Genomic DNA, 57671 nt, shown 5'->3' with positions numbered 1-57671 from the left:
GGGCAGTTGATATTATAATTCCTTTATTATTACTTATTTTTTACACTTTATTATTTAGAAAACAGACAAATCAAATAAAAAATTTGATAAATAGCTTTACTTTTTCCTATTGTAATTATTTTATACCAAAGCCTTTTTTTGAGAATTTAATACAAGTAAAGAAATTTTATTTCGATTATCATAGTATAAATAAAAAAGTTAATTTAGATATACATAATCATAAAGAACAAATACATAATGAAAAAGAAAGATTATATATTTTTTATTTTATCATCTGAGGATATCATTTTGATCAAATAAATAAAGGAAATATTATTTATGATGACTTATATTCTAATTTCATAACAACCTATCAAAAGGTATTTAATGAAGATATAATTTACCAAACATCAGAAAATAAAAATTTAGCAATTTAATTATTTATTTGCTAAATTTTTATTTTTGTGCTAGAATATTATTATGATTAAAGAGGAAATAAACAAAGGTCATGAGTTAATTCTAAAGTACACTGTGCTTTTATATATTGAATCAGGTGAGGCAGTAAGTAGTGCAAAACTTATTAAAAGATTTAATGAAATAACTTTTTCACCTGCTAAAATTCGGTATTTAATGAATGATTTAGAAAACAAGGAATTTTTGATAAAACCGCATTTATCTAGTGGTCGCATCCCGACATCAAAAGGACTGAGCTATTATGCAAACTTTTTATCAGAAACATATGAAGAAAAGTTGTTAAGAAAACTTGAAAAGATTTTAGACAAAAAAAGAAATGAAATAGACACAACTATTGAGCAAGCAGCAAAAATTATTTCAGAAATTACTAATTTAACATTAGTTACAACTGATTTATCACAAAAGCATCTGCTCAAAAGCATCGAAATGGTTCCATTAGATCAACATCGAGCCACGATTGTAATGGTAATTTCAAATGGAGAAGTTTTTTCAAAAATAATTACTTTTGATAAAGATGTTAGCATTAATGACTTACGAATTGCGATAAAGATATTTAAAGATCGCCTTATTGATATCCCATTAGATAAGTTAGCAGACCATGTTTTATCGCTTGCTGAACCGCTTGCATCACAAATTAAGAATTATCAAAAGGTAATCGATTCATTTATTACTCAGGTTTTTACAGAAAAAATTAATCACATTACTCAAAATAAAGTTTTTGGTAAATCGAATATTATCTTAAGAGATGATATAAATAGAGAGACATTAAATAAGATGTTAGAATTAATCGAAAACTATTCTGTTTGAGATCGCATCGAAGAAAGTGTTGAAAATGATCAAAAACTTAAAATATCAATTAACGATGAACGAACATATATGTCTAAGCGAATCGAAAACAATAGCAATGTCACTGAGGTTTCAGTAATTGGTGCTCAAGCATCTGATTACGATGCAATGCGAACAGCATTAAATGTTTTAGAAATTTTACTAAAGAAAAGAGGTTAATATGTTTAATAAAAAATATAAACATGGAGATAAAATAACAGGTGATTTTCGTCTTTATTTAGATGGTCACCATCAAAAAGAATATGATAAAAATACTACAATTACCTTAGGAAATAATGAATATTTACCAGATTTAGATAAATATATCATTGGTCGTAAATATAAGAAAGTTTTAGAGGTTGAATTTACTTATTCTAAAAAGTTCGATGTTCCAAAATTTGCCGGAAAAACAGTTAGGTTAGTAATAACACATGTAAATTCAAACCATATTGTTTCAGATGATAGCATAGTTGAAGAAGGTGGGGTCAAAGAAGAACTTGCAAAACTAAGAGCAGAAGTTTTCCTTTTAAGACAACAAATTGCTCAAAAAGATTTAGATATACTTAAATTACAAACAGAGTTTAAAGAAAAAGCATCGCAGTTATCAAAAAAGGCAGATCAGATGTTACAACAAGAAATTGAAAACCAAAAGCAAAAACTTGAAAACGAACGAAATGATATTAAAAATTATGCTTTGCAATCTTTCTTTGAAGATTTTGTTATTCCTTATAACAACCTTGTAATGGCAGTTAACTTTGGAAGTAATTCAACATCTGAAGAAACTCGTAATTACACAATAGGATTTAATATTGTTTTAAAACAATTTGAAGATGTTTTTTCAAGTAATGGTGTTGAAATAATTAATCCACAACTTGAAACTGAATTTGATCCAAGTTCGCAAGCAGTAGTTGATTTTATCGACTCTGATATTGATAATATAGTAAAAAAAGTTACAGCATATGGTTTAAAATTAAACTCACGTTTAATTAAACCTGCATCAGTTATACTGACAAAAAAAAATTAGCAATTAAATTCTTTGTTTGCTAAATTATGTTATAATTAATCTATATAACAAACAAAAACAAAAAAACTATTAAGGAGAAAATCATGGCAAAAGAAATTATTTTAGGAATAGATTTAGGAACTACAAATTCAGTAGTTACAATTATGGATGGAAAAAAATCAGTAGTTTTAGAAAACCCTAACGGTAAAAGAACTACTCCATCTGTAGTATCGTTTAAAAACGGAGAGCAAATTGTAGGGGATAATGCTAAACGTCAAGTTGAAACTAACCCAAATACAGTTATCTCTATTAAAAGACTTATGGGAACTGATAAAACAGTTCATGTAAATGGAAGAGACTATAAACCAGAAGAAATTTCAGCAATGATTCTTTCATATATGAAAGAATATGCTGAAGCAAAATTAGGAACAAAAGTTAAAAAAGCAGTTATTACTGTTCCTGCATACTTTGACAATGCACAACGTGAAGCAACTAAAATTGCTGGTAAAATAGCAGGATTAGATGTATTAAGAATAATTAATGAACCTACAGCGGCTGCATTAGCATTCGGTCTTGATAAAGATCATAAAGGAATGAAAGTATTAGTATATGATCTTGGTGGAGGAACATTTGATGTTTCAGTTCTCGAAGTAGAAGATGGAACATTTGACGTATTATCTACCTCAGGTGATAACCACCTAGGTGGAGATGATTGAGATCATGAAATTGTAAACTGATTAACTAAGAAAATTAAAGATGTTTATAAATTTGAAGTTGGAACTGATAAAACTCGTTTAAATCGTCTTAAGGAAGCTGCTGAAAAAGCAAAAATTGATCTTTCTGAGCAAGGACAAGTTACTATTGCAATTCCTTTCTTTGGAATGACAGAAAATGGACCTGTTAATGTTGAATTAAACCTAAAGCGTAGCGAATTCGAAGAAATGACATCACATTTATTAGATCGCACTAGAAAACCAATTGAAGATGCTTTAAAAGAAGCTGGAATTACTGCTAAGGATTTGCATGAAGTATTATTAGTTGGTGGATCAACTCGTATGCCTGCAGTGCAAGATATGGTAAAACGTACCTTAAATAAAGAACCTAACCGTTCAATTAACCCTGATGAAGTCGTTTCAATTGGTGCCGCTATTCAAGGGGCTGTATTGGCAGGTGATATTGATGATATCTTATTATTAGATGTTACACCATTAACCTTAGGAATTGAAACTATGGGAGGTATTGCAACTCCATTAATCAACAGAAATACCACAATTCCTGTAACTAAATCACAAGTATTCTCAACAGCAGCTGATAATCAAACCGAAGTAACAATCCGTGTTGTGCAAGGTGAAAGACAAATGGCATCAGATAATAAGACTTTAGGTCAATTCAATCTTGGTGGAATCGAACCTGCACCTCGTGGAGTACCACAAATTGAAGTAAGTTTTACAATTGATGTTAATGGTATTACAACTGTTACTGCTAAAGATTTAAAAACAAATAAAGATGCAAAAATTACAATCACAAATTCAACAAAACTTTCTGAAGAAGAAATTCAAAGAATGGTTAAAGAAGCAGAAGCAAACAAAGAAGCAGATGCAAAGCGCAAAGAAGAAGTTGAAACCATTGTTCGTGCTGAATCATTAATCGACCAAATTAAAAAGGCAACTGCCGAACAAGGTGATAAAATGGATGAAAAAGCAAAAGCAGAGAGTGAAAAACTTATTAACGAATTACAAGAATTAATTGATAAAAAAGATATTCCTGCATTAAAAACAAAATTAGAATCAGTAGAAAATGTAATGCGTGATTTTGCAAACTATGCAGCACAACAAAATGCTACAAAATCTGAAACAAAAAATTCCGACGAAGACACAGCAACAGTTGTAGAAGACTAAAAATAACCCTATTATGGGTTTTTTTTACTTTTAAGTCTAGATAATAGGCTTAAAAGTAATTTTATATTACTATATAGTAATTTTTATATAGAAAAACAAATTTTATAATATAATATAACTTATGTAGAAAGGTAAGTATGAGTAAAATTACCAATTATAATGGTTTTGAACATTCTTTTAATGAGCAAAAAGCTTATGAATATATAGATGTTCTAAAAACTTTTTTAAATGATATGTTACAAAAAGCAAATGCAAAAGGATTTGTTGTCGGAATTAGCGGAGGAATTGACTCATCGTTAACTTATGCTTTAGCAAAATCCGTGACAGATAATACGATTGGGGTTGTAATACCGGTGCAATCAATGCTACAAGCCGATTTAGCAGATATACAAGCACTTGAACAAAGGTTTAACACAAAGTTTAAAACTATTAAATTAGGTGCTGCATTTAAGGCAATAAGCAAGGAATTAAACCTAGCAAACCCTCTTTCAATCGCTAATATTAAGCCACGTTTAAGAATGACAACTTTATATGCAATAGCACAAGAAAATAATTATTTAGTTTTAGGAACTGATAATGCTGATGAAGTATATATAGGTTACTTTACTAAATACGGTGATGGTGGAGCAGATTTATTACCTATTTGTCAACTAACAAAGGGTGAAGTTGCTTATCTAGCTCAACTTTTAGGTGTACCGGATAGTATTATAAATAAAAAACCATCAGCTGGTTTATGAGATGGACAAACAGATGAAGGTGAACTCGGTTTTTCATATCGTCAATTAGATTTTTATATAAATCACCTTGATAAACCACAAATTATTAAACAACACTTAACAAAAGATATAATCAATAAAATAGAATATAGACATAAAAATACAGAACATAAAAGACAACCTGTTTTTAAACCAAAACCAGTAGAATAGGAGACATTATGGCAGGACATTCACACTCAGCTAATATTGCACACCGTAAGGGTGCCCAAGATGCAGCAAGAGGAAAAATTTTTCAAAAACTTTCAAAAGAAATTTTTGTTGCTGCTCAATTAGGACCAGATCCAGATAAAAATCCTACTTTAAAACTTGCTATTTCAAAAGCAAAAGCAAAAAATATGCCAAAAGACAATATCGAAAGAGCAATCGCTAAGGCAGCAGGGAACAAAGATGGTTCATCATATACAGAATTAATTTTTAATGCTACTATTAGTGGTGGTGCTACCTTTATTGTTGTAACTTTATCTGATAATATAAATCGTGTTAAATCGAATATCCAAGCATATTTTAATAAGCAAAATGCAACCTTAGGAAAAACCGGACAGATACCTTTTTCATTTGATAAAAAAGGTATTATCGAATTTAGCAAACAGAATATTTCAGAAGATGATTTAATGCTTATAGCATTAGAAAATGGTGCAGATGATGTACAAAGCAATGATGAAACATTTGTCATCTTAGCACAACCCGAAAACTTTAGTGAGCTTAAATCTGCACTTGAAACAGAGTTTAAAATCGATAACTTTATCCAATGTGAAGTTACATATATTCCAAATATATATGTAAGTTATGATGCAGAAAAACAAGCAAAATTAACAGATTTTGTTGAAAAATTAAAAGATGACGATGATGTACAAGATGTATTTCATAATGTAGAAATTAACTAATGCAGTGATTAAATAATCTTTATTTAGGTATTAACAACGGGATAAATAACCCTTATTTATCAAAATTTTTATTAAGTTTAATCTTTTTAATTGTTCTTTTAATGGTTCCTATTATCTTATCATTTGTGCTACCGATATTTAAAAAACAAATTCAAAAAACTAAAGTATACTTATATGCTTTTTCAACTGGTTTTTTTATAATACTTGCTTCCTTTGGTTTCTTGCGTGAATCATTAGAAGTTGCTTCGCATCATTCTGAAATATTTGGCGAAGGTACATCAGTATATTATTTATCTAATATTGGTATGGTAGGTGGAGGAATTTTAGTCGGATTAACATTTGCTTTTGTTTTAAAATTTGTTATTTCTTCAAAATTAAACAAACAACTGATGAAGTCAAAAAAACTTAGTGTTTTTGTCCACGAACATAAACATAGCAACAGCGAACATGACCACACCCACAGTCATGAAGAATTTTTAAGCAACCGAGAAGATAAGTTACAACTTGTAGAAAATACTCTACTAGCAAAAACTGAAGGAAAGTTAAAACTTATCGCTCTGCTATTATTACTTACACATCGCATCCCGGAAGGATTATTAATTGGTTATAACCTTTCACAAGTAGCAGCCGATGCATCAAAAGCAAGCGATATTACTGTAGCATACTTTATTTCCTTAATCTTACATCTTATACCCGAAGAAACCATCTTCTACCTTAGATTACGTGATGCAGGATTTTCTCCTTGAAAAGCATTATTCACATCCTTTGCTGGTTTAGGTTTATTTTTACCTTTTATCCTAATTGGTATTTATGGTGGTGATTTTGTTAGTGATCCACTTAAAAGTATAATTTATTCGGGTATAGGTGGTATCTTTATTTTTACATCATTAGTTGAATTCTTCCCTGAATTCTATCATGAAATATTTAATAAGAAAAAATGATTTATTACTTTATTAATGTTATTTTTAGGAGTTGTTTTTTCAGTTATTATTCTTTCAATCCATTCACATGGTCATTAAAAATACGGAAATTTTCCGTTTTTTTTAATTACTATAAATATTTTTTATCAAATATCCCAATATATGGTAAGTTTCTGAGTTTTTCTTTATAATCCAAACCAAAACCAACCAAGAATTCATCCGGAACTTTTATTGCTGAAAAATCTGCTTGCAAATCATTCTTTCGATGAAACGGTTTATCTAACAAAGTTAAAATTCTTAGTGATTTTGGTTTACGTGATAATAAAAGGTTTTGAATTTTTTCTAATGTAATTCCACTGTCAATGATATCTTCAACAATTAAAACATCTTTATCAAAAATATCTTCTGCTAAGTCCATAATTATTTTTACACTACCTTTGGATTGGCTGCCACCTGCATAACTGCTTGCTGTAATAAAATCAAGCGAATGATCAACTTCAACATCTTTAATCAATTGTGCTAAAAACGGTATAGAACCTTTTAGTAGACCTACAATAACTAAGTTATTGCTTGCTTGGTAAGTTTGATTAATTCAATCTGCACACTTTTTAATTTCTGCTTCCAAAAATTCTTGTGTGTATAATATTTCTTTAATGTGTGGGTGTTTGTTCATTTGTTCTCCTTGTGTTGTATTAAAAAAGCCGTAGCAAAATACGGCTTAATTCTATAAATGTTCTACATTTATAATTTTTACAGAATATTTATTTGGAGCTTCAATTTCAATAATATCTCCTGGTTTTCTACCAATCATAGCAACTGCTAAAGGACTTGACATTGATACCTTATTTTCAAACGGATTGGTATCGTGTGATCCAGTAATAGTAACTGACTTTTCTACTTTCTTTTCCAGCACTAAAAACGTTACCAACGAGTTTATTCCAACGGTGGTATCAGATTTATCATGTTTTGATTCGATAATTTGTGCATTATCAAGAATATTCTCAAGTTCGCTTATACGTCCTTCGACAATTCCCTGACGTTCCCTTGCTGCATCGTATTCGGCATTTTCAGATAAGTCACCTTGAGCACGTGCTTCTTTAAGGGCTTCCTGCACCGCCTTACGTTCAATGTTGACTAAATTTTCATATTCAGTTTTATACTCATCATATTTTTCTTGTGAAAGGTAAATAATGTTTTTATTGTCCATTTGATACTCCTAAATTATCTGTTATTATATCGCTTTTTACAATAAACAAGAATCGATTTGTAATATATGATACTTCATGCTTAATATTTTTATTTTTAAGTTTTTTATCTAACTCTAAAATTTCTGAATTTTTATATTTCTTTAGGTTTATTGCAAGCATACCATTTGCGTTGAGATTCGGATAATAATTTTCATACAAAGTATTAAGGTTCTTATCACTGTTAAAAACTGCTACAAAATCAATATTTTCATTATTATAAGGTAATACTGGTTGCATAAATTGATCCGGAAGTTTTCTACGAACTTCATTATATTTTATAAAATCAAATTCATCTAAGTCGTAATAACCTGCTAATTTGACTTTTTCAACCAAGCAAGCAAAAGGGAATAAATCATTTTTCGATATTACTAACAATGAAGTATATTTATTTATATAAAATGTATTAATTAACCCTTCGATATCTAAATCATCTGCTTTAGATTTAAATTCATCTTTGAGAATATACGGTAGCGTACCTATATCATTCCGTAAGGTTTGTATCTGAATTTGTGTTTGTTTTTGTGATTTTTGTACATATTTTTTTCTAATATATCTTGCATAAATTTGTAATCCGATATATATACCGATACCAACCACAAAAACTACAACAGCAGATACTCATAAGCCAGTTATTGTTGCTTGTGATAATTCCATTTAATTTCCTTTCTATGCTTATAATAATCTAAATACTCTTGCAAAATTAAAACTGCTGCTATTTTATCTTTATATAATTTTCTTTTTGCTCTTGTATATCCTGCTGAAATTAAAGTTTCATGAGCTTTTTTAGTTGTGTATTGCTCGTTTACAAATAAATAAGGAATATTAAAATTTTCATCTAATAATTTTGCAAATTGTTCTACCATTAAGGTTCTTTCGCTTTTTTGGCCACTAATTTTAAGTGGGTAACCTAAAATCACACCATCAATTTGGTATTGATTTATATACATTTTTATTTTATTTATAACTGCTTGAAAATCATTTTCATCCATTTTAAAATTTTCTAAACCACTTGCAATAATCTCACTTTCATCAGTTATTGCAAAACCACAGGATTTTGTTCCTAAATCTAAACTGAGTTTTCTCATTTAATACTATATAGCAGTTGTAAAATGTTTTTGTTATCAGAAATTTTTCCCATAGCTAAGATGTTATTTCCTCCACCTCTACCATTTAATTGCTGCATAATTTGCTGTGCAATAAGGTTTGAATTATATTTTTTTGATGCAACAACTAACATTGGATCTATATCAGAAGAAGTTAAAACAACTAAAGCATCTGGATATTTTTCTCGCAATGTTGAAGCAACTATTTTTATTTGTGATTTATCAACTGATGTATTCAAATAAACTTTATGATTGTTAATTTCAACAAACTCCGCTGCATCATAGTCAAAAACAAATGATTCAGTCTGTTTTTTACTTTCTTTTATATAATCATTACGAACTTGCTGTATCTGATTATTTAAATATTCAATTGCTTGTTGTAAATTATTTGGTATCTCAATATCTTTTTTATAATTTGGATTGATTTTTTCAACTTTTTCAATACTTTTATTTAATTCTATAATTAGCATATCCTTTTGTTCATTTAAATATTCATTTACTGTTTCAAATGATGAAATAGCGCGAATCCGGTATACACCAGCCGCTTTCTTTTCAACATTAGTAATTTTAAAATCTTCTAAATTAGCAGTATGTGATAAATGAGTTCCACCACATAAATCGGCTGTAATGCCTTCAAATTTGACTATACGGACTGCTTTTGGGTCCATATATTCAGCTTCTTCTAAGGTCATTATTGCACCAATTTCTTTGGCTTGTTCAGTTGACATAATTAAATAATCACGTTTTGCATCTTGTTTAATATATAAATGAATTAAGTCTTCGATTTCTTTAATTTGAGCTTCTGTAGGTTTTTTATCTGCTGGTAAATCAAATGTTAAGCGCTCTTCATTGTTATCGCTACCAAGTTGTTTAATTTGTGGCCCTAAAACTTTTCTTAGAGCACAAAATAACAAGTGAGTTCCGGAGTGGTTTCTCTCTAAACCACGACGAATTTTTTCATCAACATAGCATTCTATTTCATCGAAACGATTAATTTTACCTTCAACCTTATGAATATGGTTTCCGAACTTATCTTTAAAGACATCTATGATAATTATTTTATTATCATTTTGCAGCATATATCCTCGATCGTGTTTTTGCCCACCACCTGTAGCATAAAATGGAGTTTGCTTTAAAATAACATAACTTATTTTATCAGATGCATCAATTTCTTTTTCTGTATCTAGCAGATGTAAAATAGTGGTTTTAGATTTTGTATCAGTATATCCTATAAATTCATCTTCTTTATTTTTAATTAAGGTTAATGAGTTAATAACTTTATCCATTCCTGAAAGTTTTTTACCACGACTTATTTGACTATGTTTTTCTTTTGCTTGATGATACGAATCCATTTCAATACTTATTCCATCTTGTGCAAGTATTTCAGTTGTTAATTCGATTGGAAATCCATATGTTTCAAATAATTTAAATGCTATTTCACCTGAAAAAATTTTTTGATTTGGCTTTATCTCAGATTTTAATAATAATCTTCCGTTCTCAACTGTTTTTAAGAAATTTTCTTCTTCTTCATAGATAATTTGTACTACTTTTTTGGCATCATATTCATATGGTAAAGTGCTTTTTATAACATCAACTAATTTATATAAAAAAGGTTTATAAATACCTAATTGCATTGCTATATATGCGCTACGACGCACTAAACGACGTAAAATATAACCACGACCTACATTTGATATCTTAGCACCATCGGCAACAGCATTAACAACTGCACGCATATGATCAGCAATTATTTTAAAATAACTATTTATTTTATTTTGCTCAGGTTCTTTGATAAAATAGTTATTTATATCATATCTAAAGTTAGTATATTTTTCTATTTCATAAATTATTGGCAAAAACAAGTCAGTATCATAGTTTGTAGGGGCATCTTGTAAAATTGAAACAATTCTTTCAAAACCTGCACCTGTATCGATATTTTTTTGCTTAAGTTCTGTATAGTTTCCTTCACCATCTGAATTATAAGTAGAAAACACAATATTTCATATTTCTATATAGCGGTCATTTTCAATATCTTGTTTTAAAAGTTCGATGCCACGACTATCATATTTTTGTCCACGATCATAAAATATTTCAGTATTAGGTCCGCAAGGTCCAGATCCTACTTCTCAGAAATTTGTATCTTTTGTCCCTGCTATCAAGTGTTTTTCCGAAATCCCATGACTTAATCACAGATTCTTGGTTTCTAAATCTTCATAATAATATGTAAAATATAACTTTTCTTTTGGTAGTTTTAAATCATTTAATAAAAACTCTATTGCAAATTCAATAGCTTCTTTTTTAAAATAATCCCCTATCGAAAAATTTCCAAGCATTTCAAAAAAAGTATGGTGTCGAGCTGTTACCCCGACATTTTCTATGTCATTAGTTCGAATCGATTTTTGTGAGTTAGTTAAACGTCGAGATTGTGGAATTTTTTTACCTGAAAAATAATCTTTTAAGGTTGCTACACCCGAATTAATTCAAAGTAATGATGGATCATTTTGTGGAATCAAACTTTTTGATTCAACAATATAGTGGTTTTTAGATGCAAAAAAATCTAACCATCTTTGTCTTATTTCTTTTGATTTCATTATGCTCCTTATAAATAATCTAACCTTTTATCTTTATAAAATATTTCATCAATTGTTGCTCCTCCAATGCACTTGTCTCCATCATAAATTACAACATGTTGCCCTGGAGTAACTGCAGAAGATGTTTGAGAATAATGTACTTTTATATGTGTATCACTTAATATTTCAAGTTTTATTGGTATATCTTCTTGACGATATCGAAATTTAGCAGTCAAATTATTTTTATCAAACTCTGTATGATTAAAGGTGTAGTTCGAAGCAATCAAAGCATCCGAAAGCAGTCACTGCATTTGAGTGCTTGGTGCTACATAAATAATGTTTTTTGTTACATCTCTTCCGCAAACATAATAAGGCTGCTCCATCCCACCTAAATTAAGTCCTTTGCGTTGTCCGATTGTATAATAAAAACTTCCTATATGTCTTCCTATTATTTTATTAGTTGTAATATCAACAATATCCCCATCACAAGCAGGAATATAATTTTGTAAAAACTCACCAAAATTACGTTCACCGATAAAGCATATTCCTGTCGAATCTTTTTTATCTGCGGTTGCTAAATCAAGTTTATGAGCAAGCTCCCGAATCTGTGGTTTGGTTAGTTCTGCGAGTGGCATTATAACATTGGTAAGTTGCTCGCTAGTTAATTGTGCTAAAAAATATGTTTGATCTTTATTGGTATCTTTTGCACGATATAAATGTCCGTTTTCAACCTTTGCATAATGTCCCATTGCAATATAATCTGCCTTCAGCTCATTAAAAGCATATTTGGCAAACTTGTCAAATTTAATATATTTATTACATAAAATATCAGGATTCGGTGTACGCCCTTTTTGATATTCTGATATAAAGTTTTCAAAAACATTTTGTCAATACTCTTGCACAAAATCAACTCTATATAGTGGTATTTGTAATTTTAACGCAACTTTTTGAGCATCTAAATAATCTTTTTCTTGTGGACAAATATCACTATTCACATCTTTGTTTCCTAGATAATCGTTATTTACTACACTATCTCAATTGCGCATAAATAAACCTACCACTTCATAACCTTGTTGTTTTAATAAATATGCACAAACTGACGAATCAACACCACCACTCATTCCTAAAACAACTCTTGCCATAAACTCCTTTCATCAAATTATAAAACATTTATAAATATGTAAAAATACTAGACAATTTAGCCTAGTATGCTAATATGCTTTAGCGAAAATTACATAGCGATTGGTGATATTATTACAATCTTCAAAAATGCAGTGATTTCTATTCCCTGGTTTTTTAAACAACTTAATCGGTATACATCTAGTGGTAGCACCTGTTTCTTGTTTAATCAGTCTTTCTGCTTCATCTAAGCAACAAAAAGGAGCATAAACAAATTTTCCTGCTTCAATTTGTTGTTTTAATTCTTGATACGAATCTACATAAACCACATTTTCTTTCAATCGTTTTAATGCAGTTTGATATAAGTTATTATGGATATCGGTTAAAGTTTGTTTTACTGTTGCTTTTATATCAGTTATTTTAACTTGAAATTTTTGCAAAGTATCACGACGAACAAAAGTTACCTCATCGATTTCTAAATCACGTGGTCCTATTTCAATTCTTAATGGAACACCTTGGATTTCGCTATTAGATGCTTTAAATCCAGGATTTCGATCAGAATTATCTAAATTTACACGGAATTTTTTAGATAACTCATTAAATATGAATTTACCTATAACAGATACTTTTTCAGATTTTTTATTAAATAACTCCAAGATATCAACTTGAATTGGTGCAACAAATGGAGGAATAATAATTCCACGATTATCTCCATGTGTCATAATAAGGGCACCTAACAAACGAGTAGAAACACCTCAGGATGTTTGATAAACATAATCAAGTGTATTTTCTTTATTTTTGAATGTTATTTCATATGGTTTTGAAAAATTTTGTGCTAGATAATGGCTTGTTCCCGCTTGCAAAGCCTTTCCATCTTTCATCATCGCTTCTAGCGTATATGTCGAGCAAGCTCCTGCAAATTTTTCACTTGGTGTTTTCTTACCTACTATTGTAGGGATTGCAAGAAAATTTTTCAAAAATTTTGCATATGTATTTATCATTTCACGAGTAAATTTTCGGGCTTCTAAGGGATCAGAGTGGCAGGTATGTCCTTCTTGTCATAAAAACTCACGTGAACGTAAAAATGGGTTAGTGGTTTTTTCCCAACGCACAACATTGGCTCATTGATTATAAATTATTGGTAAATCATTATAGGAATTTATGCTCTTTTTGAATAAATCTGCAAATAAAACTTCAGATGTTGGACGAATAACAAGTGGTTCATCTAATTCACGATCCCCAACACATGTCACAGTTGCTAATTCAGGATTAAATCCTTCAACATGGTCCTTTTCTCTATCAAACAATGATTTAGGTATTAATAATGGCAAATAAACATTTTTAATTCCTTTAAATCTAAAAATTTTATTTAACTCTTTTTGAATAATTTCCCAAATACCATATGAATTTGGTTTGAAAATAATAGAACCTTTTGAAGGTCCGTATGCGATTAAATTCCCGTTTTTAACTACATCTGTATATCACTTAGCGAAATTTTCTTCTAATGGTGTAATTTTTTCTAATTCACGATTCATATTTTGCTATTATACCACTTTCTCTATGTTTAAATTGTGTGTTTAGTCATAAAAAAACACCCCTAAAGGTGATATGGCTGCCCCAGTTAGATTCGAACTAACGCATGTCGGAACCAAAACCCGATGCCTTACCGCTTGGCTATGGGGCAACATGGTGGGGGGAGAGGGATTCGAACCCCCGAATCGTAAGAAAGTGGGTTACAGCCACCCGCATTTGGCCGCTTTGCTATCCCCCCGAGTTGCTAAGATATTATAACAGTTAATAATTTTTTTCATAATTTATTTTCACTTTTTTATTATCAGATGTAAATTATTAACTATAAAACCATTATTTTGATAATTTTTTAAATTTCTCTTTATCAAAATATAATGTAAAACATTATTTTAGTTTTTTTATATTAAAAAGAAAAATTTAAGATAAAATTAATAAGAGCCGACATCGAGCAATATGCTTAATTGTCACAGCCTTCTTTTGAAGGTTTTTTTAAATTTAGCAAACTAAGGGGTAAAAATGTTAGAGATTCAAAATTTAAGTATGGTTTTTAGTGATAAAAAACTTTTTGAAAATGTTAATTTAAAATTTACTGAAGGAAATACATATGGGGTAATTGGAGCAAATGGTGCTGGTAAATCAACATTTTTAAAAATTATGTCAGGTGAACTAGAAGCTTCTGCAGGACAAATTATAAAAGAAAAAAATAAACGCATTTCTGTTTTATCTCAAGACCACAATGCATATAATAATTATAATGTAACCGATGTTGTAATAATGGGAAATACTGATTTATATGCAGTTTTAGAAGAAAAAAATGCCATTTATGCAAATCCCGATGCAACAATGGATGACTACACAAGAGCCGGTGAACTAGAAGATAAATATGGTGAATTAGGGGGTTGAACAGCCGAAAATGATGCACAAGAATTGTTATCAAATCTTTCAATTCCAAAAGAAAAATGACATGTACCGATGTCACAATTAACAGCTAATCAAAAAATTAAAGTGTTATTGGCAAAAGCATTGTTTGGAAATCCGGATATTTTGATAATGGATGAACCAACTAACCACCTTGATTTACGTTCGATTAAGTGATTAGAAAACTTTTTGACTGATTATCAAAATGTTGTTATCGTTGTTAGTCATGATAGTGATTTTCTTGATGCAATTTGCACTCATATTGTTGATATAGATTATAATGAAGCGAAGATTTATACAGGTAATTATTCATTTTGAAAGCAATCATCTGAATTAGCCCGTGAAATAATGAAACAAAGTAATATTAAAAAAGAAGTACAAATCGAAAAACTTAAAGAATTTATTGCTCGTTTTAGTGCAAATGCTTCAAAATCAAGACAAGCAACAAGTAGAAAAAAAGCACTGGAAAAAATTTCTTTAGATGAAATCAAACCTTCTAATCGCAAATACCCTTATGTTCGTTGAGAAATGAATCGTGATCACGGGAAGCAAATCTTATATGTTGAAAATCTGACTTATAAAAATGAAAATGGTGATGTTTTGTTTGAAAATGTATCATTCACTTTACGTCCTGGTGAAAAAATGGTTATTGTCGGTGATGATGATATTGCTAAAACCAGACTTTTAGAATGTATTATTGGTGAAAGAAAACCATCGAGCGGAACTATAGAATGAGGTCAAACTATAACACCAAGTTATTTCCCTAACGATAACAGTAAATATTTTGATACCAACGAAACCGTTTTAGAATGAATTTCAAAATGACCTTTATTAAATAAAGAAAAAGAGAATAAAGAAAATGACGATGCTCGTATGCGTGGTTTTTTAGGGCGCATGTTATTTAGTAATGATTCAGTATTTAAAAAAGTTTCCGTTACAAGTGGTGGAGAAAAAGCACGTTTAATGTTTTCAAGAATGATGCTTTTAGAATCAAACTTTATTGTTTTAGATCAACCACTTGATCACCTCGATGCAGAAAGCATTGATTCAGTAATAGAAGGAGTTAAAAGTTATAAAGGTGGTGCAATATTCACTACATATAATCGCGCTTTTGTAAATCAATGTGCCGATGTGATTTTAGAGCTTCAATCACCAACAAAAAGTTTTTTATTCCGTGGTAGCCTTGAAGAATACGAAGAAATTATGATGGGTAATTAAAATTTATGAAGATAATAGAAAAAGTGTTAGATAACTTGAAAAACGGTGAAAATCTTTCGCAAAACGTAAATTTTGTGAAAGAATATTTACTTTCTGCAAAAGAAAAAAGTAAAAATGACATTACAAAAGCATTTCGTTATGCAAACGATGATGAATGATATACAACAAAAGAAGATATTAAATTTTTTATTGATAATGCTAAAATTCCCCAAAATAAGGTAATTTGATGTCCGTTTGATTTACCTGATTCAAATTTTGTAACTGTATTTAAAAATAATGGCTATAAAGTTCTTTCATCACACATATATAATAGACAAGATTTTTATAAATATCAACCAGATGAAAATTGAGATATTATCATTAGCAATCCACCATTTAGAAATAAACATAATTTATTAAAAAGACTTCTTGAATTTAACAAACCATGAGCACTGATCTTTGGAATTCAAGCATTAAATAGTGAAAAATTTTGTGATTTTTTACAAAAATTCAAGAGGGTGCAATATGTACATTTAAAACGTAGAATGTGTTTTACAAAGAATTATTTGAACTATGATCATATGAATTTGCAAAGGCCATCATTTGCAAGTATGTGAATTGCTAACGACTTATTCGATAAAGATATCCAGGTATGGAAAGGTGTAGATTACAAAAAAGATGGAAAAGAATATACATAAAAATATAATACAAATTTGTATTTCTGATAAATATTTTGATTCTTTATTTATTCAACTAAAAAATATAGATAGCAAAAAGACACAAAAAGATTTAAAAAGAACCATTTTAGATGAACTTATATATAATAAATTCATTAATAATATTTCTCCAAATAATATCAACTGAATTTTTGAGAAGAAACAATATCAAGGTTTGTTTATTACGAATACCAACACACTTGTTTATTTTAGTCAAAAACTAAACAAAAAATTTAAATTAAAAAGCAGAAACGCTTTTATTAAGCAAAACTCTCTACCTATTATTAAATTATACGAAAACAATCCACAATTCAAGAATATTTACCTTTGTTTAAATCCTTTAGATTGATATTTCTTAAAGTTAAAAAATCAAAAACTTTACATTTCAAATTCTGTAATTCTCGATCTTGAACAACTAATATATATAGATTTTAAAATTAGTTATTCATTTTTAGATTTTATAGATCAGAATATAAAAAATAAAACAGAAAACTTATCTAGAAATCTCTCATTAATTCAGTCTATAAAACAGAAACAATTATCTAGTTTAAAAAATAAACTTAATAAGCCGTTAATTATTGAGTATCAAATGATAAAAAATCACATTTTTATTGATGTTTATGGTAAATTTGATGGTGTCAACAGACAAGACACATTATTGTCATGTAAAATTATTTCAAAATTATCACACCAATTTGAACAAAAAACCTTAAATCTTTGATTGCTAAATGGTGATTCTGTTTCTATGAACATAAAAAAGTATGTGACTTCATTAGGTTTTTCCTTCCAGTATAACACAACCGTAAATGAGCAAACTAACAAATATAATTACGATATAGATAAAACAAAACAATTTTTATTAAGAAATCAAAAATTCCTTAGAGCCAATATATATAAAAAATACAATAATTATATTAATATAGGTGAATGTTTTGCTTGTGATTATAATATTAATGAAAATCTTATAACAGCACATATTTATCGTCATACAGATATTCAAGCAGAGCATCAAAAAAATAATATAAGTATCGATGATGCATTTAATTTAACCACATCAGGTGATAACAGATTTCTTTTGTGTCCAAACCATGATAAAGAATATGAAAAAGGTGTTATTTTTTTCGATCCATTTAGTTTTGCTTTCAAGGTAAATAAACACTTTTTTCTAAAGCATGAAACAAAAAAAATAAATTATGTAGATTCAAAACTAATTAATAAATTTAATAATTTACCAAAAAATGCTTTATCATCTATCTTCAATACAAATTTTATAAATAACATTAACAAACATATAACCAGATTAAAAATTATCAATGAATAGATTTTTTGTTAATTGTAAAGAAGATAATTATTTCATTTTGGATGCAGATGTTTTAAAACATCTTAGTGTGATAAGAATACAAGATAGACACTTCATCTGTGTTTATCAAGAAAAATTTTATGAGTGTGTTTTAGAACATAACAAAGCGAAAATAATAAGGGAACTAAATCTTTTTAATGAACATAAATATAAAGTTGTTTTAGCTTTATCGGTTATTAAATATGAAAGATTTGAATGAGCTTTACAAAAAGCTACTGAATTAGGTGTGGATATTATAATACCGATGCAAACAGAATTTACTAATAGGGAGTTAATTAACCATTCTAAATTTCAAAAGAGAATTCCTAGATTTAAAAGCATCATCAAAAATGCTGCAGAACAATCTTTTAGAAATAAAATTCCCGAATTATTACAGTTACAAACTTTTGACCAAGTGATTACATACCAAGTTGATAATAAAATTTTAGCGCATGAAAAGGTTGATTTTCAAATTAAAATAAACCAACCTATATCAGAAAATACTTTATTTTTTGTTGGTCCTGAAGGTGGTTTTAGTGACAAAGAAGTAACAAAAGCCATGGATAATAACATCAAAATAGTTTCACTTGGAAAAAGAATTTTAAGAGCAGAAACTGCTGCAATTTTCATGTTATCACAGCTTGAAATTGACTAATTCATATATATACAAGTCGAATTTAGCATAAAAATTTAAACTTCTTAAATTCGTGTTATATTAATTTTCTGGTATAATAAATTAGCATTTTTAAAAAATATGTCAATTTTAATTAACGTAGGAGGATGTATGAGACAAACAACTATTGTAAATACACAACAAGCAAATAAAAAATGATATGTAATCGATGCTGAAGGACAAGTTTTAGGTCGTCTTGCTGCATTTGTTGCTTCTGTTTTAAGAGGAAAAAATAAACCTACATTTACACCAAATGCTGATATGGGTGATAATGTTGTTATTGTAAATGCCGCTAAAGTTATTTTGACTGCTAAAAAAGATGAACAAAAAATTTACTACTCACACTCAGGTTATCCTGGTGGTTTAAAAAGTATTACAGCAGCAAAGTTAAGAGTAAAAAGACCTACTGCATTAGTAGAAAAAGCAGTTAGTGGAATGATTCCTCATACAAAACTTGGTAATAAACAGCGTCGTAATTTATTTGTTTATGCAGGTCCAGAACATAATCAAAAAGCACAAAATCCAGAAAGATTAGAGGTTAAATAATGAACCAAAAATTAGAATACCGTGGTTTAGGAAGAAGAAAATCATCTGTTGCTCGTGTTAAATTAACACCAGGAAAAGGAAAATTTTTAATCAATAAACGTGATGCTCGTGAATATTTAACATCTGATATATACTTAAAAGATGCTAATCAACCTTTTGTATTAACTGAAACATTCGGAACATTTGATGTTAATGTTAATGTATGTGGTGGTGGATTAAGTGGTCAAGCCGGAGCAATAAGATTGGGTATTGCTCGTGCTTTATTAGAAGCAAGTGCTGATTACCGTGCTATCTTAAAAAAAGCAGGAATGCTTACTAGAGATGCTCGTGCTAAAGAGCGTAAAAAACCTGGATTACGTGCTGCACGTCGTGCAAGACAATTCTCTAAACGTTAATTTTCAAATAATGCTAGATTATTATATAAATATGATATAATAGTCTTGCTTATGCGAGCGTAGCTCAGCTGGTTAGAGCACACGACTGATAATCGTGAGGTCGATGGTTCAAGTCCATTCGTTCGCACCATATCAAATTTGACTAAACAAAAGAAGGTTTTACCTTCTTTTGTTTTTGTCTTTATTGTTTTCTTAAATATTTTCTCGATCTTTGTAAAATAAAAATGCTTGATATAAGTCTTTATAAATTACATTACCATTGCTTAACTCTTTAAAATGATAACCAAAAATTAAAAAATAGAATATCGGTAGTGCAGATTTTGAGTTTATTATAAAGGCCTTTACAGATAACATATTCATCAAAAACTTCTTATTATTATCAAAAAGATGATACAATGGTTTGTTTTCATCTGATTTAGACTCTGTTTCACCACTTAAATATAATTCGCTTTCATCATATTCAAAGTATATTAGTCATTCATTGAAGTTATTTTTCATCTTTTTGTTTTTAATGTACATCTGTATTATAAAATAAAATAAAAGAATAATTATCAAAAGATATACAGCATCAAAAATATGAAAATAACTTAAGGTGTTAATCAAGTCGTTATCAAAGTTGATTATTTTATAAACAGATAAATTTATTAATAATTCATTTAAAAATAAGGAAAAAGTTATAAATAATAAGAAGATACCATATGAATATAGCTTATTTTTACTTTCTTTTATATATAACAATGCACCTTTTTTAAATAATATATTTGTTTTCTTTGCTTCAGAAATATGTATTAGTTTTTCTGTTTTATATAAAAGAAAATTAGTAAATGAATTATCTTGAACAAACAACTTAATCAATAAAGCAAATGAAAATAAAGATATTATGAAAAATAAATTTATAGTCGTTAGTATAATAATGGATACAATCATTATTTAAACTTCCTGATTAAAAAAATTCACATAATCCATATATAAACCATAAAAATAATCACTATGTTCTTCTTTAAAAGATTTGTGCATATCAAAGATAAAAAATGCAAAAATATCATATGCATCGGCTTTGAATAACTTTTTAAATTCCTTAGTTGTCATTATCCTATCCTTAAAATCAAAAATATTTGTTGGTAAATGTATATAATTATTTATCGGCAACCCACTATTAAAATAAATATTTACATCTAGCATATTTTTAGTATCTAAAATGTTTGTATTTTTTACTTTATAATCAAAATATTTAAGTACTTTTTTACCAAGAAAATAACCCTTAAAACAATATCTAAATGTGAATATATCCATAACCAAAAAGGCTATATATATAAATACAAAAAGTAATATCATTTCTGGGAATGTTTTAGAATTCAAATAATGATCTAATAAAATAAATAACAAAGTAAGTGGTGGTAAACTAACAAATCTAAAGATTATGATTATAAACCAATATAATATTTTTCGATTGTAGGTCAATAGATACTTACGAAACTTATATCAACCTTTAATAAAATTTATGTGGTATTCTTTAGTTTTTTGAGTTATATCCCTTATATATGTATCTTTTGTTATAAAAAAGAAGTTTTGATATCTTTTTGTATAAATAACAACAAAAAATATATGTACTAGAATCACAAAACAAATATTTATAATAAGAAAAATAAAAATATATTCTATTGTCATATTATCCTAAATTATCAGTTTTTGTTTTATTAGGTAATTTTCTTATATATCAATAATTATATTTTTTGTTATATACTTTTTGCAACCCTCATAAATGAAGTAATCAATCTGGCTTATCTAACATTTGATTTAAAGTTAATACTTCATTGGTTTTAAGATTTTTGAAAACTAAATTTCTTCCACCTATACCACCTTGGTTATAAGGTTTATTTAGTGGTGTTTCCTTTACAACTACTCATTCTACGGGTTTAATATTATCTATATTTTTAATTTCTAAACCAGATAAGACTCCATCTAGTATGTCAAGTTCAAATCAAGGAATATGAACAAACATTTTTTGCACAAATACACATTTACTTACTTTGCTAAATTTAAAAAAATTTCTTTTATAATTTTTAGCAAGAGTATAAATATTTCATGTTCATCCTGAAATTACATTCTTAGCATATGAATAACCTTCTAAAACTCCATCCAGCAATGATGATTCAGGTAAATTAAAAAATCCCTTTAATTCTTTTCTGTTTTTTATATAAGCATCTCTTTGTGTTTCAAAACTATTTATTATAGCACTTAGTATAAAAGAAGTTGTAGCAGACAAACCACTCGCAATGAATCCTAAACCCAAACTAAATATCCCTAAAAAGAAACTAAAAGCAGAAGCGACAGCAGTACCTACTTGTAAACCGTACATAATTTTTAGTCTTTTGTTATATCAAAGTATATTATCATTTATATCTTTATATGTTTTTACAATTTTATCTTTCTCTTTTTCAAGTTCAAAAAACTGCTTTGTAAGTGTTTTTGAGTTTACTTCATTATTATCAATATTAATAACATAACCTTTATTTGTATCTAAAATAACTCTTTTTATTTTTGTTTCATCTCGTAAAGATTCTTTTGTTTGTTCTTTATTATTAGTGATATTAGATTTAAAATTATTCAATGATGTCTTTAATTCTTTTTTAAATTTTTTATATCCATCATTTGAAATAAAATTGTTGATTTTTTCTTGTTGTTCTGGTGTAACTACATTTTTTTCTTTATATATTTTTACAAAATTACTTGCTAGTTCCTTAAAATCAGTTATGGAAATCTCATTGACTGCTTTTACTGTGCCTTTTTTCTTTGACATTAAATTTTCGACTATATTATCAAGTAACACATCTTTATTTTTAAACAAAGATTTAGACAAATATGAAACTTTTTCTAATTCATTATATTTTTCAGTATAAGTAAGGTTTTTAGTTAGCTTACTTTCTATTTGAACATTATTTTGATTTATTCCAGATAAACCACATAGTCCTGCAATGGGTTCACCTAATTGAAAAATTACTTTTTTCATATAATTCCTTTTATGTTTTAATTTTATCAAAAATTTTGTATTTTATACAACCTATTTATAGACAAATATTAACTTAAATTATATGTTAAGCGATAAAAGTGTATAAGTGTTTCTTCATTTTTTTAATTAAAATGCATAATAATGAAAATATTTTCGTGTTTTTTAGGTAATTTGTCTTGAATTGCCAACTTTCGACTTGTTTTTTTTTTTTTTTTGTAAAATAAATCTATGAAACTAATAAGACTTATAAAATATTCAATTTCATCGTTTATACCTGTTATAGCCATTACAACAAGTTGTTCTAAGGTAGAAAGCAAAAAAGAAGAACCTAAAAACCTGGATATTTCATATGATTATGATATTTTTACTGTTCCATATCAATATACAAACTTTATCAATAAGTTAGAAGCACTAGATGCAAATGATTATGATTTTGTGATAATAAAAACAAGTAAAATTGGTATCACAAAGAAGTTTACAAGACAAGAATTTATCAAGCTACAAGCAAAAATTAAGTCAAACACTTTAAAATTTAATCTAGATACTAAATCAGAAACATTGCTTACATTAGATGCAAACAATGATAAAGAACTTAAATCAATTGAAAAAGAATTACAAAAGTTTTTTAATAACTATTATGTGGATATTAATTGATTTGAGGACACATTAAAAAATATGATTCATGATGCAGGTGGCGGAATTAGTGGTAGAATTTCATATCAAAAAGCAGCTCAAAACAATAAACTCAATGAATATAACGAAGTTGTAAGCGAAATAAAAAACTTCTTCATTAAAAATGCCAATATCAAACTTGCCGATGATTTGCAAATAACAGAAATTAATCAAAATATCAAACCAGGTTATTCGCTAAAAATTAAACTTAAAACAAGCGAGAAAAACTACGAATCAAATGTTATTAAAATTGACTTTTCAAAACCTAAAAAAGATTGAAACGATGCAAGAATTATAGATGAAAATTTAAGAAACACAATAACTAAGAAAATGAAAATTGCTATAAATGACTATTTTGAAAGAAATGAAAATGCAAAAAACTTTATAAAATTCATTAAACTATTAATTTTAATCGATGACAGAGGGATCATAGCATCAAAAATTAGTAACTCTCTTTCGAAATTTGTTTGAGAAATGGTTTCTAAACTTCCTTTTATTAAATATGTTCCTTTCTTTTTGAAACATAAGTTAGAATTGATAACAAATAGTTTTGTAAATAGATTCATAAATAGATTCATAAATATTGCAATTGCATCACTGAAAAATAAAATCGCAGCAGGGTAAATACTCTGCTTTTTTTAAAAGGACAAAAAAATGGTGGAAGCAACGGGAATCGAACCCGTGTCCACACATAAATATAATTCATACTTCTACAGTTTAGTTTATTTTATTAATCAAATTATTTAAAACAAACAAAATAAATAACTTGATTTTAGCTTATTTAAGATTATTTATGCTAACTAATAACCCGATCCTTGTAAACCTTGTTTAATAGTCCAGGAAAAACTAAAAACAACTTGCTCTCTAATTCTTATGCGAAAGCAAAATTTGATTGTGTTGCAAAGAACACTGGTGAAACTTCTGGAGTTTCTGTTTTATTATCTTTTCCGTTTAAAAAAGCCTAGTAGAAATTATAGTCTTCCACACTACTGCGATACAAATTTACCTATATATGTCGAAACCATTATGCCCCCAAATAAGTTTTTAAAGTTTTTTGTAACCTTTTTTCAACTTCTTTTTTGGCTATTCTTTCACGTTTGTCATACTTTTTCAACCCTTTAGCAACTGCAATTTCAACTTTTATCTTTGATACTTTGTTAAAATAAATTTTTAAGGGAATAAGTGTAACCTGTTGAGTATCCAAAATATGTTTTAACTTACGAATTTCACTTTTATGCATTAATAACTTACGGATTCGGGTAGGTTCACATTTTACTTGCATATATTCTTTAAAAAATGCTTCATTTAAATATATTTCATTTTTATAAATTGAACCATAAGCAACATCAATACTTACAGAATTAGCGCGGGCTGACTTAACCTCTCATCCTTGTAGTTGAATACCTGCTTCATATTTATCTAAAATTTCATAATCTCGATGCGCTTGCTTATTATTTGCAATAATTTTCATAAGTTAATATATTATACAATTTTATTCGAATCATATAAAATGAGAATCTGTTTTTTATAAACCTTTATACATAATAATTTCTTAATTATTAAAATTTACATAGTCAAAATATAGCCCGTGGTAATATGCCTCATGTTCTTTTCTAAATGATTCGTGCATTTTATAAATAAAGAATGCATATACATCTTGTGCATCTGTTTTAAAAGTTTTCTTAAAATAAGAAACTCTTAATAAGCGAACTTTATCGTCAAAAAATCATCTTGGGATATATATATAATTATTTGGTTTCAATCCGTTATTAAAATATACTGATGCATCTAATAGTGGTTGGTCTTCTATAACTATTGCTTGTTTAACACACTGTTCAAAATGTCTAAGTGACTTTTTACTAAATAAAAAACCTTTAATATAAACATAGAATACAAACATAAATGCACTATAAGGAATAACTAACATACTTAAAAATTGAAATATTCAAATACCGGAAGATCCACCTTCTTTTTGATAAAGCACCATATTAGTAATATAATAAATGAAAATCACAATTAAGAGAAAACTTGTAATTGAAACAATATATAAAAGTTCTTTATAGATTTTATATATATATTTTTGTATTTTATTTCAACCATTAATAAAAGTAATGTGATATTCATTTGATTTTATTTTTATATCACGTTTATAAACATCTTCTATAATAAAACAAGGATATTGATATCTTATAATATACAATAAAATAAAAGTTGGCATCAAAATTAAGAGAATAAAACCCGCCATACCACCATTAATTCCTAAATAAAACTCTAATGGCATTTTTACCCTAAATTATCTATTTTTGTATGATTAGGTAATTTTCTTATGTAAAATTGTTTGGTTTTTGGGTTATAAACTTTCCTAAGATTTCATAATCATAGTTGTATGTCAGATTTTTTCAGCATTTCATCTATATTCAGAACTTGCCCAGTGCTTAGGTTTTTAAAAACTAAATTTTTTCCTCCTACTCCACCGTTACTATAAAGATCAGTTTGTAGTGTCTCTTTTATAACAACTCATTCAACTTTCTTAATCTCATCAATTTCTTTTGAGATAGCAATTAATTTTGATTCAATACTAGATAAAAAATTATTTATTTTAACTGCTACATCGTTTGTTTGTTTTATTTCGTTAGCATTAGTATATATATCGAGTCCGTCTAAGGCTAGTGATGGTATATGAATAAAAAGTGATTTGAGAAGTTTTGCGCTCCCTTCGATAGCGAATTTAAAAAAATGACCTTCCTTATAATTCTTTGCTGCTGAAAATATGTTAAGTGCGTATCCATCAATTACATTACGTGCATATCCATAACCATCATATACACTTTCACCAAGATTTTGTTTTGATGGTTTAAATATCTTTTGTAATTGCTTCATATTATTTAAATATACATCTCTTTGTGTTCTTATATTTGAGATTGCAATACTTAGACCAATTGATGCAGTCGTTGAAACTACTGTCCCGATGAAGCCTCAGCCCAAGCTAAAAAAACCTATTATTGTACTTATTACAGAAGCAACTGACATACTTACTTGTGCTGCTAATAATTTTTTTAGTGTACTATTTAAATAAACAAGATTATCATTTATATCTTTATAAATCGAATTTAATTGTTTTACTTGCTTTTCTAATTCAAAAAAGTGAATAGTTAATTTTTTTGAATTTTCTTGTTGGTTGTTAATATTTATTTGATAACCTTTTTCTCCATCTAAAACAATTTGCTGAATTTCTTGACTTGATCTATTTCTTCTTTTATAGTCTTCATATTTACTTCTTAAATCCGATTTGAAATTATTCAAGTCTTTTTTAAGTTTCTTTTTAAATTCTACGAATCCTTTATTGTTAATATAATCACTTAATCTACTTGCTTGTTGATTTGTAATTAACTTCTTTTGTTTATATATATTTATAAAGTTTTCAGATATTTGCTTAAAGTTTGAAAAAGTAATTTCTGTTGTTGCTTTTGTTACAGTTTTACTTTTTGAAACAATGCTTTCTGTAAGATTATCTAAAATTTTATTATTATCTTTGAATAAATCTTTTGTAAGCAAATCATCATTTATAAAATCTAATACAACTCTTTTTTCTTCATTTTGAACTTCTAATTTAACAATATGTGCTGGAACACCAGCAATACCACCCAAACCAGAAATTGGATCACCTAAATCAAATAGTAATTTTTTCATATTTTCCTTTATTATTTTATGTTTTCATTTTATCAAAATTCATAAAGTAGGACAAAAAGATTATCATAAATACCTGTTAATCCTTTCGTCCTACTTTGTATTAATTATATAACCCTTTTTTATTTATTCATTCATTTTTTAAATATAAAAATTGTTTATATAAATCTATATATATAAGGTTCCCGTTATGAACTTCTTTAAAATGATAACCTCAAGCAAAAAAATAATTCATAGCAATTATTTCTTGTTTTTTACTTGAATAGCCTATTAAATATTCATAATTTAGCAAAACCTTCTTCTCACTTTCATAATCAATATGATAAATAGGTTTATTTTTAAAATAGTTGGTTTCAGTAATTCCATTTAAAAAGTACTCATCTTGATGAAATTCAAATTTTTCTATTAAATTTTCTATTATTACTTTAGATTTTCTGAGTGCCTTGGTATATAATTTCAAAAACTTAAAAGTAACAATAAAATATATTACATATATAATATCTATCATCCTTATATAATTCAAATTTATAATTTCAGAATCTTTCATTTCAAATATATTATATTTTATTGCAATTTGTAGAGATATTTCTAATATTAATATCGCAAAAATTAATGATGTTAGAATACCAATACCAATTTTTTGATGTGTTTTACTTTTTTTAAGAAATATTTTTGCACCTTCTTTAAATAAAATATTAGTGTTTTTTGCAGATTCTAATCTAGATAGTATAGTAATTTTATTAGTTACAAAATTAGTCATATTAAGCCTTATAAAACTTACAATACATAGTCAAGTACTTGGTACAGCAGAAAAAATAAAACTAAAAATAATTACCATAATAAATACAAAAGAATCTCAATCCATAAATATATTTCCTTATTACTTTATTTTATCAAATATTGCTATTTATTGGAAAATATTAAAAACTTTCCTTATTACCTTGTGCAATAAACAAGGGAAGAAAAATTAGCATAAATAGTTGTTAATCTTTTTACCATCATTATCCCTTCATAAGTATATAAAAATACTAGTCATAGCTAGTATTTTTATATAGTATTCTTATCTTTTTAACGAACCACGAGCAATGGCTTCTTCTAAAACTTGTCGCATCAATTTACGAGTATGACGATCTCTTTGGGTAGGAGAATCATAGTAAATATAGGCTAATAATTGATCACTTCAATAATTTTTTATGCTTGTGCTATATGACCTATTTCCTAACACGAATTCTTTATTAAATCCTCCACGTCTTGCCATTCCCATTGCAACCTTTTGATCAGTTGTAAGTTTATTAAAAATGAGTTTATATCTAGAATCATTAATTGCTTTTTCAAAACCTGACCATAAACCACCCATAAAGTAACCTTCAACATCTAAACCTGAAAGATTTCAGAAAATTTCACCTGTTACACCTGCTCCCGTATGGATAAATCATAAGATAAATGCTGAAAGTCTAAATAATAACCTGAATTCATCATTTTTATAAAAGTCTTTACCTATTTTATATTGTTTTTTGCTTAGTTTTACAATCATTTGACGATATATAGGTGCAAAAATTGAACCTAGTAAATCCGAAACTTTATCTCCGTTCCTGAATATCTCTGTTATTCCACCATATACTACTCCATATGGTGCTGGCACATCTTTTTTAGCATTTGGTGAGCTTGGTTTATTCGATGAACCCGATGCATTCGAATTACTTACAGGTTTCTTTTTAAGTATCAGTGTATCAATAAAATGATAAATCCCACCTCTTTTGCTCATATCACTGGTTTCAAATAAAGAATTTAAAAAGCGAACATAATTTTCATCACCAATTGCATCTGCAATAAATGCAATTAGATTAGCTTGACTGCCCATTTTACCTATATCAATGTTTTTATGATCATTAGTTAATATCATGTATAAAGCACCATCTAAAAAAGCACGTTTTATATAAGCAAAATTATCTTTATTTTTACTTAATTGTATTTTTTTAATGTTTTCATATATGTTATTAACTATTATAGGTAATTCAGGACGTTTTACTAATGCTTTCATAAGGTTACTTATAACATTTTGGTATAAAGTTAGATGCTTGTTTTCAGTAAGATTAAATCCTACATTACGAAGTTTGGCAATCATCACTTGTGCAAGTCCTTTAGCAATTCTTGGATCAGGGTTAGACAATGTTTCTTTAACTCATGTAGTAAATTTAGATTTAAAATCTTTTGAATTAGGTGATTTAAATAAGATATTTATCGCTCCAAATCAATCATCAGCAATTTGATAATCATTTCCACGATCAACAAAATCACCTATGACCATATTAATAATATCACGGATATTTTTGTTTTGTAAAGCTAAAATAATTGTGTCATTAATTACACTTGGATCATTGAAAACTCCGTCTTCAACTAAAACCTTAGAAATGTTAAGATCCTGAATTACTTTAGTTATTTTGATCTTATCATCTAACAGGTTTGTTACTAAATTTACCAATAACTCCTTAGCACCAGCTTTATGCTGTGTAATAACTTGATCGTTAATAACTTTTTTAATAAATGGAAAATCAGTAGCTTTTATAGTTTGTAGTGCATTAGAAATAAATTTTGATTTAAATCCATTAAAATCATTAACTTGTTTAATGGTTTGTACCATTGAATCAGCAAGGTTATCAAATACACCAATTCGATTAAACATATTACCAAAATCATTTGCGAATGCTTCGATAAAGTTATTAATATTAGTTGATTTCTTAACATTTAAAAATGATACTGCTTTTTCTATAATGGATTTAATTGCTGTTTTAGTTGCAGCTGATGATAGACCATCTAAAGCAAGTTTTTTAATTGAATTTTTAAACTCACTTTCATTTGCTGCTACTGAAATATATTTTTTAAACACATCAAAAAAAGTGTTTGAATAAGCAAATGTATTTACATTATTTATGTAGTATTTAGCAATATTTGTAATTAATGTTTTTAATGTATCTACTTTTAAAGCAGAATTAATTAAATTAGTAAATTCGCTTTGTGATAAAAATCCATTTGTAATAAATGCTTGTGTTTTTGCATCAAAAGCATTTCAAATAAATCCACCAAAATCAACTTTCTGTATTGTTAATTTAACTATATTTTCAACTAAAATAATAAAATCATTTTTGTTTTGTTGAATACCATTTTCTCGAACTACATCGTTAAGTAAATCAATGATTTTTGCTTCATAATCATGAGATGAAACAAATAACTTGAAACTTTCTATTAATTTATTTAATACACTATTAAAATCAAAATTAAGTCCATTTCTTGCTACTTCATCAACTGATGAATCAATTAATAAATCTGTAACAGGAACATAATGATTAACTTCTTTAATTGCACCTAATAAAGCTTTTACTAAGTCTTCTTTATGTGATACATTAGTTAATAATGCAGCAAAGTCTGAGTGTTCAAGTTTATGAATAGCAAATTTAGCAATAAAGTTCTTGATATCATCATTTTTATAAAATAGAGATATTAATTTCTTACCAATAGTTTTTAATGAATTTTTAAAATCATCATTATTGAATATATTTTTAATTAATTCAGAAAGATTATGTGAGTTTTTAATAACATCATATCTACTTATAACATTATCTAATAAAGTTGCTATTCTTGATTTAATTTCATTATTTTTTAACAAACTTTTAATTACTTTTTTAAGTAACTCTACATCAATGCCATTGCTTGTATATGAATTTGGGTTCTTGAAAATATAAGCAAACATTTGATCGACAAATGCATCATTTTCACTTATTGAGTTATATAAAGCAACACCAATTTGTACTACTGTATTTTTATGATTTTTAATATTTTCGAATGTTTGTAATGCCGCAATTAAAACATTATCATTAAATACAAACAATTTTGGTATTTCAACTTTTAATTTTGCTGCATATGCTGCAAATGAATCCGTTGATGCAAATGTATCAGTTAATAAGTTAATTAAGGGTTGATATACATTAATTTTTTGTAAAAATGGAATTATTGAAGAAATTAAATCATGAATTAATGAAATCTTATTAATACCAGCAAGATTTAAGCCTAATTGAGTTATTCATTTATCTAAAACACTTGCTAATATATTTGAAACCGTTGTGTTGGTTAATATATTTTGAATTCCATTTGCAAAACTTGTTTTAACAAAATTTGCTATATTGGTATTTTGTAGTAAATTCTTAATTAAAGCAAAAGGGTTGTTTAAATATGTGATTCAATCGGTATTTTTAATCAATTCAGGTACAAATGTTTGCATTGCTTGAGTTGATAATGTATCGTTTAATACTACTTTTACAAGTTGTTTAATATCATCTTTTGAAATAATCGATAGTATTTGTTGGTTATTAATTGAATCGATTGCAGAATTGATAAATTTATCAAAATATCCATTATTTTTTAAATGAATTAACAGTTGTGTAACAACCTTAATAAAGGATTCTTTATGTGTGACAATAACGTTTGTAGCAAGTAGTGAATCTACATATTGCTTAGGATTTTTAAATACTTTTTCAGTAATAATTTGTGATATTTGATTAGGTATTTGAGCAATTTTTACTAATACATCATCAGTACTTGAAGCAGCTTGTTGCAAGGTTTCAAATACTTTTTCGATAATAGGATCAATTAATCCAATGTGATGCACAACATCTTTGATATTACTTACAAAAGCACGAATAAATACTTCATTTTCTGTTACATTTACACCATTTTGAACAAGTAAATTCTTAATGAGTTCATAAAGAGAATTATTGATATCAGAATTTTGTAATAAATCATCAATAAATGCTTTTAAATCAACTTTTATAGAATTTATATCTATAACTGTTAATAATTTTTTAAATAAATCATTATATGAAGTAACATTTTCAAATTCGTTAATATGTTCAATTAATTTACTAAATGTTGCATTAATTAAATTGTGAAAATGAATGTTCTTCAACATTGCTTTAGCAACATCTGAAAGTTGACTTAATCCGATAAAGTTTTGAATCTGTGTTTTTGTAGCAGTTGGTAAATTATTTATCAATTCATCAACAAAACTTCCATCACCTAATTTTGTAATTATATTAGTTATAATAGTGATAATATCGGTTTTATTTTCAGTAAATAATCCAGATTTAATTACTGCTTTTAATAACTTAATAATATTTTCTTCTTGCTTATTATCCTTGTTTAAACGAGCTTTAAATCCATTTAAAATCGCATTAGCAATACTTGTAAAATTAAAGTTTAATCCGTTGTTTTGCAACGATGCATAAATTACTTCAAAAGTTAATTCACTTATATCAAGTTGACTATCAACTATATCGTATATCTTGATGATGTTTTCAGCGAGTTTATTTTTATCATTTACCCCTTTTAAATATGGTTGCAACACTTCCTTATTTAAAAGTGATATTACAAGTGATTTTAGTTTTTCTTTAACAGATGCTTTTGAAACAAATTCTTTGATTAAAGCTACTACTTTTTCTTTAATAGAATCTTTTAATCCAGTAATATTAAAAATTGCTTTAACTAACTGGTTATATGAATCAGGTGCTTTTAATGATGAAATATGATCAATAGCACTATCACCAAGTGATTTAATGATTTCTTTAGTTTTTGAATCTTTAAGTATAGTTTTAATCAAATCTCTTAAAGCACCCTTTGTAAATCCTAGGGTAGTTTCTACTGAATCAACCGAGATTTTTTCTGCTAATGCTTGTGTATTAGCATCTGTTCAATATTTATCTAATAATTTGTTAAAAATTTGTTTTAGTCAATTGTGCTGATTTTGCACAAATTCTGAATTTAACAATACTTTTACAAATGCATAATTATTTAAATCAATTGCTGATAATAATTTATTTGTAAATAAACTAATTAATTCATTTGTATTAGTTGTTTTATTAATTTCAGCTACTGGTATAGCAAGTATTTTATCAATAATCGAAACATTACTATCAAGGTTATTAATAGCCTTAAGTAATGGGTTTAATTGATTTAATTGTTCATCACTTAATTTTTGCGATGCATCTATAATCTGATTTGAAACTAATGCATTATTTATGATATCCTTAAAGATTAAAATGTTGTTAACAAGACTATTAAAGATATAGTTAGCAACCGTTGCTGTATATGCTGGATATTTTTTAACTGCATCTGAGTTATAAAGTTTTTTAACTAAATTATGTAAGTTTTCAATAACTTTGGTTTGCAACTGTGATGCTAATGAAGTTTTTAAAGTTGCTACTCTTTGATCAAAAACTGATTCAGAATCATCAAAGAATGTTTTTAAGTTATTTGCAACTAAGTCAATAATTCCTAATTCTTTTGCTCATGAATATGCTTCTTTGAGAAAAATATTTAAAAACTGATGAGTTTGTGGATCATTATAAATTTCAACAAAGTTAAATTTTATAACATTCGATAGAATGGTATTAATATTTGATACCAAGCTATCATCATTTAAAATTTCATCGATTCAAGTTGTTAAACTAGTTTTTAGTTGTTCTCCGTTAATAGATTTAACAACATGATTCAATAAATCTTTGATACTGTTTATTGATTTAAGATTTTGGATGTTATCTAAAATGTTATCAACAATTCCTTTAAATAAATTTTTAGTAGATTCTTTATTTAAAAATGAATAAATAATTTGATCACTTATTTGTTCTGATGTATATTTATTAACTTCTGCTAAGGTTGCTTGTGGAAGTAAGTTCAAAATTTTTGAACCTAAATGTTCATCTGTTTTAAAATAGTCATATACATTAATAAAGATTTGCTTTAAATCGTTTTTATGGTTTGAAATGAAATTATCTGGCAACCCTTTAATTAAGGTAATAACTTTTTGTGAAATAACATCTGAACTAAACTCGGATGCTATTTCATTTGCAAATAAATTAAGTATCTTTATAGGATTAGTATTTCTTGATTTTTGATATAAATCCAATGCTTTAAATAAATGTTCTACAACTTTTAAATTATCAAATTGTGATAATAAATAGTCTAATAAATCAGAAATAAGTTGGTTTTTATTAGTAGTATGTGCAAAAATTCATAAATTACCTATTTTTTCACTAATAATGTTTGCTAATAACTTCTTCAATGTAGCGTCGGTTTTATATTCATTAATAATGTTGGTAATCGATTCTTTGTTTGAACTTATAAAGTTAGTGTCTTTTAAAAATAGATTAATTATGTCTATTCAACTATTTGCATTAACAAACTCTTGAGAGTGATCTATGATAAATGCTGTAAAATTGGTAAATATAGAGTTAAACGCAGTGTTTTTGATTATCTTATCAAACAAAGTCTTTGATTCTGTCTTATTAAGTCCTAAAACACTCTCTGGGAGCATTTTGTCAAGTGCTGCTGAAGCATATTGATCTTTAAATTTAGCAAAAACTTTATTAATCAACTCTTTTAATAATTCTTTATTTGTAGTAAATAAAGGGGTATTTAATAAAAGTTTATATAAATCAAGATCGCTAAAGTCAAATAATGATATTAATTGCGGTAGTTTTGATAATAATGAATTTACATCATCAGAAGTTGTAACAAGTTCAATAACTTGTTCAATTAAAGGATTTAATTTATTTAATGACTTAAGTACACTTAAAGCACTTGGATAAACAGAATTAAGAACATGTAAAAACTTTTGATCAAGAGCGAAACCATTTGCATTTGTAACTTCATAAATTATCTTAGCGGTTGTTTTAGTTAGATCATTATTATTAATTACATCTAAAAGAATCTCTTTAATTTCTTTATTTATAACTTCTTTAACTTTCGGTTCTTTTAAAAGAATTGAAACAAGTTCTTTTGGTGATGATAGTTTATCAAGTAAATCAGGATTCTTTAAAACACTTTCTAAAAGCGCAACTACTAACTTCATTGTTTGTGGACGATTTATAACATTTAAAGTTAATTGCAGAATTTCATTTTTATCAACATATTTTGCTATTTGTGGTTTATCAAGCAAGTTGCTTAATAATGATGTTATACCATTTGAAAGCACACCTGATTCTTGTAATGAATTTAAAACGACAGCAGCGGTATTTAACACACCATTTGAATTATCTTTAATTCATTTTTGATTCAATAAATCCTTAATTTGAGTAATTGTGTTAGTAGTGTATTTGTTTTTAATGATTGCAAAAATTGCATCCGGGATTTGAGCAAGAATTTTTATTGGTTCATTCGATGTTTTAACTGCCTTAAGTTTATCAATAAATGCATCAATAATCGGATTGATAAGTTGTTGTTTTTGGATATATGGGATGATATTTTGTGAAAAATCACTTATAAACTTGATATTATCTGAATTCTTAATATCTATCCCAAATGTAGTAAGCGATGTAGACATTACATCATTGATGATTTGTGGTAGTTCATTATTAGTTAAAATATTATTAAAAATTGCAATTAATTGTGGTTTAAGATTATCAATTGGTAAATGTTGTATTGCATTAGCAATTAAATCATTTAGGCTTTGCGCTTTATTATATTCAGCAGTATTATTTAAAATCGCATCTAAGGTTGCTTTTAAAATATCAAGTATTTGTGGTTGACTAAATACTAAATTAATTAACTTATCAAGTGATTTAGTTGGGATATATTTTGCAACCGAACTATTAGCAAAAAGGTTGCATACAGATTTTGAAATCCCTTTTAATGTATTTAAATCTAAGGCATTACTGATAATTTGTTTTATAAATGCTTTATGATGCTGCAATAAATCAGAATTTAAAATTATTTTAATAAAATCAAGTAATTTTGGTTCATTTTGCGATCCAATAAATTCTGTTGTAATTAAAGATCTTAATGCTACTGAAAATAAATCACCGATACGGTTGTATCCGTAATATGGAAAACTATTCAATGTATATGAGGTAAATTTATCAATTAGTTGTTGGTTATCATTAAGTTGTTTTAATAATTTAATTAAATCATTTATAACAACATTTACTTCATCAGATGTGATATTTGCTGTTAAATTATTTTCTTTTAAAAAGTTATAAAGAAATTCTGAAGCAACTGCCTGTAGTTTAGGACTAGTTAAAAACTCGAATAATAAGGCATTAAGGTGACTAGAAATGCGAGTATTGATTTGTGGATCTTTTAGTATATTTGAAAACACATCAGATAAATTTGAAACATCTGTAAAGTTATCTGGATGTAAAGCATATGAATCCGCAAATGCTGAAACTAGTTCTTTAAGATGCTCAGAATTTAAAACAGAATCAAGTATTGATGAAATATCAGATTCTTTAACATTATATTTTTTAATTGGTGCTAAAATCGCATTCATTACAGCAGATTTTACATTTGGTCCGAATACCTTAATTGCATTATTTAAAATGGTTTTTAAAGCATCAGCAAACTCTGTTTTATACTCTTTAACCATATCACTTGAAGCAACAGCAGAAATTACTATAGCAAGGTTATCTATATTTAAAATAGAGTATTTAAATGCTGCAGAAACATTATCTAAGGTAAGTTGATTTTGTTCTTGATATTCTTGTAGTTGAGTTTGCAAGTTATATAAAATTCTTTGTAAAGTATTTGAACGAAGTAATGATTCAACTAATGAGTCCTTAGTAAATTTACCACTAGCAACTTTTTTATTAAACAACTTTGCTAACTTACGCTCTGGATCTAAAACATTATAAATAGAGTTATTAGTTAAAAAATCAAACGCTTCGCGAGTTAGATAAGAAAAAGTTTCAGTTAATTCTGCAATGCGATTTCCAAAATTATATATATCTCTTTTGTCATCAATTTCTTGTTCATAATTATTTTCTACATCTAAATATGAAGCAGTGTTTGGTCCAAAAAGTTGTGAATTAGGAATAATAGGTTGGATTTGGTATGTTGCACTATTGGCATCAAAATCCAAATATTCTTGTGAAAAATCATACCCTTTATAATCATTAATATTTAGTGATGGATTAGTGATTTTTAAATATATATCCATTGCCATTTTTTTGTATCCAAAAGTATTTGGATGGATATCGAAAAAGATAGTAGATAATTCGGAAGCATGTTTATTTCAATAATCATTATTAACAGGTTGGATAAAGTTAATTTTATTAATAATCGCAGTCTCTCGAATTCCTTTGTTTAAAACATTTACCAAGATATCAAGTGGTGAAAAATCTAAACTTCCACCTAATAACTTAGCTACATATTCTTTTATCACATTGGCAATTGATAACATCGGAGTAGGATAACCGATAAAGTTTATATTAGCATTTGGAGCGAATTGTTTTAAATTTGCTACGAATGTTGTAAGTCTTTTTTGTGTTTCTCTTAACGCATTATTAAATAACTTGTTTATTAAAACAACTGCATCAGAAATAATTGCTTGACCTTTTAAATAATTTTTTATTAAGTTAGTTACATCATCAGTTGCTAAGTTTTGGAATAATAGAAACAAGATATCATTAGCAGATAACGAAAAAGTAACCAAGTTTGCTTGTTGTAACTTGTCTTTTATTTGTTGAGCTTTTGCTTGTCAGTCATTTCCAAAAATACTTAATGTATCTTCATCCTTAACAAGTGAATCATCATAAGGGATTCCAAGTAACTTGATTCAATCAAGTAATCGAGAACCAGATACGGCAAAATTATTAAATGCTATAACACGGTGGTTTTGATTTAACAAACGAGCTAAGTATGCAGGATATGAAACACCCGAAATACTTCCATCACTTTCTAATTGACCAGGATATGATTGTGGCAAGGTTCCATCAAATCCTTCAGTAATCGAATCACCAATCGCTACATAACGAATATCTTCATTAGCAGGAATAAAATGTTCTGATTTTTTACGTTTTGCCTCATCAATATGGTCAAATTTTTGATCACCTAAAATATTTAAATTTGACAATGTGCTCTTAGGTGGTTGTACAGGTTGTTGTGGGAGTTGAGTATTAGGTATAAGAACTGGTTTTTGATAAAATTCCTTGCCTCCACGAGGTAATTCTTCAGAAGAACCTGGTGCCTTACATGCAACTGCAATAGTAGTAGCTGCTAATAAAAGGGTGGAACTTGTTATAAGAAACTTTCTTTTTTTCATACTTCCTTTCACTTCATTATATATTTTATATATAATGACTTTTTTATATAATACCACATTTATCCAAAAAAAAGAATGATTATTGGTCGCTAAATACAAGCAAAAAGCACACATATAAAGATTGAAAAGAAAATTCAATCCTTGTGTGTATGCTCTTAATATAACTAATTTGATAAATTTTGGTGCCCAAGACAGGGCTTGAACCTGCACGGATTGCTCCACTAGATCCTTAGTCTAGCGTGTCTGCCAATTTCACCACTCGGGCTTTTTGTTTTTATATTTTAGCATATTTTTACAAAAAAGTTAAAAAAATTAAAACGCAAAGCATTTTAATTAAATTAATTCGTTCTTTACAAATACATCATGAATGGCATCAAATGCTTCTTGTTCATCTTCACCCATAACTTTAACAGTTACTTCTGCTCCACATTTAACACCTAAAGACATAATATTCATAATTGATTTTAAATTCGCTTCACGTCCACCTGATTGTAATTTAATATCAGATTTATATTTTGAAGCTACAGTTACAAGAATTGAAGTAGGACGTGCATGAAGTCCAATCGGATCAACTATTTTAGCTGTAAATTCTTTCATAATAGCCTTTCATTATTTTATTAAATATTGCTACAAATGATAGCATGAATAAAATTTTATACTTTTTTTACTGTTTTTCACTAAAATAAAGTAATATTTTGTTAAATATTTATCATATTTGTGGAATAAATCGCATATTTTATGTGATTTGAACTTTTTCACCTTGTATATAGACATAAAAGTAATATAGTTATGAAAATAAAGTGATTTATTTGTTTACAATAGAAACAAAAAAACCTTGCAAAAACAAGGTTTTTAATATTTTCCTGCTTGTCAATCTGCAACTTCTTGAGCAGTTCCGAGCACAAAATGATCATCGTTTATTTTAATTCATTCAGGTTGGTTATTTTCATCATATTTATGCATATTGATATCATAAACATATCCAACCAAACTTCCTTTGCTTCCTTCAATTGAAGGAACTGCATCAAGTAAGCTTTTGGTATATGGATGCAATGAATGATTCATAATTTCTTCGGTTTTTCCTACTTCTAACAATCTTCCTTTATTCATAACAGCAATTCGATCAGAGATATATTCTACCATACGTAAATCATGTGCTATGAATAAAATTGTAAGTTGATACTTTTCTTTTAATTCATTGAAAATATTAACCACCTGCGCTTGTATAGACACATCAAGTGCTGAGATAGGTTCATCTGCAACCAATAGCTGCGGACGCAGTACAACAGCACGAGAGATACCAATTCTTTGTTGTTGTCCACCTGAAAATTCTAATGGATATCTACGCAATACTGATTCATCTAAACCAACAGATCTTAATATATCACGAACTAATAAACGCTTACATTCTTTTTCAGTATGTTTACTTAATTTATCACGTTCTGCTCTAAGTTCATCAAATAGTTTAGTTATATGTGGTTGATTTAATTTAATCACTTGGTTATATAAATCTACAAAGAATGCTTGATATGAAATATCTTCATTGGTTGCTATTTTAATATCTAATTCTTTTTCATAATTTCCAAAAAATTGTGGGTGGTTTTGTTGTGAAAACTCTTTATATAATTTTACTTTTGCTTCTTGATCATAGTTATACAAGAAAATTTCTTTTGCATTTTTGGTATTAGTTAAACCTTCTGAAACAATTGCTTCAACATTAGCATGTGGATTTAACGAGTTGGCCGGATCTTGAAAAATCATTTGAACTTTGTTGGTTAAAAAGTTTTCAATTGCTTTATATTCAGCAAGTTTTTTACCTACTTTGAACCCACGAGTAAGTTTTCTCGGTAAGGTTTTATCAAGTAGTTTAATTTCACCAAAGCTATAAGGAACCAATCCCACTAAAGCACGACCGATGGTGCTTTTACCACTCCCTGATTCGCCAACAAGTCCTAAAACTTCACCTTTATAAATGTTTAAATTTAAATCACTGACTGCTCTAAATGCTTTAATTCCACTTCCATAAGTGATATCAACATTGCGCATAGTTACTAATTCACTTTCACCATGCTTTGGGCGTAGCATTTCTGCTACACCTTTAGTTTGAGTTCGTCAAACTTCTTTTTCACCAAATAAGAATCTTTTAACTTTATATAATGTTCTTTCGTTACTCATTTTCAGCTAAAAATTCCTTTCATAATCTTTGGATAAGTTCAGGTGGTTGGTATTTTGGAGCTTGTGGATCTAATAAAGCAGACTTAACACGGTGAGTCTCTGAAACATAATAAAAATCTGGTTCAATTTCAAAGTCACGCCCTAATGCATAATCATTTCTTACCGCAAAAGCATCACCTTTGATGTTATTTAAACTTGATGGTACACTTCCACGGATGGTTGATAAACGACTTCCTTTGTTAACATCGGGCATACTAAGGATTAACCCCCATGTATATGGATGCTGTGGATAGTGTAAAATTTCATGTGCTGTTCCTTCTTCTATGATTTGTCCTGCATACATAATAGAAATGTAATCTGAAATCGATGCAACAACACCTAAATCATGGGTAATAAATACGATAGATAACTTTAATTTAGTTTGTAAATCTTTAATAATGTCTAAAACTAATGCTTGCACAGTTGGATCAAGGGCAGTGGTTGGTTCATCCATAACTAGAATTTTTGGTTCTAATGCAACTATTGCAGCAATAACTACCCGTTGAACCATACCACCAGACATTTCATGTGGATATAACTTCATAACTGCTTCAGGATCATTTATTTTAGTTAGTTTTAAAAACTCTACAGCACGATCATAAGCTTCTTTACGGGTTTTAACAACCTTATTTAACAGCATCCCTTCCATAATTTGTGTTCCTACTTTCATTGTAGGATTAAGTGTTGACATTGGGTTTTGGAATACAGCAGAAACTACACGACCACGATAATGTGAGCGCTCTCAATCGCGAAATGAGAATTTTTCAACATTATTGTTGTATAAAAGAATTTCTCCACCATCGATAACAGCATTATCACCAGTAAGTCCATATAGAAGTGATGTTATTACTGATTTTCCTGATCCTGATTCACCGATAATTGCATGAACTTTACCTTCATAAACTTGCAAGCTTGTTCCACGAAGCACAATATTTTTTTCTCCTGGACGAGCTGGGTTAGTAAAAGAAAGTTTAATATCTTTTATTTCTGCAGCAATTTTTAATTTACTTCCATCTTCAAAAGTTCGGTATTGTACATTTTTATAAAAATTATCTCAATTGAAATAAGAACGTTTGAAACGGGAAAATAAAGAAAATTTCTTTTGTTTTTTTGAAACTTGTTGTTCATAGGTTTTTGTATCAATGTTAGTTTGTTGATTTAAAGATTCTTGATTTTGGTTTTTTAAACTTAAATCATTAGTAGTTTTGTTAGTTTTTGTATCAAAACGTCTAAATCATCTACTATTTTGTTCTTTTCTCACAATAACCTCTATCTTTGACGTCTCAAGGCATCTTGGACGCTCGCTCCTATTAATTGCACACTAGTTGTAATTAAAATCAACATTGTCGATGGAACAAAAACATATCTTAAATAGGTAGGAAAGACCTTTTGACCTTCTGAAATAAGGTTACCTAAGGTTGGAACGTCATCAATTGCTAAACCAATGAAAGCTAATGATGTTTCTGAAAGCACTACCCCAGGAATTGTAAATACTAACTGAGTAATCAGTATTGGCAAGATAACAGGAACATAATTTTTAAGAATTTTTCATGCTGGTGTACCTAAAACTCTCGAAGCTGCAACTCACTCAAAGTGTTTTGCGCGCTTAACTTGAGCACGGATTTGATTAGCCATTCCTGTTCATGATGTAAATGATAAAGAAAAAACAATTACTCAGAAACTTGGACTAACAACAATAGTCATCAAAATCAAAATAATGATTGTTGGAACTACTGAAATAACCTTAATTATAAATGTCATCACACGATCAAAACGCTCATATTGACCCATTAAAATCCCAATGGTAAGTCCGATGATAACTTCGATAAATGTAACAACTAATGCTAATGCAATCGAGTATCGCAATCCGTGTCATAAACGTGCCCAAATGTCGCGACCAATTGAATCGGTTCCAAAAATATGATAAATTCCTGTTTGCTCGTCTGTTTGGTTAAATGTTAAGAACCTTGCATCAACGCTTGATAAGTTTGGATCTTGTGTAGTAAATGGGATAATAAATGATAAAAGAATAATCACGACTAATAAAACAAAACCAAATACACCTGCAAAACTCTTTGAATAACGATATACAAATTCTTTAAATACCTTCGTTTCTGCACCCATATGTGCATCAGCATGGAAATCAAAAGTTTTACCTACTATTTTTCATGCTTGATATTGAAACGGTTGCAATATCATACTTGGAGCAGCATCCTTAGTTAGTTCATTTGTTGGACCAAGTTGTTGACGTTGCTTTAATTTAGTTAAATACTTTTTAAAAGAAGACACTAATTTAGATTCTTTTTTATCATTGAATGCCAATTATGCCCCCTTTCTACGCACTCTTGGATCTATAACTTCATATAAGATATCACGAGTTGCATAAGATAAAATAGTAAGTAAAGTAAACATTATAATTAAGAATAAAATCACATTATAGTCTTTTGTTTGAATTGCTTGTAGTAATGTTGCACCAGAACCAGAAATAAAGAAGATTTGCTCAATGAAGATACTTCCGATAAATGAACCGAAAATAACAGCAGGGAAGAATGTTGCGATTGGGAAGAGTGAAGGTTTAAGTGCATGTTTTCATACAAAACGGTTTTTTGATAATCCTTTTAAATATGCAAATTTAGCATGCACTGAGTTTAACTCACGATTTAATTCGGTACGAATATATTTGATATATACAATGATACTTCCAAGAGAAAGCGCTAATCCAGGTAGGATATATGTTAGGAAATTATGTTGAGCGAAGATATATGGTAAGTTAATTAAACGACCGATAAATACTAATATTAAAGCAAAAATAATCGAAGGAACCGATGAAAAAATACTTACTAACACAGTTGATACATTATCAACTATTCCGCCTGGGTTTTTACCAACTCATATTCCTACAGAAATTCCTATTACAACAGTTAATAATACTGAAAAAATTCCTACTAAAAATGATTTATAGAAGCGCTCTCAAATAAATGAATTTATTTCTTGTGCAGGAAATAATGATAATGATATACCAAAATCTCCGCGAAAGAGTCTTACTATATAGTGTCAGTATCTTATAATTAACGGCTGATCTAAACCGTATTTTGCTTCTATTGCTTTTTTTGCTGCATCATCTAAACCAGCTGTTAAAGTATTTGAACCAGGAACGGCATTAATTAAAAAGAATGTAATAGTAATAACAATTAATCCAATAATAAAGAATTCGGCAATAATCTTAAAAAATCTTCAAGAAGAAATTAATAAAGGTGAATTAATGTTAAATAATTTCTCAACAAATGTTGCATCTTTAGTTCTTTTGTTTGAAAAAACTATAAAGTTATCATCAACATAAGTAGTTTTGTTATTTTCTTTTGTTTTAGATCATTTCATCTATTTTGCCCTCCCTCTTGGTAATCCTGGTTTTGGTGGTCTAGTAAAATCATATGCATATTGCAGTGCAAATGTATAAAGACTATCTACACCACCTACTCTGGTTATTTCTCAGTTGGTATCAACTTCCATTAATGGTACAACAATCGATGCATCACGAATGACTTTTTCAAGTTCTCCGATGAAGATGTACACATATTCTTGGGTTCATTTTAATTTTGCCTCAGCATTTGTAAAGTTTCCGGTAAAGAATGCATTTATTCTATCAGTATAACTTTGCGAATCTTCTTGTGGACGAATGAAAGATAAATCAATAAATTTACGTCAAAAATCTATTTTTGTATCAATCTTTCCTAATGATCACTGAATATGTAAGCGATCTGCAGTAGGGCGTGTAGCATCTGCTAATTTATCAATTCCCTCAAACATTAATAACAGTTCATTAAGAATTTTTTTCTTACGTCCTGCTTTAATATTCGGATTTTGAATTAGCATATATTCAATTAAATTTTTAATTAAACGGTCACTAAATGTTTTTGATGTGTCTTTGTTTAATTTTTCAATTAATGGTTTAACTGCTTCTTCAAAAGCTGTTATATGATTCTTATCTCCTTTTTTAGCTTTTTCATATGCATCTTTTGCGCTTTGTGATGCATTAACTAAAGCTAAAAACGGAGTTTGTAATTTTGTTTCGATGTAGTTATCTACATCTAAATTGGTTGCTTGCACATATAATTGGCGAATGTAATCTGCATATGTGTAAGAACCTACTGGGTTTGTTTTAAAGGCAATACTTTTTTGGTTAAAACTATCTATTTCATCGGGTTTGAAGAATACTGCAACATAGTCTTGAGCACTATTTCCACCTAATCTATCATAGTTTTGATAGATAATGTCGTATTTTCCTTCTTCAATAAATGAAGCAAATGAGTTTTCAGGTAAACTCTTAATATCAATGTTTACAAAACCATCGAAAGTTCTACCTAATATTTCTTTTAAGTATGCACCTGCTTTCTTTTGTTCATCACTAGAGTTGTTTAAGAATTTTAATGTTACAGATTTTAATGCCTTGTGTCTTGCTTTAAAACGTTCAATATAAAATTGTGCTGTTTTTGGTGCATATGTTTGATCATAACGATGTGTTTTCTCAAAAGTATATCCTTTTGAAAGATGAGTTACAAAATCATAATTTTGTAATGGGAATTTTACTCCATCTTTTGCATCACTACTCATATCTGAAAAGTAGGTTTCGATATTTTTCCCATCATATGTTCGATATTGTCCATATGCTGTTCAGGTGTTTACTGGAAATGAAAAGTCTCATCCAACTACTTTAAGCAGGTTTTCACGGTTTACTGCATAGAAAATTGCGTTTCTAAGGTCTTCATCTTGTATATAACTTTGTGCGTTTGTTTCATTATCAAGGTTAAATCCAAAAGCAATTGTTCCATAACCTGTGTTTTTATTTAGATATTTTTTGTATTCAGGGTTAGCAAAATATTGTGTTATTTTTTCAGCCGGAATATAAGTTTGTGAAATATAACCATCTTCAAAGAATGTTGCATTAGTGTTTCTGTCAGTTGAAAAATAAATTTTTATTCGGTTTGAAATGGTGTTTTCTGCATCGAAATAATCTGGATTTTTTTCTAACAATAATGATCCCTGTGGACCTAAAATAACATTTTCAGGTTTCATCAAAAATGGCCCATTTGTTAAAAAGTGTTGTTTTTGTGATCCGAAGACATCGATTCCACCTGCAACTGTTTCAATATACTTACGATTTACAGGGAAAAGGTGGAAGAAAATAGTAAATAGCATATATGATAAACCTGGTGTCTTGTTCTCATCAAAAATCATTGTAAAAGTATTTAAATTATTTGCTAATGTCTCAATTGTAGGTTTAATTTTTCTTGCATCTTCATCAAATTTAAAATTTTGGTAAGGATTTGCATAAACATTTTTTACTAATGTGCGAACAAAAGTCTTAGTTTTATCTTTTGGATCTCTGAATGTAAAACTTTGTGATTCTTTTTCAATCTTGAAATTAGGATTTAAATCCATGCTCTCATTAACTTGTTCGAGACTGTAATCTAAATATAGCTGACCAGTATAAAAACCAAAATCTAATGCAGCTTTTTTGATTGCTTCAACTTCTTTTGTATCAGCAGGTACATTATTTTTTGAAACTTGTGATTGTCACTCTTTTTCACTTGGATCTTGAATGTAACTACCATCTGCTAATTTAATGTATTTTCTACGACCTCATGGATTTTTATATGGTACACCAAATTTATCAACATAGTCTTTTTGAGCAGCAACAAATTTTTCGGCTCCACGAATAGAGTATTTTAATACAGAATCTAGTTTTTGTGATCCGGTATTAATATCCAAAATATATTCTAAATAATCACGTAAATCCTGTGCTGTTGAAACATCTCCGTTACTTCAGCGATTTAATCCGTTGTTTAGAAATCCAGTTACTGCCATATAGTTGTTGCTGTTTTTTGGGTTAGGGAATGCATAAATACTTGCATTTCGTTGTGGATCACCGATTGTCGCACGCCCTAAACCACCAGTAATACCAAAGTCATGTAATCCGTATCAACTACCACGAACTCTACCAAAACCATCACTTTCTTCTAATTTATTTTTAAATTTGAAGAAATCATCAAAGTTTGAACTTGGTTCAGTTTTTTTATCTTCTGTTGTTTTAACAGTTCCATCGGTATCTACCATAACCATATTTAACGGACTTATTTTAGTAATAGATTTTAAATCACTGTTTGGTCCACTTTTAAGAAATGAGTCGACTAATGAAGGTAATATTTTATCAACTGATTTATATTTTATATAGTTTAAGTTATTAATTGGTTCAGTTGCTAAACCAAGATCATAATCAATTACTGAATTTTGACTATGAACTTCATTTAGACTCTTTGTATTTGTTGTGTTATTTCCACTGGTGCTACACGCTATTGCTAGCAAGGATGCTGATGAAAGTGCAGCGGTTGTGGTAAATAAATATCATAACCTTTTTTTCAAATTAGCTCCTATCCTGTTATGTTAAATTGGTAATCAATCTTGATTATTGCTTTACCTTTATCTTGTGTTTTTGAATCTTCATTATGTCTTATAGTTACTGATGCTTGTGTACCTGTTTTTCCGTTTTCTGCTAATTGAGTTACATCACCTAAGGTAAAATCGGAAACAACTTTATTATTTTCATCTACAAATTGAATGTAGTATTGATGCTTTGGTAATAATAAGGTATTACGGTATTTTGCCATAACTCCAAAATCAGATATTCATGAAGTATATCCTTCATCTTCTACTCTAACCTTAGAACTTGCATCACCTTGTTGTTTGAGATAAAAGACGTTATTTGTTCCTTTAATATTAATTGGTAAGAATTTTTGCTCACCTGTTTCAACATCTGTAAAACGAAGTTGTTTTATCTTTTTAGCATCTTCGTTAGAAACATATCCGTATAATGCTAATGAATCAATACGTTTATTTCTAAAGATACCAGCTACAGTTCTCTCTCCGATACCAAAATTACGTAATTGTGAAATAAAGAAAGCTCTCGGACGTGATTTAATTGGTTGATTTTTAAAGTCCTTTAGACGGATGTCATCATCCATAATTTCTTTTCCATTATCATCATAAAGTTGCATTCCAATAGCGACTTTTTGATAGCGATCTTGGAAGTAACCGTTGCTTTTGGTTATAAGTTTTCCAAAATATGATGAGGATCTATCCTCGTTTCTTCCGTTTGAATCAGAAACATCAGATAATTTACCTTTATATACACCAATTACTTTTTCGTATGTATCTTGTAGTTGCTTGTCTTGCTCTTCAAATAATTTAGCAATTTCTTCATTAAGTTTCTTGTTAGCTTCTTGTAATTGATTTTTAGATGCTATATTAGTTGCTTTTTCAGATTCTAATTGCTTCTTTTGCTCATCCGTGATTTGAGTTTTCAATTCCTTATCAATTTGTGCATTTCGATTATCGAGTTTTTGTATTTCAATTTGGTTTTCTGATGCTAATGATTCTTTGATTTGACGATCTAATGAATTTTTAAAGTAAATATCCTTGGTTTCATTAAATAATTTATCAAATGCTTCTGCTCTAACTGCATCAAAACTTGCATTAATAATATTTGAATAACTATTTTTATGTTCATTTCAAATTTTTAACTTAGTTGCATCAATTACATAATCTTGTCCTGTATATGCTTCGTTTGCATTAGTTAAGTATGTAGGCAAGTTACCAAAATCAGCTGTGGCAGGGACATATGTAGTTTGCACATAATCACGAGTTAAAGTTTCTGGAATTGAATATATATAGTCAGTAAATTTATCATTTAGCAAGTTTTCAACACGCGTAGAGTTATATTCAAGAATATCAGAAGAAGGATATCCATTGTTAAATACAGTATAAACCGCTCTTCTTAGGTATCAAATGCGATCATTATCACGATAACCTTGTCCTAAGTAAGTAATGATATTACCTACAAATTGATATAAGTCTTGTGTATTAGTAAATTCTAGTATCTTAGTAGCAGAATCTTTACCTACAATGCCAGTTATATAATCAGAGAATATTTTTTGCAACTCTAGTGCATCATATGATGTACGTTCTTGTGTTGGTGTGATAAGTTCATTATCAACCATAAATTTTTTATCAAAGTAAAAGCTGTCTGTAAAAGTATTACTTAAAATATCGATTCCGTATTTAGATGAAAAAATTGCTTGATTTTCTTTTAACTGAGTTGCTGGATTAAAGTCTGTAACTGTTCAGAAATAATCTGAATTTCTAAATCTTAACATTAATTCATTTGCAAGTTCTTGATCGCTTGCTGCTGCAATTCTTGATTTATTTTCTGCTGATTCATCTGAAGTTGCTACTGCTGCTTTAAATGCATCAAAATCAAATTTAGTTTTTACGTAATCAACATCTCAATTAAATTTAATTACGGGAGCACCGTCTTTAACAGTTAATGGTTCTAATGATGCTTTAGAATAATCAATCGATGTAAATTCAATAAATTTTTCGAAATCATCAAATGCTGCTGTTGTTTCGCTTTGATTTCCATTTTTAACTGTTGCTAAAAACTCTTTATTAAATGAGTTGTATAAATTATAGTTTTTTACAGTATTTTTATTAAAGTTGACAAATGCTATTTTTTTAACAAGAGCAGAAAAACTTCTAGGATTACGAATTATGCTTTGGAAGGTATCTTTTGAAACAACATTACCATCTGCATCGATCCCAGCTAAGAATGGAACAAATTTTTTGTCTTGATCAATGTTATATAAACCAAAACCACTAAACATTATTCCATAAGCCGGGTTCATTTGTGGACGACCACTAGCATTGTTATCACTGTTAAACTGTCTTGCATATGGTCATAAATCAGATTGCCCATTTTCATCTGGATTATAAAGGACTTTATCTGAAAAATGATTGTTTAGTATTAACGGGAATGTATATCCTTTTTGAATTTTTCCATCTTTAACAAAAGCAAAAACATTCAACAATTGAGCATAATATCCATCTTGAAATTGTGAACCTCTATTTTGGTTTTCTAAAATAAATCCTACATATGTATCAATTATTTCACTGAGGTTTGTGTATAAATCACCTTTATCTGTTAATGCTGTATATTCTAATGCGCGACGGGTTCCTGGTCGTTTTGTGTTATTTTGGTAAATTTGATCGATTCTGTTTGAATCTGCATCTAATTCAACTGCATCTGAACGGTATTTTAAAGAATCAACAAATCCGTTATCTGTAAAATTGGTTCCTTGAAGCAATGTTTTACGAATTGGACCAATTACACCACCAAAATCTGTATCACGGGTGTTTCAACCTGAATCTGCAAAACGGGTAATTAATAAACTCTCAATTGTACTCTTAATAATATTTGTTTGTTCACTTATATAATCAAGACTTTTTTCATCAAGTGGTTCATTTAACGGAACATTAATTGCTGGTTTTCCATCTTTATCAAAGACATTAATTTTGGTTGCTATAGTAGCGGCATTTGCATCTTTTTGTGTTTCAACTACTGAAATTGTTATTGAATTTGGGGAAGCAATTTTAATCACATCTTTAAGTGATTTTCCTAAACCATCTCTTATATTTTCAACAATATCAGAGATTGCTACTTCTTTAAAAACATAAACATCTTTTCCGTCTATTTGTTTTTTCTCAAAAGTTTTGCTTACACCCTCGATAAATGGATTTAATGTACCTGAATTTTCATCAAATGAATTAGCTATAAATAAATCACCTAATCTTGCTCCACGTAATTTTGCAGCTTCTTGCATTCCTTTAAAGTCTTGTAAAAATCTACGATCTTTTTCATCCAAAACACTGAACACATCACTGTTTGGAATTGGGTTTCCTCAAATTTGCTTGTCTGTTTCACGAACAAATTTTCCGTTTTTATCTTTAAATAAGAAGCGAATGTATTGTCCTGTTGTATCAGTATCTTCAGTTTGTTGCCCTAACGCGTTAACACGAACAAAATCTAAATTAGTACGTGCTTTTAAATAATTGCGCAATGATTTTGCTGAATAATAAGATGTCTCAGTTAAACCACCACGAGTAGAAATCCCTCCAACAACAACGGCATTACTGTCTTGATTAAGTGCTTGTGATTGGTCAAGTGTATAATGGTGTCCATATTCATGGGTTGCAACATATTTTAAGAAGTCAGTTGATATCCCTTCGTAATTATCTATTGTAGCAGAAAGCAATAATGGCAATCCTATACGATCGCTATCACGTAATCCATAATAGTCACCTTCGACTAATTTATAATCATAAAATCCTTGATCGTTAATTGTTCTTTGAATATGTGGTCCATTTAGTTTTTTTGCTAATTGTGGAAACTTTTTAAGAACTTTATCAACTAAACCGGTATATACTTCGTTATAAATTTGATATTTACGAGTCGATAATCCTCTAAGAGGTCTACCATTTTTATCAACGATGCTAATATCTTCTGGGCCTGATTTAATTGAAATTGGATTAATTGAACCTTTGTACCCTACTGCATCTTTAAATTGTTCGAATAATTTATTTTCGGCATCACTCATATGCATCGCATCAAAAGTGATAATTAGTGGAATATTTGTATTAGTGTTTTCTAATGTAATTTCAAGACGTTTATTTTTAACATCAATTGATTTAACTTTAAATTCACGTAAACGATTTTTGCTTTCCTGGGGAACTTTGCTTCAGTCACGCAATGAATCAATCGAATTCATCGCTTCGACTTTTGATGCATATGCAGATAAATTAGCATTTTCATCAGCATAAATTCAAAGTGTTTGTCCTTCATATGCTTTAACATCAAAAAAATCTAAAAAATGTTTTAATTTTGGATCTAAAATAGCCTTAAATGTTTTGTAATTTAATTCAAAATATGGATCGATTTCGTTTTCTGCTGCTGCATAGACAAATTTTGCATCTTTACCATCTGCATCCTTATAAGAAAATTCGATACTCAAGATTCGATTATCACTATTATTTGGTTTTGATGATGTTACTTTTGTAACTTTCGCATCAACTAATGAATCATAAGTTATTTTTGGGGCATCTGAATGCCCTGAACTATCAAATGTTGGTAAATTAACATCCTTGGTTTCTAATGTAAATGTATATGCTGTGAGATCTTTTGGTAAAATCAATGTATCTTCTAAACGTGTAGTTTTTGGAATAAAGATTTTAAAGGTTTCTCCTAATAATCTGTTTGGATTATAAAGCGATAAAAATGGTAGATTATTTGCTGAACGAGAATTTTTTATCGCAGAAGCAAGTGGAATGGTTGCTAAAAAGTTATCAACAGTAACTTTATCTTGTTGATCTTTAAATGTTGCATATGTAAGTGAATCGGTTCGGTTTCCCGCTCCACCTATTACTGAGTAAACTGGCATCGAACCAAAGAATGCATCAGGGAAGAATTTGATTTCGCTTACTTCTTTATGTAAAGTAGAATGCGATCCTAATGTAATCGCATTTCCGTTTTGTTCTACTCCTGGTACCAATCTAAAACTATCCAAGGTTAATAAATCTGGTCCTCATGCAACATTATTAATAAATCACTTGCTAAAGTCGATAAATTTATCTGGCTTTACTGCTAAAACATATTCATCATAAAATGTAAATGAACCATATTTAACTGCTAAGATAAAACTTTCATTGTATCTTTTATAGTACTCATTAAAAAAGTCTTCAAATGAATAAAGTTTGCTTTTGTTATCATTGAATCCAAATGATTTATAGTCAGGTGAAATAAATCCAACTGCATTTTCTTTTGACGGATCAGTGATAAAGATTTCAGGTGTTAATTCATGATTTTCATTATATAACTTAGAAAAATCGTTTTTCAGTTCTTCTTTACTTACAGGCAGCGATGAACCTCGCACCTCATCTGAGTTATTTGCATATCCATACATTGCTGCTACAGTTATAGCAGATGTAAATGTTATTATGCTGGCTGAAAGTAAAACTTTTGCTTTTAAACTAAGTTTTAGTTTTTTCATACTTCCTTTCTTTTTATAAGTTGGTTTGAATAAATATTCTATATAATTTTACCATAATTTTTCATATTTATATATTTATTGTGTTTTTAAAGGGTGCTATATATCATATGTTTTGAGCATTTTTAACATTTTTTAATAATTTCATAAAATAATTTTGTTTTTAAGTAATTATTTACATTATTATTCATATAATTTGTTTTATCAGCATAAAATTTGTAATATCATAAAATATAAATTTTGCTGATAAACTGTAATATAAAAAAAACACACAAAAGTGTGTTATGGATGCTAATTAACTTGATATTTCTTTTTCATAACTGCGGTAAATTTCTGAAACACTTTCCCCAACTAATGATGCATTAATTACTTTACCTAAAAATTCACCAAGTGAAACAATTTGCAATTTCAAGAACTTGTCTAACATTTCATAATTATCTATACTGTCTGTTACAATTACTTTAGAAACATCAGGGTGATTTTCAAAAACTTCAAAACCCTTGGTAAAAATTCCGTGTGTTGCAGCAACTATAACTTTTTTAGCACCATTTGCTTTTAAAGTTTCAACTGCTTTTAAAATAGTTCCACCAGTATCGATGATATCATCAATTATTACAACATTTTTATCTTTTACACTACCTAAAATCCCCATTACTTCTGTTTGATTTACACCAGTGCGGCGCTTATCAATGATACATATTTGCACACTTTCTGCGATTAATTCAGCTAATCTACGCGCGCGCACAGTTCCACCATGATCGGGAGAAACAACTGTAAATTTTTCACCTGTTGCTTTTAATGCCTTTGCGATTGGATATTGTCCCCTTAAATCATCAACTGGTTTATCAAAGAAACCTTGAATTGAAGGATTGTGTAAATCCACACAAATTACTCTAGAAACACCTGCTGTTTGCAACAAATCAGCAACTAATTTGGCTGTAATAGGTTGTCTTCCACGAGCCTTGCGATCTTGACGGGCATATCCATAGTAACTTAAGCATACATTAATTGTTTTAGCACTAGCACGTTTCAACGAATCAATAAACATCAAAAGTTCCATAATATTATCATTTACAGGTCTTGATGTGCTTGCGATTATATAAACATCCTTATTTCTTACAGTTGGAGTCGAAACCAACATAACTTCACCATCAGCATATACAGTTCGTTCTACATTAGAAAGTGGTATATTAATAATTTCTGAAACTTTTTGAGCAAGTTTAAGCGAATTATGCATACCAAACAAAACAATATTATTATCCATTTTTCCTTTCATTATAATTTTACCTTATTTATATTTTAAACTAAAAGATAATTAAATATTGTGTTTTGTGTATTATATGGTGTAAACATTACCAGATAATTAGAAAAATTATGAAATTTATAATAACTTGATATATCAAAGCAAAAAATTTAATAATGTGATAGATAAGTATATATAAAATAAAAATGTATAATAATAAATATAAGGAATATAATGACAGACAAAAAGAAAAGTAATATTATGAAAAATGTGCTTATTGGTTCATGATTTATCTTAGGTGCTGCTGGTGTTTCAGCTGCTATAGCAATACCGACACATAATTTAAAATATGTACAATCGTTTCCTGATGATGTAAGCAAATTACGTCAAACATATAAGCAGTTTTTAGATACTAAAATCAGTATAATTAATAGTAATCCAAAAGATACTGATTGAGCATTAAGTTTTGACACAAGAGTAAAAGTTTTTTATGATGATAAAAACCTTACTAATGATCAAAAAATAGCTAAACTTGATGCTTTATTAAAAGAACTAAACGATGGATTTATTGAAAGAAGTAAGAAGAAAAGTTTGGATTACATTGATAAAATCGGTAAATTACAACTACATGAGAATGCTTCTAATACTTTAAAAAGTTTTCAAAAAAGCATTGTAAATTTTTATAGAAACGAAATTCATAAAGCAACTTCTTTACAGTTAATTAATAATGCATATTTTGAATCTTCATCAATGCAACAAATCATAAAAAACCTTGATATCCTTGAAAAAAACAACAAAATTTCATCTGAAAAACTTAATGAATTGATATCAAATTGACAAAAAAATAAAGGTAATTTAGATAAAGTTGAAGTATTAAGAAAAGATATCTTAAATCTTGCTAAAGGAAGTTAAAATCTACTTTATAGTAGATTTTTTATGCTAATGGAGTAAATATGAGACATAGATGGTGAATAAAAAAATTTTTATTTTTAACATCATCTGCATTTATTGCAACTGCTATTTCATGCAGTCAACAAAATGATGATGTATCAACTGTTAAAAGATTAAAAGGGTGAGGAAATGATGAATTTGTCGCTGAAAACCAAAAAAGTTTGAATAACTTAAGCTACCAAGATGAATATCAAAATGCAAAATTTCAAGCTCCATTTATCGCTAAAGCAAAATCGAATGTAATGTATCAGTTAACTGTATATTCGTTTGCTGATGGAAATGATGATGGAATTGGTGATTTTATTGGTTTAACTAATAATTTGGATTACTTCGTGAATCTAGGAATAGACACTTTATATCTATCACCAATTCATCCGTCTTCATCATATCATGGATATGATGTTATCGATTATACTGCTGTTGCTCCTGAACTTGGTGGAATGCAAGCTTTTGATAATTTTATAACTAAGGCACACAAAAAAGGAATTAGAGTTGTTTTAGATATGGTTTTAAATCATACATCTTATGAACATCCTTGGTTTCAAAAAGCTTTAGATGGTGATAAAAAATATCAAAAATATTATTATTTTTATGATAACAAACCAACAAACGATAAAGATTATGGTGAAGACAAAGATGTAAGAAAAATCTTTAAAAATATTAATTATCATCAAAACCCAAAACCTGATACAAATCTAAGATATGCAGCAAAATTCTGAAAAGGGATGCCTGATCTAAATTTAACTAATCCGGATGTTTTAAAAGAAATAGAATACATTCATAAATTCTGAATCAAAAAAGGTGTTGATGGTTTTCGCTATGATGCTTTTTACCATTATTTTGGTAGCGAAAATTCACATAAACCAACCGATAGTGATGGATCAAAAACATCCCAATTATTTTTTGATTGACGCGATGTGTCTGATAAAGAAATTAAGCAAGCTATAGAAAATAATGTTGCTCGTTCTGATAAAGAAGTATTAATGTTCGGGGAATGATGAAAAAGTGTTTATGATGCATCAAAATATTTAATGTATGGAAGGTCGAATTATAAAGCTCTTGGTAGTGTCTTAGATGGAAATCATTATAAATATCAAATACATCCGTTTATTAATTCTGATGAGGAAAAAAACTTAATCAATTATCTTAACAGCGATGAAGGTATGAGTTATTGATTACCGTTTTTAGATAACCATGATATCGATCGTTGAATAGCAAATTATAAAAAAAATGTAACAAAATCACCGTTAGGAACATCACATAGACTTAACAATAAAGAAAGAGCAGGTTATTTAGCGGCATTATTTTCTTTGCTTTCTCGTGGTGGAACACCTATTTTATATGACGGAAATGAAATATTAATGCAAGGTGGAGATAAAAGTAAAGGTGATGATAAAATTCGTGAAGCATATTGATGAAAAGATTTGCACAAAAGAGTTTATTTTAAGGATGAAAGATCAGGAAGTGATATTATTCAAACACAGGATTCAAAAGGCGAAGGATATGTTGAATCATTAGTTTCTGATAAAAACGGTTCATATGTATTAGTTTCAAAATTAATCCATTTACGCGAGCAATATCCATCACTTAGAGATCAAGATATAAAATATATTAAGAAACCATCAGACATTATCAAAAATGCATCAAATTATCCTAATAATTTAACCTTAAGAGATAACCATGATGGAAATTATTTATTAGTTGTATATAGTGACAATTTAGGTAGTTTTGAGATTAACCTAAAAGATGGATATAAATTTGATAAGGATTTAATCAATCAAAGTTTTCAAATGAGTGAAAAATCATTGAAAAGCGATTCACACATAAAAGTCGGAGTGTTTTTGATTAAAAAACAATAAAATTTCTGTTTATAATATAAATAACCTTGAAATATATTATTATTACACGAGATAAAAATACACTTTTGTTGCTTATATATGAGCTAAAAAGTGTATTTTTCTTTATTATTAACTTTATTAAAAATCAATAACGAACACTTGAACAAAAACCAATTTATTTACAAAAAAATAAAATTGTTTTGTCATAATCTATCTATAAATAAGCAAATTATGGAACAACTATCTTGACATATCAAGTTATCAAAGGAATTAATATCATATTTTCACAATTATTATGTGTTTTTTGTATTGCTATATTATAATTTAATCAGGATTATGAAGAAAAATATACATTTTTCAAAACCACCATTTAAAACTCGTTTTAGGTGGTTTTGATTAGGTAAATTACCACTTGAACGCAAATATACTCCAAAAATCTTAGAATATTTATTTTTACTCTTTGCAAACATTGTTGTACTTATTATAGAAATTATTTTTATCCAAATTATTATCAATCTCAGTAAATCTCCTAATGTTTTTAATATTAAACTTTTCAAAACCTTGCAAAATTATTGAGTACGTATAATGCTTGCTGTATTAGTAATAAATTATTTAGCGATTGCTTTAATAACTATTCATGTAATTTATATAATGTCAAAAACAGAATTTAATCACTGGATAGGTTATGTTGCTTGTATAAGTGGTTTGTTATTACTCTCACCAATTTGTATTATTTTTTCTTTTATTGCATATCAAAAAAATGAAATTGCATTTGAATAATCCTGTAATTACTTAACAATAGATAAGGAATATTGAAATATGAAAATAAAAAAAGCATTAGTTTATACAGGTGGATTATTATCGCTTGGAGCAGTAGGAGTTGCTGTTTCTTGTGGAACAAGTGGTTCAGCACAACAAGACACCG

General features: G+C 28.1%; 41 protein-coding genes, 4 tRNA genes and 1 other RNA gene (2 of these 46 cut by a window edge). 19 read left to right on the top strand and 27 right to left on the bottom strand.

What is annotated here, in order from left to right:
- The 7 genes from ACXYRO_RS01245 to ACXYRO_RS01215 all read left to right on the top strand — a co-directional run.
- A protein-coding gene (locus tag ACXYRO_RS01245; protein WP_458614073.1) for a hypothetical protein crosses the window boundary here: on the top strand, positions 1–416 show its 3' portion. It extends 265 nt beyond the left edge of the window; only the last 416 of its 681 coding nucleotides appear in the window; the start codon falls outside the window, past its left edge; the stop codon is at positions 414–416.
- 43 nt (positions 417–459) lie between these two features.
- The gene (locus ACXYRO_RS01240) at positions 460–1458 is read left to right on the top strand and encodes a heat-inducible transcriptional repressor HrcA (protein ID WP_435128989.1); all 999 of its coding nucleotides are present in this window, start codon (positions 460–462) and stop codon (positions 1456–1458) included.
- Position 1459: 1 nt separating this feature from the next.
- Positions 1460–2302: a nucleotide exchange factor GrpE gene (gene grpE / locus ACXYRO_RS01235; RefSeq protein ID WP_458614072.1), complete on the top strand. Its 843-nt coding sequence runs from the start codon at positions 1460–1462 to the stop codon at positions 2300–2302.
- 83 nt (positions 2303–2385) lie between these two features.
- On the top strand, positions 2386–4179 hold the full coding sequence (gene dnaK, locus ACXYRO_RS01230) for a molecular chaperone DnaK (RefSeq protein ID WP_435128983.1): 1794 nt from the start codon (positions 2386–2388) through the stop codon (positions 4177–4179).
- A 137-nt stretch (positions 4180–4316) separates the two neighbouring features.
- Positions 4317–5105, top strand: coding sequence for an NAD(+) synthase (gene nadE / locus ACXYRO_RS01225; protein WP_435128981.1), 789 nt, complete (start codon positions 4317–4319; stop codon positions 5103–5105).
- Between the two features lie 8 nt (positions 5106–5113).
- Positions 5114–5839 (top strand): YebC/PmpR family DNA-binding transcriptional regulator, encoded by a 726-nt coding sequence (locus ACXYRO_RS01220; RefSeq protein ID WP_458614071.1) that lies wholly within the window; start codon positions 5114–5116, stop codon positions 5837–5839.
- Entirely contained in the window at positions 5839–6858 is a 1020-nt protein-coding gene (locus ACXYRO_RS01215; protein WP_458614070.1) for a ZIP family metal transporter, read from the top strand. Before ACXYRO_RS01220 ends, ACXYRO_RS01215 begins: the two co-directional genes overlap by 1 nt.
- A 31-nt stretch (positions 6859–6889) precedes the next feature.
- Here the strand turns inward: ACXYRO_RS01215 and hpt are convergent, their stop codons facing one another.
- The 9 genes from hpt to ACXYRO_RS01170 form a co-directional block, all read right to left on the bottom strand.
- Positions 6890–7432, bottom strand: a complete 543-nt coding sequence (gene hpt, locus ACXYRO_RS01210; RefSeq protein ID WP_458614069.1) for a hypoxanthine phosphoribosyltransferase — start codon at positions 7430–7432, stop codon at positions 6890–6892.
- Positions 7433–7483: 51 nt separating this feature from the next.
- Positions 7484–7966 (bottom strand): transcription elongation factor GreA, encoded by a 483-nt coding sequence (greA, locus tag ACXYRO_RS01205; protein WP_458614068.1) that lies wholly within the window; start codon positions 7964–7966, stop codon positions 7484–7486.
- Positions 7956–8660 carry a BC85_0335 family putative methyltransferase gene (locus tag ACXYRO_RS01200; protein WP_458614067.1) on the bottom strand — a complete coding sequence of 235 codons (705 nt, stop codon included), beginning with the start codon at positions 8658–8660 and terminating at the stop codon, positions 7956–7958. The genes greA and ACXYRO_RS01200 overlap by 11 nt, the downstream gene beginning before the upstream one ends.
- Positions 8636–9091: a Holliday junction resolvase RuvX gene (ruvX, locus tag ACXYRO_RS01195; protein WP_458614066.1), complete on the bottom strand. Its 456-nt coding sequence runs from the start codon at positions 9089–9091 to the stop codon at positions 8636–8638. The genes ACXYRO_RS01200 and ruvX overlap by 25 nt, the downstream gene beginning before the upstream one ends.
- Positions 9073–11700, bottom strand: coding sequence for an alanine--tRNA ligase (gene alaS / locus ACXYRO_RS01190; protein WP_458597579.1), 2628 nt, complete (start codon positions 11698–11700; stop codon positions 9073–9075). Before alaS ends, ruvX begins: the two co-directional genes overlap by 19 nt.
- A gap of 8 nt (positions 11701–11708) precedes the next feature.
- Positions 11709–12821 carry a tRNA 2-thiouridine(34) synthase MnmA gene (gene mnmA, locus ACXYRO_RS01185; protein WP_458597580.1) on the bottom strand — a complete coding sequence of 371 codons (1113 nt, stop codon included), beginning with the start codon at positions 12819–12821 and terminating at the stop codon, positions 11709–11711.
- A gap of 69 nt (positions 12822–12890) precedes the next feature.
- On the bottom strand, positions 12891–14333 hold the full coding sequence (proS, locus tag ACXYRO_RS01180) for a proline--tRNA ligase (protein ID WP_458614065.1): 1443 nt from the start codon (positions 14331–14333) through the stop codon (positions 12891–12893).
- A 74-nt stretch (positions 14334–14407) separates the two neighbouring features.
- Positions 14408–14482 (bottom strand) — tRNA-Gln (locus tag ACXYRO_RS01175).
- A 3-nt stretch (positions 14483–14485) separates the two neighbouring features.
- A tRNA-Tyr gene (locus tag ACXYRO_RS01170) sits at positions 14486–14569 on the bottom strand.
- 275 nt (positions 14570–14844) lie between these two features.
- Here ACXYRO_RS01170 and ACXYRO_RS01165 point away from each other — a divergent pair.
- From ACXYRO_RS01165 to ACXYRO_RS01135, 7 genes are all read left to right on the top strand, one after another.
- Positions 14845–16464, top strand: a complete 1620-nt coding sequence (locus ACXYRO_RS01165) for an ABC-F family ATP-binding cassette domain-containing protein (RefSeq protein ID WP_458597582.1) — start codon at positions 14845–14847, stop codon at positions 16462–16464.
- Between the two features lie 5 nt (positions 16465–16469).
- Positions 16470–17141, top strand: a complete 672-nt coding sequence (locus ACXYRO_RS01160; RefSeq protein WP_458597583.1) for a hypothetical protein — start codon at positions 16470–16472, stop codon at positions 17139–17141.
- Positions 17122–18480: an HNH endonuclease family protein gene (locus ACXYRO_RS01155; protein ID WP_458614064.1), complete on the top strand. Its 1359-nt coding sequence runs from the start codon at positions 17122–17124 to the stop codon at positions 18478–18480. Before ACXYRO_RS01160 ends, ACXYRO_RS01155 begins: the two co-directional genes overlap by 20 nt.
- A complete protein-coding gene (locus tag ACXYRO_RS01150) occupies positions 18473–19153 on the top strand; it encodes a 16S rRNA (uracil(1498)-N(3))-methyltransferase (RefSeq protein ID WP_458597585.1) in 681 nt (226 codons plus the stop codon). The genes ACXYRO_RS01155 and ACXYRO_RS01150 overlap by 8 nt, the downstream gene beginning before the upstream one ends.
- Positions 19154–19282: 129 nt before the next feature.
- Positions 19283–19717: a 50S ribosomal protein L13 gene (rplM, locus tag ACXYRO_RS01145; protein WP_435128939.1), complete on the top strand. Its 435-nt coding sequence runs from the start codon at positions 19283–19285 to the stop codon at positions 19715–19717.
- Entirely contained in the window at positions 19717–20112 is a 396-nt protein-coding gene (rpsI, locus tag ACXYRO_RS01140) for a 30S ribosomal protein S9 (protein ID WP_435128936.1), read from the top strand. Before rplM ends, rpsI begins: the two co-directional genes overlap by 1 nt.
- Before the next feature lie 53 nt (positions 20113–20165).
- Positions 20166–20242 (top strand) — tRNA-Ile (locus tag ACXYRO_RS01135).
- Positions 20243–20304: 62 nt separating this feature from the next.
- On the opposite strand, the gene ACXYRO_RS01130 is transcribed toward ACXYRO_RS01135, so the two are convergent.
- The 3 genes from ACXYRO_RS01130 to ACXYRO_RS01120 all read right to left on the bottom strand — a co-directional run bounded on the left by ACXYRO_RS01130 (position 20305) and on the right by ACXYRO_RS01120 (position 23122).
- Positions 20305–20967, bottom strand: a complete 663-nt coding sequence (locus tag ACXYRO_RS01130; RefSeq protein WP_458597586.1) for a hypothetical protein — start codon at positions 20965–20967, stop codon at positions 20305–20307.
- A gap of 75 nt (positions 20968–21042) precedes the next feature.
- Entirely contained in the window at positions 21043–21405 is a 363-nt protein-coding gene (locus ACXYRO_RS01125; protein WP_458597587.1) for a hypothetical protein, read from the bottom strand.
- A 376-nt stretch (positions 21406–21781) separates the two neighbouring features.
- The gene (locus tag ACXYRO_RS01120; protein ID WP_458614063.1) at positions 21782–23122 is read right to left on the bottom strand and encodes a hypothetical protein; all 1341 of its coding nucleotides are present in this window, start codon (positions 23120–23122) and stop codon (positions 21782–21784) included.
- 228 nt (positions 23123–23350) lie between these two features.
- Here ACXYRO_RS01120 and ACXYRO_RS01115 point away from each other — a divergent pair, with 228 nt between their 5' ends.
- The gene (locus ACXYRO_RS01115) at positions 23351–24418 is read left to right on the top strand and encodes a hypothetical protein (protein ID WP_458614062.1); all 1068 of its coding nucleotides are present in this window, start codon (positions 23351–23353) and stop codon (positions 24416–24418) included.
- A 31-nt stretch (positions 24419–24449) separates the two neighbouring features.
- Here ACXYRO_RS01115 and ssrA read toward each other — a convergent pair.
- The 15 genes from ssrA to ACXYRO_RS01040 form a co-directional block, all read right to left on the bottom strand.
- Positions 24450–24828, bottom strand: a transfer-messenger RNA (tmRNA) gene (gene ssrA / locus ACXYRO_RS01110).
- Positions 24819–25265, bottom strand: a complete 447-nt coding sequence (gene smpB / locus ACXYRO_RS01105; protein ID WP_458597590.1) for an SsrA-binding protein — start codon at positions 25263–25265, stop codon at positions 24819–24821. The genes ssrA and smpB overlap by 10 nt, the downstream gene beginning before the upstream one ends.
- 81 nt (positions 25266–25346) lie before the next feature.
- Positions 25347–26075, bottom strand: a complete 729-nt coding sequence (locus ACXYRO_RS01100; protein ID WP_458614061.1) for a hypothetical protein — start codon at positions 26073–26075, stop codon at positions 25347–25349.
- Between the two features lie 2 nt (positions 26076–26077).
- Positions 26078–27484 (bottom strand): hypothetical protein, encoded by a 1407-nt coding sequence (locus ACXYRO_RS01095; protein WP_458614060.1) that lies wholly within the window; start codon positions 27482–27484, stop codon positions 26078–26080.
- A 100-nt stretch (positions 27485–27584) separates the two neighbouring features.
- Positions 27585–28241: a hypothetical protein gene (locus tag ACXYRO_RS01090; RefSeq protein WP_458597593.1), complete on the bottom strand. Its 657-nt coding sequence runs from the start codon at positions 28239–28241 to the stop codon at positions 27585–27587.
- Between the two features lie 300 nt (positions 28242–28541).
- Positions 28542–38567, bottom strand: coding sequence for an SGNH/GDSL hydrolase family protein (locus ACXYRO_RS01085; RefSeq protein WP_458614059.1), 10026 nt, complete (start codon positions 38565–38567; stop codon positions 28542–28544).
- Between the two features lie 180 nt (positions 38568–38747).
- A tRNA-Leu gene (locus tag ACXYRO_RS01080) sits at positions 38748–38832 on the bottom strand.
- Positions 38833–38900: 68 nt separating this feature from the next.
- Positions 38901–39164 (bottom strand): HPr family phosphocarrier protein, encoded by a 264-nt coding sequence (locus ACXYRO_RS01075; RefSeq protein ID WP_435128905.1) that lies wholly within the window; start codon positions 39162–39164, stop codon positions 38901–38903.
- Positions 39165–39419: 255 nt separating this feature from the next.
- Positions 39420–40742, bottom strand: a complete 1323-nt coding sequence (locus ACXYRO_RS01070; protein ID WP_435128902.1) for an ABC transporter ATP-binding protein — start codon at positions 40740–40742, stop codon at positions 39420–39422.
- Positions 40735–42042, bottom strand: coding sequence for an ABC transporter ATP-binding protein (locus ACXYRO_RS01065; protein WP_458597595.1), 1308 nt, complete (start codon positions 42040–42042; stop codon positions 40735–40737). Before ACXYRO_RS01065 ends, ACXYRO_RS01070 begins: the two co-directional genes overlap by 8 nt.
- An 8-nt stretch (positions 42043–42050) precedes the next feature.
- Entirely contained in the window at positions 42051–43103 is a 1053-nt protein-coding gene (locus ACXYRO_RS01060; protein WP_458597596.1) for an ABC transporter permease, read from the bottom strand.
- On the bottom strand, positions 43104–44159 hold the full coding sequence (locus ACXYRO_RS01055; RefSeq protein ID WP_435128893.1) for an ABC transporter permease: 1056 nt from the start codon (positions 44157–44159) through the stop codon (positions 43104–43106).
- On the bottom strand, positions 44160–47201 hold the full coding sequence (locus ACXYRO_RS01050; protein ID WP_458607447.1) for an ABC transporter substrate-binding protein: 3042 nt from the start codon (positions 47199–47201) through the stop codon (positions 44160–44162).
- An 8-nt stretch (positions 47202–47209) separates the two neighbouring features.
- Positions 47210–52717, bottom strand: a complete 5508-nt coding sequence (locus tag ACXYRO_RS01045) for a PDxFFG protein (RefSeq protein ID WP_458614058.1) — start codon at positions 52715–52717, stop codon at positions 47210–47212.
- Between the two features lie 292 nt (positions 52718–53009).
- Entirely contained in the window at positions 53010–53990 is a 981-nt protein-coding gene (locus ACXYRO_RS01040; protein WP_458614057.1) for a ribose-phosphate pyrophosphokinase, read from the bottom strand.
- Positions 53991–54191: 201 nt separating this feature from the next.
- On the opposite strand from ACXYRO_RS01040, the gene ACXYRO_RS01035 reads away from it, so the two are divergent.
- The 4 genes from ACXYRO_RS01035 to ACXYRO_RS01020 all read left to right on the top strand — a co-directional run.
- The gene (locus ACXYRO_RS01035) at positions 54192–54869 is read left to right on the top strand and encodes a hypothetical protein (RefSeq protein WP_458597601.1); all 678 of its coding nucleotides are present in this window, start codon (positions 54192–54194) and stop codon (positions 54867–54869) included.
- A gap of 41 nt (positions 54870–54910) precedes the next feature.
- The gene (locus tag ACXYRO_RS01030; protein ID WP_458614056.1) at positions 54911–56767 is read left to right on the top strand and encodes an alpha-amylase family glycosyl hydrolase; all 1857 of its coding nucleotides are present in this window, start codon (positions 54911–54913) and stop codon (positions 56765–56767) included.
- 315 nt (positions 56768–57082) lie between these two features.
- The gene (locus ACXYRO_RS01025) at positions 57083–57526 is read left to right on the top strand and encodes a hypothetical protein (protein ID WP_458614055.1); all 444 of its coding nucleotides are present in this window, start codon (positions 57083–57085) and stop codon (positions 57524–57526) included.
- 39 nt (positions 57527–57565) lie between these two features.
- Positions 57566–57671, top strand: partial view of a hypothetical protein gene (locus ACXYRO_RS01020; protein ID WP_458614054.1) — the beginning only. Its footprint extends 2384 nt past the window's final position; the window shows 106 of its 2490 coding nt (coding positions 1–106); it begins with the start codon at positions 57566–57568; its stop codon lies off the right edge, out of view.

The sequence above is a fragment of the Mycoplasma sp. 4013 genome, assembly GCF_054353875.1.
The sequence above is the reverse complement of the archived record's forward strand: the minus strand, read 5'-3'. Positions and strand labels throughout refer to the sequence as shown.